This is a genomic window from Pseudorhizobium marinum (assembly GCF_000705355.1).
Lineage (GTDB): Bacteria > Pseudomonadota > Alphaproteobacteria > Rhizobiales > Rhizobiaceae > Neorhizobium > Neorhizobium pelagicum.
On the sequence record NZ_JMQK01000014.1, the window covers coordinates 57,672 to 113,630 of the forward strand.

The window sequence follows — 55,959 nt, forward strand, 5'->3', positions numbered from 1 at the left end:
TCATTTTTCGACGGACTGAAGCAGCCGTTTGGCTTGCCTGAGGTGCGGCGCATCGATCATGCGACCGTGGAAGCCAAGCGCGCCCTGATCTGGATTGGCTGTGAATGCGTTGACGATGGCCTGTGCCTCGGCCAGTTCCTCTGCTGTGGCAGTGAAGGCTTCATTGATGACGCAAACCTGTGTCGGATGCACCGCCATCATGCCGGTGAAGCCGTCTCTTCGGGCGCGTGCCGCATAGTCTGAAGCCCCTTTCAGATCGCCAAAAGCCGGATAGATTGTGTCGATGGCTTCGACGCCGGCGGCATGGGCCGCAAACAGCGTCAGCGATCGCACCATCTCGTAGGGCGGCGTAAGACGCCCATCCGGCTCGCGCGCACTCCTGGCGCCGATGGCAGCGGGAAGGTCTTCCGCGCCCCAGGTGAGGCCGAGGATCAGGTTGCCGACAGCGCGGTAGCTGCCGATCTCGAAGATCGCCGACGGCGTTTCCGTCGCGATCGGCAAGATCGGGATGCCGGGCGCTCTTGCTGACAAGGCCTGAACGCTTGCGGCACCCTCTGCCTTGGGCAAAACGAGCGCGTCAGGTCCTGCGGCGACAACCGCCGCGAGATCGCCGTCAAGCAGACCGCTGTCGAGCGCATTGACGCGAACGAAAAGCTTGGCCTGGCGTTTGGCCGAGCGCAGAAACGCAGCGGTCATCTCCCGCGCCATTGGCTTGCTTTGCAAGGCCACAGCGTCCTCCAGATCGATGATCAACGCGTCGGCCCCGCGCTGGAGCGCCGTCTTCATCCGCTCCGGCCGGTCGCCGGGCACGAACAGCAGCGAGCGCAGCCTCATGGTGACCTCCGGAGCACGAGGGCCGTGCGCAGGCACTGGCAGGCAATGTCGCCGCGCTGGTTGAAGAGTTCATGGCGGAAGGTGACGATGCCGGCCGTTGGCCTTGACCGGCTTTCCCTCAAACCGACAATTTCGGTTTCGGCACGCATGGTGTCGCCGATAAAGACCGGCCTGGGCATGACGAGTTTGTCATAGCCGAGATTGGCGATCAGCGTGCCGAGCGTGGTGTCGCTGACGGAAAGTCCGACCATCAGCGAAAAGGTGAACGTGCCGACAACGAGGAGCTGGCCAAATTCACTTGCCTTGGCCGCCTCGACATCGAGATGCAAAGGCTGCGGGTTGTGGGTCATGGTCGTGAAGATCAGGTTGTCGGTTTCCGTCACCGTGCGACGGATCTCGTGGGCGACCCGATCTCCGACGGTCCAGTCCTCGAAAAGGCGTCCGACCATCATTCGTCTCCTTCGATGTGCACCAGGAGAGCACCGTCCTCCACCTGCGTGCCGGGGCTTGCCCGCAGTTGTGCGACGACACCGTCAAAGGGCGCCTTGAGCGACTGTTCCATCTTCATCGCCTCAAGGACGACGAGCGTTTGGCCGCGGGTGATGCGGTCGCCTGGCGACACTGAGACAGCCACGATCGTTCCCGACATCGGCGCCACGACCGATCCGTCCAGGCGTCCCTGACTGGCCTCGGCATGGTCGGTCCGGCAACGTGCAAATGGCCATGCCGCGCCATCTTGGAAGATGACGCCCTTGACGCCGCCGCCACCTCCTTGCCGGTGGCGGTCGAGGTTGACGAGATAGGGCCGGTCGCAAACAGCCAGGTTCACCTGCCTTGACGCATCTGCGTTGAGGCGAAAGCCTGAAAGCGCCATCCACGGGTCTTGCCCGGAGGCGGCGACAAGGGACGCGGCGGCAGCCTGCAGCACGCGATCATCGGGCTCCGCGGACGGCACGAGATCGGCGAGATGATCATCGATGAAACCAGTGGTGACTGCTCCGGCCAAGAACGCCGGGTGCCGCAGTGTCTTTGCCAAGAATGCCGCATTGGTGATCACCGGCCAGACCTCGATTCCCGCCGCCACGATCGCCAGCTTCCTTGCAGCCTGTTGCCGGCTTGCGGCGTGGCTAATCAGCTTGGCAATCATCGGGTCGTAATGGCTCGTGACCTGATCCCCCTCCTCGACACCGCTATCGACGCGCACGCCAGGCGGTATGCGAATATGCTCCAGGCGACCTGCGGAGGGCGAAAAGCCGGTGGCGGGGTTTTCGGCATAAAGTCGCGCCTCGATGGCGCAGCCTGTCATCGACAATTCGTCTTGCGCAAGAGGCAGGGGTTCGCCCGAGGCGATGCGCAGCTGCCATTCCACAAGATCCTGTCCGGTCACCGCCTCGGTGACGGGATGCTCGACCTGGAGCCGCGTGTTCATCTCCATGAACCAGACCCGGTCGGCCCGCAGCCCCTCGCAAGCATCGGCGATGAATTCCACCGTGCCGGCCCCGACATATGCGATCGCTTGCGCGGCCCGGACGGCGGCAAGACAGATGGCGCTGCGCGTCGCCTCATCCATGCCCGGCGCCGGCGCCTCCTCAATCACTTTCTGGTGGCGGCGTTGCAGCGAGCAGTCGCGCTCGAAAAGGTGGACGACATTGCCGCGGCTGTCGCCGAAGACCTGAACCTCGATGTGGCGCGGCGACAGGATGAATCTCTCGATCAACACACGATCGTCACCGAAGGACGAGGCTGCTTCGCGCCGACAGCTTGCCAGTGCCGCGGGAAAGTCGGCAGCCGCGTCGACCCGACGCATGCCCTTGCCGCCGCCGCCGGCGACGGCCTTGATCAGCACCGGATAGCCGATCGCGTCGCCTTCTCGTTGCAGGCGGACCGGATCCTGATCGGCACCAAGATAGCCGGGCGTGACCGCGACGTGGGCGGCAATCATCCGCTCCTTGGCGGCGTGTTTGAGGCCCATGGAGCGGATCGACGAGGGTGGTGCGCCAACCCAGATCAATCCCGCCTCGATGACGGCTTCGGCAAATTCAGCGTTTTCCGACAGAAAGCCATAGCCGGGATGAACCGCCTGCGCGCCCGTCTGCCGTGCCGCCTGCAGAAGCCGGTCGGGTCGAAGATAGCTGTCACGCGCCGGCGCACTGCCGATGCGAACGGCATCATCGGCCTCGCGCACGAATGGCATGGCGGCATCGGCGTCGGAATAGACTGCGATCGTGCGGATGCCGAGCCGTCGTGCGGTGCGCATGATCCGGCGGGCGATTTCTCCCCGATTGGCGATCAGCAGGCTCTCAATCATTACCCCCTCCTGCGCTACATCCGAAACAGGCCGAACTGCGCGCGCTCTGGAACCGGCGCGTTCAGGGTCGTGGCAAAGGCGAGACCCAAGGCATCACGGGTCTGGATGGGATCGATAACACCATCGTCCCACAGGCGCGCCGTCGCATAATAAGGATTGCCCTCATCCTCGTATTTTTGCCGGATCGGCGCCATGAACGCTTCCGCCTCAGCCAGGCTCCAGCTCTCGGCGTCGCGGTGGACGGAGGCCAGAACTGCCGCCGCCTGTTCGCCACCCATGACGGAAATCCGGGCATTGGGCCAGGAAAACAGAAAGCGCGGCTGATAGGCGCGACCGCACATGCCATAGTTTCCGGCTCCGAAACTGCCGCCGATCATCACCGTGACTTTGGGAACCGACGCAGTCGCGACCGCCGTCACCAGTTTTGCGCCGTGCTTGGCGATGCCTTCAGCTTCGTATTTGCCGCCGACCATGAACCCGGAAATGTTTTGCAGGAACAAGAGCGGAATGCGGCGCTGACACGCCAGCTGAATGAAATGCGCCCCCTTCAACGCGCTTTGCGAAAACAGCACGCCGTTGTTGGCAAGAATGGCCACCGGAATGCCCCATATGTGCGCAAAGCCGCACACCAGGCTCGATCCATACAGCGGCTTGAACTCCTGAAACGCGGAGCCGTCGACAAGTCGTGCGATCACCTCCCGCACCTCATACGGAATGCGCACATCCTGCGGTATGATGCCGTAGATGTCGGCCGGATCAAGCAGCGGAGGCCTCGGCGCAGCCATCTCGATACCCGCGGCCGTCGGCCGGGGGAGGGTGGCCATGATGTCGCCGACGATCATCAGCGCATGTTCGTCGTTTTCTGCGACATGATCGACGACCCCCGACCTGCGTCCATGGGTTTCGGCGCCCCCCAATTCCTCTGCGGAGATCACCTCGCCGGTCGCCGCCTTCACCAGGGGCGGTCCGCCGAGGAAGATCGTGCCCTGATTGCGCACGATGACCGTCTCGTCCGACATTGCCGGAACATAGGCGCCGCCAGCGGTGCAACTTCCCATGACGCAGGCGATCTGGGCAATGCCCGCTGCCGACATCTGTGCCTGGTTATAGAAGATCCGGCCGAAATGATCCCGGTCGGCGAAGACCTCAGCCTGATGCGGCAGGTTGGCGCCGCCTGAATCCACCAGATAGATGCACGGCAGACGGTTCTCCCAGGCAATCTCCTGCGCCCGTAGGTGCTTCTTCACCGTCATCGGGAAGTAGGCGCCCCCTTTCACCGTGGCGTCGTGGGCGACGATCATGCACTGGCGATCAGACACGCGCCCGATGCCGGTGATGATGCCCGCACCGGGCGCTTGTCCACCATACATTCCCTCCGCCGCAAGCTGTCCGACTTCCAGGAATGGGGCACCGGGATCGAGGAGCCGCTGGACCCTGTCGCGCGGCAGGAGCTTGCCGCGCGACTGATGGCGCTCGCGGTGACTTTGCGATCCTCCGCGCGCAGCCGTCTCCACTTTCGAGCGCAACGCTTCGCACAGCGTGCGATTGTGCGCCGCATTGGCCTTGAAGACATCGCCGTTGCGGTCAAGCATGGTACGGATCGGGGGCATCAGCCGTGGCCTCCCGCGCCGATCACTTCACGGCCGATCAACATCCGGCGCACCTCGTTGGTGCCCGCGCCGATGTCGAGCAGCTTGGCGTCGCGCCAAAGCCGCTCCACCGGCCAATCCTTCGTGTAGCCGGCGCCGCCGAGGGCCTGGATCGCCTGTTCGGCCACCCTTACGGCGCACTCAGAGGCATAGAGTATCGCGCCGGCGGCATCCTGCCGGGTCGTCTTGCCGGCATCGCAGGCCCGCGCCACCTGGTAGACATAGGCGCGGGCTGAATTCAGCGCCACCACCATGTCGGCCACTTTCGCCTGTATCAGCTGAAAACTGCCGATCGGCCTGCCGAACTGTTGCCGCTCTCGCACATAAGGCACGACCACATCCAGGCAGGCCTGCATGATACCAAGCTGGATGCCCGACAGCACCACACGCTCGTAGTCAAGGCCGGACATCAAAATCTGGACACCGCCATGCAGCCCGCCCAGCACGTTTTCCTCCGGCACAAAGCAATTGTCGAAGACGAGCTCGGCGGTCGGAGAACCGCGCATGCCGACCTTGTCGATCGTTTGTCCGATTGCAAAGCCGTCAAAGTCCTTCTCGACGAGGAAGGCGGTGATCCCTTTCGAACCCGCCTCGGCCGCCGTCTTGGCGTAGACGACCAGCGTTTGCGCATAGGGCGCATTGGTGATCCAGAACTTGGTGCCGTTCAGCCGGAATCCGCCACCGACGCTGTCGGCGCGCAGACGCATGGAGATGACGTCGGATCCGGCGCCCGTCTCCGACATTGCCAGGCTGCCGACATGGTCCCCCGAAATGAGGCGGGGAAGGTAGCGGATCTTCTGGTCGGTCGAGCCCCAGCGCGCGATCTGGTTGATGCACAGGTTGGAATGGGCTCCGTAGGACAGGCCAACGGAGGCTGACGCATGGCTGATCTCTTGGCAGGCGACGACATGATCGAGGTAGCCTAGTCCCAACCCGCCATCCTCTTGCGCAACAGTGATGCCATGCAGCCCCAGAGCGCCCATGGCCGGCCAAAGCTCGATCGGGAAACGATCGTTGGCATCGATTTCAGCGGCGATCGGTGCGATGCGCTCGCGCGCGAAGCGCTGTGCGGCGTCGCCGACGGCCACCGCCGTCTCACTCAATCCGAAATCCGGGTCTGTCATTCGCCGTTCCTTCCCAACAGCTAGCTGCAAAAGCCCCTCGAAGATCAAAGGTGCAGAGCCTGCCCCATCGCCCGCAGCGCAGCTTCCTGGACGGCCTCGCTTCGTGTCGGATGCGCATGGATCGTGCCTGCGATGTCCTCCAGCCGTGCACCCATCTCGATTGCCAGTGCGAAAGCAGCCGTAAGCTCCGATACGCCCGCGCCGACGGCCTGCAACCCCAGCACCAGATGGGAATCGGCACGCGCCACGACCCGCACGAAACCCTCCTCGTCATGCATTGTCATCGCCCTTCCGTTCGCGGCGAAGGGAAAATGCCCGACCTTCACCTCGATCCCCTGACTGCGGGCATCATCGGGGGAAAGACCGGCACTGATGATTTCCGGGTCGGTGAAGCAAATCGAGGGAATGCAGCGGCTATCCCACCCGCGGTTTCGCCCTGCGACGATTTCGGCCACCATTTCTCCCTGCGCCATGGCCCGATGGGCCAGCATCGGTTCGCCGGTGACGTCGCCGATGGCATAGACGCCGCGCATCGATGTCCGGCAGCGATCATCGATCTGCAAAAAGGGACCGGCGCGGTCGAGATCGAGGTCTTCCAGCCCGAACCCGGTCACCTGCGGCTGCCTGCCGACAGTGACGAGGATACGGTCCGCCGGCAGTTCCTGCCGTACCCCCCTTTCCTCCACCACCAGCGCCTCGCCCCGGGGGGAGAGCCCGATCGCCTTGGACGTGGTCATGACCTTGATGCCGCGTTCGCTCACTCTGCGCATGACGGGCTGGACCAGTTCGCTGTCATAGGCCGGCAGGACCTGCGCCATCGCCTCGACCACAGTGACCTGGCTGCCCAGTTTGGCATATGCCGTACCGAGTTCCAGCCCGATGTAGCCACCACCGACGACTACCAGCTTGTTCGGCAGCTGCGTCAGCGAAAGCGCCTGGGCCGACGACAACACCGGCCCGCCAAACGGCAATGCGGCAAGCTCGACCGGCTCAGAGCCGGTCGCGATGACCACGCTTTCCGCGCGAATGATCTGCAGCCCGGTTTCGGTTTCGACCTCCACCGTCTTGCCGTCGCGAAAACGCGCCTTGCCATGGATGATCTTCACCCGTGCCTTCTGCAGGAGACTGGACACACCGCTGCTGAGCCGCGCGACGATGCCGTCCTTCCAGGCGGTGGTGATGCCAAGATCAATGGTCGCATTCGCAGCGCGGATCCCCAGATCGCCTTTGCCCGACGCCATACGCTTGAGGGCGTCAAACTCACCCGCGGCGTGGATCAGTGCCTTGGATGGAATGCAGCCGACCGTCAGGCAGGTTCCGCCTGGCCTTCCCGCGTCGACGATCACCGTGTCGATACCAAGCTGGCCGGCCCGGATGGCGCAGACATAGCCTCCGGGTCCGGCGCCGATCACAAGCAGTGTGCAGGAGATGTCTTTCATGGGTCAGCCTTCAATGAAGATCAGGGCGGGCGTTTCCAGCAGCGTTCGCAGGCGCTGAACGAAGGTCGCGGCATCCCAGCCATCAATGATCCGGTGGTCGAAGCTCGACGAGAGGTTCATCATCTTGCGAGGAACGAACTGAGTTCCATCCCAGATCGGGCGGATGGCAATCTTGTTGACCGCAACGACTGCGACCTCCGGGTGATTGATGACCGGGGTCGAGACGATCCCGCCGAGCCCACCCAGCGAACTGATAGTGATGGTCGAGCCGCCAAGCTCGTCACGGGTGGCTGTGCCTGACCGCGCCGCCTCCGCCAGCCGGCTTATCTCGACTGCGCAATCGAAGATGCTGCGCGCCTCGGCATGTCTGACCACCGGCACGGTGAGCCCGGCAGGCGTCTGGGTGGCGATGCCGATGTGGACGGCACTGAAACGGGTAAGGCGACCTGCCTCGGTGTCGAACGTCGCGTTGATCTGCGGGTGCTCGGCAACAGCCTTGACGAGCGCCCGCATCAAAAACGGCAACAGGGTGAGCTTGGGATGGTCGGGTTTGCGATCGCGGTTCATCGTCGCCCGCAGGTCCTCCAGGGCGGTTACGTCGACTTCCTCCACATAGGTGATATGGGGGATGCGCGCGCTGGCCAGCACCATTTTTTCCGCGATGCGGCGACGAAGCCCGGTAAGCTTGACTGCTTCCTGAGCCGTGTTGATCGCCAGGGGCTGCCGCGCGGACGTGGCATCTGTTGCGGCCGCAAGGTAGTGTTCGACATCTTCCCGCAGGATGCGGCCCGCCGGGCCGCTTGCACGCACCTGCCGGAGATCAACGCCGTTGTTTCGCGCAAACAGTCGGACAGAGGGTGCAGCCAAGGGCTTGCCGGGGGCGGCAGGCGGCAGGCGGGCCGGGGAGAGGGCGGGCGGTGATAAGCGAGCGCAGGCCGCCGGCTCTTTGGGCGTTTCGGCAGCTGTCATGCTGTCGACCGGCGCGCCCTTTTCCTGCGGCGCATCCGGCGACACCGGCGTGTCATCAATGCCGCTTGTCTCGATGCGCATCAGCGGCGCCTTCACCGACAGCGTGTCACCCACCTCACCGGCAAGCCAGACGACGGTTCCGCTGACGGGGGAGGGGATTTCCACGGTAGCCTTGTCGGTCATCACCGCCGCAACCGCCATATCCTCGCGCACCGGATCGCCCACCGCGACCAGCCACTCCACCAGCTCGGCCTCGGCGACACCTTCTCCCACGTCCGGCATCTTGATCGTGAACTCGCCCATGCTCAGGCCTCCAGAACCTCGATCAGCGCACGACCGACCCGCGCCGGACCAGGAAAATAGTCCCACTCCTGGGCATGCGGGTAGGGCGTGTCCCATCCGGCGACGCGCATGACCGGCGCTTCCAGATGGTAGAAACAGAATTCCTGCACCAGGGCCGCGATCTCTGCGCCAAATCCCGAGGTCAGCGTTGCCTCGTGCACGACAACGCAGCGCCCCGTCTTGGAAACCGATGTGACGATGGCGTCGAGATCGAGCGGCATGAGGCTGCGAAGGTCGATGACTTCAGCGTCGATGCCCGTGTCGGCTACAGCCGCCAGGGCCACGTGAACCATCGTGCCATAGGCGACCACTGTCGCGGCCGTGCCGGGGCGGCGAACGTCCGCCTTGCCGATCGGGATGGCGTAGTAGCCATCCGGGACCTCACCGAGATCATGTTTCGACCATGCCGTCACCGGGCGCTCGTGATGGCCGTCGAAAGGTCCGTTGTAGAGCCGCTTTGGCTCCAGGAAGATCACCGGATCAGGGTCTTCAATCGCCGCAATGAGCAGCCCCTTGGCGTCGTAGGGGTTGGAGGGCACGACGACCTTCAGGCCGCAGACGTGGGTAAACAGCGCCTCGGGGCTCTGGCTATGGGTCTGACCGCCAAAAATGCCACCACCGGTTGGCATGCGCACCACGATCGGGCAGGTGAAGTCACCATTGGATCGATAGCGGATACGGGCGGCTTCCTGCGTCAGCTGATCGTAGGCGGGGTACATGTAGTCGGCGAACTGGATCTCGACACAGGGTCTTAGCCCATAGGCAGCCATGCCGATCGCGGCGCCGACGATGCCCGACTCGCTGATGGGCGTATCAAAGCAGCGCGTCTTGCCATACTTTGCCTGCAGCCCCTGTGTGCAGCGGAAGACGCCGCCGAAATAACCCACATCCTCCCCGAAAACGACCACGTCGTCATCGCGACCCATGGCAATGTCCATGGCGCTGCGGATCGCTTCGATCATCGTCATTCTGGCCATTCAATAACCAGCCTTCTGTCGTTGGCGACGTAGGTGTGGTGGCATCTGCGCGTAAACGCCCTCGAAGATGTCGCGCACCGACGGTCTGCCGCCGGCATGCATCGTTCCATGTTCCTCCGCCTTGCGCTGGGCGGCGATGACATCGTCCATGATTTCCGCCTCAGCCTGCACATGACGTGCCTCAGACCACAGCCCCCGCAGGATCAGATGCTTCTTGAGCCTCAGCACCGGGTCGCCCAGCGGCCATGCCTCGGACTCGGCCTTTGGCCTGTAGGCACTCGGATCGTCGGAGGTGGAATGGGCGCCGACGCGATAGGTGACATATTCGATCAATGTCGGCCCGAGATTGCGCCGCGCCCGTTCCGCTGCCCAGCAGGCGACGGCATGGACCGCCAGGTAATCATTGCCGTCAACCCGCAGCGCGGGAATGCCAAAGCCCAGCCCGCGAGCGGCGAAGGTGCCCGAGCCACCGCGCGCAATTCCCTGGAACGTCGAAATCGCCCACTGGTTGTTGACCACGTTGAGGATCACCGGCGCCCGGTACGTGGAGGCAAACACCAGCGCCGAATGAAAATCCGACTCGGCCGTGGAGCCATCGCCGATCCAGGCAGCGGCGATGCGGGTGTCATTCTTGATCGCCGAAGCCATGGCCCAGCCGACCGCCTGGACATACTGGGTGGCGAGATTGCCGGAAATCGTAAAGAAGCCGTGCTCCTTCGACGAATACATGATCGGCAGCTGCCGGCCGCGCAAAGGGTCGCTCTCGTTGGAGTAGATCTGGTTCATCATCTCGACCATCGGATAATCGTCGGCGATCAACAGGCCGGCCTGTCGATAGGTCGGGAAATTCATGTCCCCCTTGGCCAGCGCCTTTCGAAATGCGCAACTGACAGCTTCTTCCCCAAGGTGCTGCATGTAGAACGACGTCTTGCCCTGTCGCTGCGCCATCAGCATGCGCGCGTCGAAGGCGCGCAGCGTCATCATGTGACGCAAGCCCTCCCTCAGATCCTGGTCGGGAAGCAGGCCCGCCCACGGGCCGACCGCCTCACCCTCCCGGTTGAGAACCCGGATGATGGAATAGGCGAGATCGCGAATATCCTGCGCTTCTGCGTCCACCGCTGGACGCGTCACGGCGCCGGCCTTGGCGATGGTAACATTGGAAAAATCAGGCTGTCCGCCCGGCCGCACGGCCGGCTCGGGGACATGCAAGCTCAATGGAGCCGTATCCACGATCACTTCCTCCCTGTTGACCCTGCTCCTCTCCCCAGAAGCAGATCAATGGACAAGGATGGTAGTCCTGGCGACAATGGCAAGCCATGACAGAACTGCCTCGAGATTTTCGGCCAGTTTTGCCATAGCGACGGCGTCGACGAGGCGCGACACCCGAAGTCCTGATCTAGGCCGATCCCTGGAGTTTCCGGAATGCCTCGGGGCTGACGCCGACCCACTTCTTGAAGGCCCGGTAGAAGGCACTCGGTTCGGAGTAGCCGAGATGTGCTGCAATATCACCGACTGTCTGTCGCGTCTTTGTCAGCATGGTGCAGGCAAGGTCGCGGCGGATTTCGTCCTTGATCCTGGCGTAGCTCTGCCCTTCGTCGTAGAGCCTGTGGCGAAGTGTCGACGGCGACATGCGCATGTCGCCCGCCAGAGTTGCGAAGCTGGCCCAATTGGGCGGCGCCTTCTGACTCAGGCGTCGCCTCACGGCGGCTGCGGTGCCGGCGTCGTAGCGGTAGCGCAGAAGAATGTTGGCAGGCGCTGCGCGCAGGAACTGTTTTAGAGCCTGGTTGCTGCGCGAAATCGGCAATGCCAGCAAGGCACTGTCGAAACCGAGGCGACTGACGGGTTGATTGAACCGGATCGGGGCGCCGAAGAAAAGCCTGTGGTCTTCGCCGCCACTCGGCTCGGAACAGCGGAATTCCACCAGGCGGATGGGAATGCGTCGTCCCACGAGCCAGCAGGTCAGTCCGTGCAGGATAATCCAGTAGCTACGATAGGCGAAGGCCGACCGAGGCTCCTGCGTATCATTCAGCTCGATCTGGGCGGTCGCGTCGCCGACCACAAGCCGGCCTGTAGGAGCACCCAACACCACGTTGAGAAAGCGCAGTGCCCGGCGCAACGCCTGCTCCAGCGTGGCGGCATGCAAGACGCAGTGACACAGCAGAGTAAAGCTCCCGCGCTGCATTGGACGGGCGCCGAGACCGAAGCACTCGTCATCCAGCTCCGCCGCGATCGCAAGCCACAACTGGCCAAATGTCTGCGCCGAAACCGGCTGCCTGACAACCGGCGGCAGGTCGAGCCTCGCCAGGAGCGGCTGCGTCGGGCGTCCACTGCGACGCAGGCAATCAAGCGCCTCCTCGACAAAACTGGGGGCGATCATATGTCGTTCCAGGTCTGACATGATCCACCTGCTATGGTAAAACTGTCCGGCAGGATGGATCAGTTTCGTCATCGCTTGCAAGAAGAAAACGGCCTAGATTTCGCGACGGCCGATCTCACAGGTATCCGGCAAGGGAAAACGGCGTGATGCCGTGCATCGGCGGTAGCCCATCGACGGCGGTCGTCGTCAAGTGCCGTCACCGGGGTAGAGCAAATGATCCTTTCCGACCTTCAACAGCAGATTCGCGAGATGGCGCGTCGGTTCGCTCAGGAGCGGCTGGCGCCCGGCGCTGCCAGAAGGGACAGGGAAAGGGGCTTTCCGCGAGACGAACTGCAGGAAATGGGGACGCTCGGTCTGTTGGGCATGCTGGTGCCGGAGGTGTATGGAGGGTCCGATACCGGAACACTTGCCTACGCGGCTGCGGTTGAGGAGATTGCTGCGGCCGACGGGGCGTGCTCGACCATCATGAGCGTCCATAGCTCGGTCGGCTGCGTGCCGATCCTCAAATTCGGAACAGAGGCGCAGAAACAGGACTTCCTGCCGCGTCTTGCGTGCGGCGCGTGGATTGGCGGCTTCGCCCTGACCGAGCCACAGGCCGGCTCCGACGCATCGAACTTAAGAACCCATGCGCGACGAATTGGCAACCACTACGTCATCAACGGAACCAAACAGTTCATCACGTCCGGCAAGAATGCGCAGATGATCATTGTCTTTGCCGTCACCGATCCCGACGCCGGGAAGAGAGGGATTTCCGCTTTCATCGTCCCGACGGACACGCCTGGCTACCAGGTCGTGCGCGTTGAGGAGAAGCTCGGGATCCACGGTTCTGACACCTGCCAGATCGCCTTTGACGACATGCCGATTCCAATCGAGTTGAGGCTCGGAGAGGAAGGCGACGGCTATCGCATCGCGCTTGCCAATCTGGAAGGAGGGCGGATCGGCATCGCAGCTCAGGCCGTCGGCATGGCGCAGGCGGCATTCAGTGCCGCGCGCGACTACGCCCGCGAACGGACCGCCTTCGGCAGTCCCATCATCGATCATCAAGCGGTGGCCTTTCGTCTTGCCGATATGGCCACCCATATAGAGGCGGCAAGGCAACTCGTCTGGCACGCAGCTTCGCTGCGCGAGGCTCAACTGCCGTGTCTGTCGGAGGCATCGATGGCCAAGCTCTTTGCGTCGGAGATGGCCGAACGCGTCTGTTCCGATGCCATACAGATCCATGGCGGTTACGGCTATATGGCGGACTATCCCGTCGAGCGGATCTACCGCGATGTGCGCATCTGCCAGATCTATGAGGGAACCAGCGACGTGCAGCGTATCGTCATCGCCCGCCATCTTTAAGTGCATCGAAGCATGGTTGTCTGCCGCCATCATCAAGACGACGGAGATCTTACGAACACCAAACCGCGCGTCGGATGAACGATGCAACCGACGACCTGATGCCGACGGTATCCTGCGGCCGACTGAAATCGCTGACGTGACCATGGTTCCGATCGGGACCCTGGTGCTGAGCGATAGATGGGCTTGCAATAGCTCATCATTGCAATAATGATGAGTTATAGAGGAGCTGGCTATAACTCATGACATGGAGCTGGCAAAACGCTGATTGGCCAAACCTTAGGTACGACGCTCCAAGCTTGACATTGTTGGAGCGGAAATTCCTGCAGTCGGCCGGCGAGGTTATTGGTGCCGTTCGCCATTTCAACGAGGATGACAGCAACCAACTCCGCATTGAGTTGCTGAGCGACGAAGCGGTCAAGACATCAGAGATCGAGGGGGAATTTCTTGATCGGGTAAGTGTCCAGTCATCACTCCGCCGGCAGTTTGGGCTCAACGCCGATGACAGACAGGTACGCCCCCAAGAGCGGGGGATCGCCGAGATGATGGCGGATGTCTATCGGAGCTGGCATAACCCGCTGGGCCACGAGGGCCTGTTCCATTGGCATTCAATGCTGATGGCCGGAAATCGGTACATTGAGACGATTGGCGCTTACCGTGAGCATGAAGACGCCATGCAGATCGTGTCAGGTCGACTGGATAAGCCCGCAATCCATTTTGAGGCTCCCCCATCTCGCCAGGTTCACGTTGAGATGGAGAACTTCATCGCCTGGTTCAATCAATCCGGACCAAATGGCCGAACGCCGCTTCAAGCTTTGACACGCGCAGCAGTAGGCCATCTTTACTTTGAAAGCATTCATCCATTTGAGGATGGGAACGGCCGAATTGGGCGCGCGCTCGCCGAGAAATCCCTGGCACAAAACATTGGGCAACCCAGCCTCATTTCACTCGCCTTCACGATCGAGAAGAGCCGGAAGGCCTATTACTCCGAGCTTGAGCGACACCAACGCACGCTCGATATCACCGACTGGATCATTTTCTTTTCAGAAACTATCCTGGAGGCTCAACGGGCGACGCTGGATCGCATAAATTTCTTCATTCAAAAAGCGAAATTCTACGACCGATTTCGAAACCGACTGAACGAGCGGCAGCAAAAGGTGGTCGCGCGCATCTTCAAGGAAGGCACATCAGGCTTCAAGGGTGGCCTGAGTGCAGAAAATTACATCTCGATCACAGGTACATCTCGCGCCACAGCGACACGCGACCTTCAGCAGCTTGTCGAGATCGGTGCATTCACACGCACGGGCGAACTTCGACATACCCGCTACTCTCTGGCATGGCAGAAATAGTCTGGTGCAAATCGAATGAATTTCATCAAAACCTCTATCGGGCTTTCTTTTCTAGGCTGCGAACAGCCTGATCAGGCGGCCCCATTGCGCAGCCGCGCGATGTTCGAGGGCGATCCACCGCCACACCTTTCCACGAAAGTTCTTCAACCGCGTCGCTTTGTGCGCATGCTGGCGGAGGAGCCGTCCACAGCATCAAGATCTGCCTAAGGCCTCAACGTCGCGAGCAGGTCGCCAAACCGGTTGCCTTGGACAGCTGCTATATGGTGGCGAAGTAAAAGCCGCGCCTTCTGCGCATCGCCGGCGGTGATGTCATCCATAATCTCACAATGCTCCGCCAGTGATACCTTCATGCGGTTTCGCACCCTGAGTTGAAGTCGTCGGTAGGGGCGGAGACGGCGGTGCAGCGCGACACACTGTTCCTCCAGAAATCCGCTGTGGCTGGCCGTGTAGATCGCGCGATGGAAGATTCCATTCTCGTAGTAGTACTGATCGGTGCCGTTCTTCTCGGCGGCATGTTGACATTGCTCCACAGCGGCAAGAATGGCGGCTTTGTCGCTCTCACCGTGCCGGCGGGCAGCCAGTCCACCCGCCATAGATGCTGCGCCAAACAGGCAGATCGTCGCGTCGGCGCAGGATGCGCGGCCGGCCGATGTGCTGGAGCAGACCCTCGAGGCTGTCGCCCACCGCCACGGCCCGCGTACCGCGTACCGCGTACCGCGTATATGGTGGCGATGCAGCTCGAGTATCAATGGGCGGCGGTAGGGCATTAAAACGGCAGGGCGTGGCAAAAAATTCAAACACGCCTGTCTGGATCGCGCCGACTGGGACGTCCTTGGGCCGAACGGAAAGAAAAGTCAGAAAGGAGAAAATCATGCCTAGCACAGTCAAGCTTCATCGCGTCTTTGCCGCCAGTCCGCAAAAGGTCTTCCGCGCCTTCGTCGAGCCTGACGCGCTCGCCAGTTGGTTGCCGCCCTACGGGTTCCTCTGCACCGTCCACGAATTCGACGCGCGGGTCGGCGGCGCGCACCGGATGTCCTTCCGCAACTTCACGACGGGAGAAAGCCACTCCTTTGGCGGAACCTATCGGGAGTTCGTCCCTGGTGAACGGCTGGTCTACACAGACAGCTTTGACGACGCCAACCTGCCCGGCGAGATGCTGGTCACAGTGGCCTTCGCGAAAGTCTCAGTGGGCACGGAGGTCACCATCGAGCAGACCGGGATCCCGGACCTGATTCCGCGCGAAGGCTGCTACCTTGGCTGGCAGGACTCGCTGGACAAGTTAGTGCGGCTGGTTCAGCCGGAGATCGCCGGGTAGCAAACGATTTCCGGTGCTATCGTCGCCGGAACCCGGGTTGACGTTGCACAGCCGACCATGGCGCCTCATCGCTGCAATCCGTGTTCTTCTCACCTGTCTCGTCTGCGGGGATGACCGCCTGTTGGGTCGCACTGCAGGATGCGCTCGGTACCCGGGATAGGGGCGATCGTGTGCCTGGTCAGGAGTGGGTCGGGTACACCAAAGTTCGCCCGACATCGGAGCGACTCCACGATGAAGCTGTTGGCGACAACGGCCTGGCGGTCCCGACCACTACGGTCATTGGGTTGTTCCCAAGGAGCGTCAGCTTGTCGACCTAAGCAGACGCCGGTGGTGTGGCTTCGCGTCCATAGGCCGCCAGGAAGATTGCGACGGTCTCGTCCACCTGCGTTCGCATCTCAGGCTCGGTGGGGATCGCGGCTTCACCGAGGTACATAACCTCTGATGTTGGACCTCCCATCAGAAGCCAGTTAAACTGCTTTGCGGCTCGCACTGGATCCGTCATGGCAATCTCGCCGCGCTCGATGTAGTGCTGCAAGCCGGTCGTTAGCCGCGCAATTGCTCGGCCCGGCCCGGCTTCATAGAGGGTCCTGCCCAACTGGGGGAAACGCCCCACCTCTCCGATCACCATGCGTCTCAGTTGCATGAGAGTTGGCGTCAGGACAACCTTCAACTGCTGGGTGGCAAACCGCGTAAGCCATTCCTCAACCGGAGTGTCTTCAGGCAGTGTTTCAACCAAATTGCCCACAGCACTCGCAGCGCCCCCGGCCAGGTCGGTAGCAACCTCGAGAAAGAGTGCTCCCTTTCCTTTGAAGTGGCTGTAGATGGTTTGGATGGAAACATCTGCTGCTAGGGCTACTTGCTCCATGCTTGAGGCGACATAGCCTTCACTCAGAAAGACATCGGAGGCTGCAGCAAGGATTTTAGTTCGACTTCTCGCGATCCGCGTCTGCGCACCATTGTTCATGGATTGTCCTTGTTGCTTGCGGACAGGTTTCTGGTCGTCTTGACTGGATTAAATAGAATCGTCATTCTATTCAATAAGGAGATGCACCGATGCAGGAATCACAGTCCATCACCTGTCGCTGCCGGGCGGCTCGCCTGACGATTTCGGGCCCCAGCATTATGAGCAGCGAATGCATGTGTACCAGTTGCCGTTTGGCATCTGAATTTTTTGCTGCCTTACCGGATGGTGTCGGCGTGACGGATGGAAAGGGCGCGACTCATGTCATCATTCATCGCGCCGACAAAATCGCATGCGATGCTGGTGCAGAACGCCTCCAGCAACATAGACTTACCCCCGACAGCCCAACCAGGCGCATTTTCGCTGACTGTTGCAACACCCCGATGTTCCTCGACTTCGAACCCGGCCATTGGGTAAGCCTTTATGCGAAAAATTTGCCTGAAACCGCCCGACCAGCTGTAGAATATCGAATGTTCTGTAGCGACCTTGCCGATGCAGATCGCCTCCCCAGCGATGTGCCGAATGGCAGGCCAATCCCGCTAGGGGCCGCATGGCGCTTGGCCTCATCGTTTGCCCTTATGGGGTTCCGCAGCCCAACAGTGCCATTCCTGCAGCGAGCATCTAATGTCTGATCTCGAGAAAATTGAAATTGAGAACGTCATCTCGACCGGACGAACGAAGTTGGTCGACCGGCGGAAATACGAAGCCGTTCGGGATGCACTCCTGGTCGTCTTGCCCCGACAGTCTCCCGGCATGACCGAAGCAGAAGCCAAGCAGGCCCTCCTGCCGCACCTCACGGAGGAGCTGTTTCCTGGTGGAGACAAACTGGGCTGGTGGTTAGGTGCTGTTCGGCTTGATCTGGAAGCCAAGGGCATCGTCACCCGGGAAAACGCAAAGCCAAAGCGTTACCATCAAGCGGTCCAGCGAGTGGGAACCCTGTTGCGTTGAGCGGCAGAAAGTCCGCCAAGAGCTGCCACTCTCTGGCCTGCCGCCGGCTTCATGGAAATCGCGTTTAGGTGTTCCGTCTGAATCCGGAGAGCGTCATTGCCAAGGCGGATATTGAGCCGCGAGTATAAGCGTGAGCGGTGAAGCTGGTCGGGAAACGTTGGGCCACTGTTGCCCAGGCGGCCCGGGGGCTGGGTTGGGAAAAAGCCGCCGACGGCCGAGCAACTGGGTTTCGGTCGGTGTTTCGACAGAGGGCCCTTCGTGGAGCATTGACGTTTTGGAGCCCACCCCAACGACGAAGAAACTCCGCCGTTTGCGGTTCCGAGGTTTTTTTTCCGCGGACCATTGGGGACTACTTCATTGTAGTAGCCTCCGCGGGCTTCGTCATCACCAATATCGGTGAGCCTCAACCGTCACCCGCTGCTTGCGAAGCCGTCTCGCGGTTCTTGCGCTGGCGCGACCTGGGCGGCTTTCTGTTGCTGGTTCTGGCAAGGCGCCCTTGAACCTGACCTGGCAAGACAACTGATTTGCAGCCCGCTGGAACGGCGCAAGGACGTACTGGGCGCCTCGAATGAACGGCATGGGGCCGTCTTCGAACGACTGGGTCAGGTGTTCGCATCCACAGATGGGACAGAACGGAGAGCAGCCAGCTCCGAATCATCCAATCCGGCAACCCGGGCTCCTCGCTCACCAAGGCAGTCCCTTGCGAAGGGTTTGCAGGCCGGGGTCGCGCGTTCGATCTCCCGGGCGGGCCGGCCGACCTTTGCTGCATGAAGGAGCTCCCCCTGGCAATTTGCATCGTCGTCGATGAGCATCATTGATAAGCGCGTAACCCCCACAGGTTTGCGTGAAGCTTTTCGGTCGCGCGTGCTTGACCTGCTAATCCGACTATCGTAGCCTTGCATCATTCACCAGGGGTGCCCCGGCAAGGGGCTGAGATTCTGCTGGCTTTCGCAGCGCAGTGACCCGTTGAACCTGATCCAGTTCATACTGGCGTAGGGACGGTGCGAGCGCTCGACGATATACAGTCCACGTCTGGATTCCGTCTCTGCGTCCTTCCATCATTCCGGCTCTAGGACTGGGTCTCCAACCTGAAACTTGGAGCCTCACGATGAAGATTGCCGCCTCAACCCATTCGACAGCCGTTACCAGCGGGCCCTTGCCCGCGTCGCGCAAGATCCACTTGGCCGGAAAGCAGCATCCGGACCTTCGCGTTCCCATGCGCGAGGTCGCCCTCCACCCGACCTCCGGTGAGCTACCCGTCATCGTCTATGACACATCCGGCCCCTATACCGATCCGTCGCACGTCGTCTCGATCGAAGGCGGCCTGCCGAAGCTTCGCCAAGCGTGGATCGCAGCGCGCGACGACACCGAGATCTATCAAGGCCGCAAGATCCGGCCGGAGGACAACGGCTTTGCGGCCGGCGACCGGCTGACGCCGCAATTCTCTCCCCTGAGCCCTCCGCGCCGCGCGAAGGATGGGAAGGCGGTGACCCAGCTCGCCTACGCGCGGGCGGGTATCATAACCGCGGAAATGGAATTTGTCGCTATTCGGGAGAATCTGGGCCGGCAAGCCCAAGAGCATTCGCTGCAGCGGGACGGCGAAAGCTTCGGCGCGCACATTCCCGATTTCGTCACACCGGAGTTCGTTCGGCAGGAAGTGGCGAGTGGACGCGCCATCATTCCGGCCAATATCAACCACCCCGAAGCCGAACCGATGATCATCGGCCGCAACTTCCTGGTCAAGATCAACGCCAACATCGGCAATTCCGCCGTGACGTCCTCCATGACCGAAGAGGTGGAGAAGATGGTCTGGGCGATCCGCTGGGGCGGCGATACCGTAATGGATCTCTCCACCGGCCGTAACATCCACAACATCCGCGAGTGGATTATCCGCAACTCTCCAGTCCCGCTCGGCACCGTGCCGCTCTACCAGGCGCTGGAGAAGGTCGGCGGCATTGCGGAAAACCTCACCTGGGAAATCTATCGCGATACGCTGATCGAACAGGCGGAGCAGGGGGTGGACTACTTCACCATCCATGCCGGGGTGAGGCTCGCCTACATTCCGCTCACCATCGATCGGGTCACCGGCATCGTCTCGCGTGGCGGCTCCATCATGGCCAAATGGTGTCTACATCATCACAAGGAGAGTTTCCTTTACCAGCATTTTGAGGACATCTGCGACATCTGCCGTGCCTATGACGTCTCCTTCTCGCTGGGCGACGGCCTGCGCCCCGGTTCCATTGCCGATGCCAACGATGCTGCGCAGTTCGCTGAGCTTGAAACACTCGGCGAACTCACCAGGATTGCCTGGGAGAAAGACTGCCAGGTGATGATCGAAGGCCCGGGACATGTCCCGATGCACAAGATCAAGGAAAACATGGACAAGCAGTTGCAGATCTGCGGGGAAGCGCCCTTCTACACGCTTGGGCCGCTGACAACCGATATTGCTCCAGGTTACGACCACATCACATCAGGCATAGGTGCGGCGATGATCGGTTGGTTCGGCACAGCCATGCTCTGCTACGTCACCCCGAAGGAACATCTGGGACTGCCCGATCGCAACGACGTCAAGACTGGCGTCATCACCTACAAGATCGCCGCCCACGCAGCCGATCTCGCAAAGGGACATCCCGCAGCGAAAATCCGCGACGACGCTCTGTCCCGTGCGCGTTTCGAATTCCGCTGGGAGGATCAGTTCAACCTCTCGCTCGATCCCGAAACGGCGCGAGCCCTGCACGACGAGACGCTTCCTAAGGAAGCGCACAAGGTTGCGCATTTCTGCTCCATGTGCGGCCCGAAATTCTGCTCCATGCAAATCTCCCACGATATTCGGGCCGAGGCGCGGAAGGAGGGCTTGGCGGCAATGGCGGCAAAATACCGCGAAGGCGGCGATGTCTATATTCCGGTCCATGGGTTGTCCACGACATAGTCCGGGCAGTGACATGCGTGTTCTTGTCAAAGGGGCCGGCGTTGCCGGTCTGACGGTTGCCTGGCAACTCTATCGCCACGGCCTCGACGTGACAGTTATCGATCACGCCGAACGGGCGGGCGCCGGCGCATCCGGCATTGCCGGCGGCATGCTAGCGCCGTGGTGTGAGCGAGAAGCCGGAGACGAGCGGGTCCTCACACTTGGTCGCTTGGCCGCCGACTGGTGGGAGGCGGCCCTGCCGGGTCATGTCTGTCGTCGCGGGACCCTGGTGGTCGCCGGTGGCCGCGATACCGGCGAACTCGACCGCTTTGCCCGCCGCACAAGCGGTTGGGAATGGCGTGACGGGGCAGGTATCGCCGCACTCGAGCCCGATCTCGCTGGCCGTTTCCACCAGGCGCTGTTCTTTCCAGCCGAAGCGCATCTCGACCCGCGCGCTGCGCTTTCGGCGCTCACCGCCGGGTTGGAGGAGGCGCGCATGCGCGTCCGGTTCGGTCAGGCCGCACCGGCGCCGAGCGAGTTGACGTTCGACCGCGTCGTCGACTGCACCGGCGACGCGCAGATCGGACACCTGCCCGGGCTGCGGGGAGTGCGCGGCGAAATGCTCTTCCTCCAGATGCGAGATCTCGCCTTTTCGCGGCCCATCCGCCTGCTGCATCCCCGTTACCCGATCTATATCGTTCCGCGGGAAAACGCACGTTTCATGGTCGGGGCCACCATGATCGAAAGCGATGACAGAGATGCGGTGACAGCTCGCTCGCTGATGGAATTGATGAACGCCGCCTACGCCGTTCATCCAGCCTTCGGCGAGGCACGCGTCGTCGAAACGGGAGCCGGCGTTCGCCCAGCCTATCCCGACAACCTGCCGCGCATCACCGAACATGATGGCGTGATCCATGTGAATGGTTTTTACCGCCACGGCTTTCTTCTTGCACCCGCAATGGCCGGAGAAGTCGCGCGCCAGGTGCTCCAAAACGACAGACGAGATGAAAGGATTGCCCCATGACGTTTATCGTCAACGGCGACGAACAGGACCTTCCCGCATCGACGCTCGCCGAACTACTGGAGCTTCTCGACTACCAGGGAAACTGGCTTGCCACCGCTGTCAACGGCGAGTTGGTCCACCGCGATGATCGCGCCGGTTTCACGCTCGACCATCAGGACCGGATCGAGATCCTGACGCCCATGCAGGGAGGCTAATGTGCTGAAACTTTATGACTGTGAAGTCAAATCCCGGCTGCTGCTCGGCACGGCCGGATATCCATCGCCAGCTGTTCTTGCCGAGGCGGTGCGACGCTCGAAGAGCGAGATCGTCACCGTGTCGTTGCGCCGGGAAACAGCGGGAGGCAAGCCCGGTGGTGCGTTCTTCGAATTGATACGTGATCTCGGCGTCCGGGTTCTCCCCAATACCGCCGGATGCCACAGCGTCAAGGAAGCGGTGCTGACGGCGAAGATGGCGCGGGATCTGTTTTCGACGAACTGGATCAAGCTCGAAGTGATCGGTCATCATGATACGCTGCAGCCGGAGGTTTTTGGTCTTGTGGAGGCGGCCCGCATCCTGTGCGACGACGGGTTCGACGTATTCCCCTATACCACCGACGATCTCGTCGTTGGAGAACGCCTTCTCGATGCGGGATGCCGCGTGCTGATGCCGTGGTGCGCGCCGATCGGATCGGCGACGGGACCGGTCAATCCTGCGGGTCTGAAAGCGTTTCGAGCCAGTTTTCCCGAAGTTCCTTTGATCGTGGATGCCGGCATAGGCCGCCCGTCACATGCCGCGAGCGTCATGGAGTTTGGCTTCGATGCCGTGCTGCTCAATACGGGTGTTGCGGGGGCAGGCGATCCGGCCGCGATGGCGCAAGCCTTCGCGCTGGCCATCAACGCCGGCCATATGGCCTGTGGTGCCGTACCTCTGGAACCGCGGGACATGGCGGTTCCGTCTACGCCGGTGATTGGGAAGGCGGTGTTTACATGAAACTCGATCCCTTCTATCTCATCGTCGATAGCGCAGCTTGGATCTCCAGACTGGTGCCGCTGGGGGTCCGGCTCGTGCAGCTCCGGATCAAGAACAGCGCCCAGGCACCGCTGCGGCAGGAGCTGCGCGCGGCCAAGGCGATCTGCGCGGCACATGCATGCCAGCTGGTGGTCAACGATCATTGGAAGATGGCTATCGAGGAAGGCTGCGATTTTATCCATCTTGGCCAGGAGGATCTTGCGGCAGCCGATCTTGCTGCCATTCGAAAGGCAGGGACGAGGCTTGGCGTTTCGACTCATGACGAGGCCGAACTCGACACGGCATTCGCCGTTCGGCCCGACTACATCGCTTTGGGGCCGATTTATCCCACCGTCCTGAAGCCCATGCCCTGGTCGCCACAGGGTCTTGATCGCATCGCCCAATGGAAGATGCGGATCAGCGGAATTCCGCTTGTTGCCATCGGCGGGCTCACCGTCGAGCGGGCCGCGGGCGTACTGGACCGCGGCGCTGACAGTGCTGCCGTCGTCACTGACATCACCCGAAACGCAGATCCGGAGCGGCGTTGCACCGAGTGGATTGCCGCGACCCGACCGGTTGCCAGCAAAGCAACCTGACGTCGTTCGGCACTTGACCGGTGCATGCGTCAATTTGTGGGGAGATCGGCGGACGTGGTTGCTATGGGCCGCCGTCGGCTGGCAGCGTCGCCGGGCTGGCCGCTACTTTGGCGATCGGGGGTGGCGCTCTCCTTTCCTCTATTACCTGCGCTTCTCTAGTCGGCGGGGTTAGGTCACGCTTCTATCTCATATTTCGGCGGTCGCCTCAGCGCTTGACCGAGACGACCTGAGCGACCGTCCCCCTATGCTCGATCTGCTGCTATCGCCCAATTGTGGAGGCACCGATCGAGACCGATGGCAATCTCGAGAACGAGGACATCATGCTTTCGTGTTACGCCGCCTTTTGAACGGGAGACGAACTTGCGGGGGAAGTCTGTCCTACGTGAGATCGAGCAGACCTCCATCCACTTGAAGCCGTTGTCGATCTCGACGTCCATCGTAACTTGGGAATAGCTCGGTAGCCGATCGGATTCAACGATCCGCGTTGGAAGGTTGATTACCGATGCAATCATCTTTCGGACGGGTTCCAAGCATGCCGCATGGTAGTTCATGCCCGTGTCGGCGGTAAACGCTGCCTGGAACTCCATCTGCCAGAATTCCTTCAGGCGCATGTGGGCAGTGGTCTGCTCTTGCTCTCGACGATAGGAGCGACCGGCCTGCCAGACGCAAAGTGGTAGCTTTGTCCCTGAATGACTGTCAAGAAGGTGGTTCATGTATGCGTAGGTTGATGTCGTTGTCTCCGGTCGCAGCACAAGTTCGGTCTCCGTCGGAGTAACCTTTTCCTGAGCCCATATGTCCGCGTTTTCATAGGCGTCGGAGATCATGAGGCGGGGAATGAGCGTTGGTGCTTCGACCCGGCGTATGTCCCAGGCGGGATTGATGGAACGAAGGAAGGCCCTGACCTCTTCCGAGAAATGGCGGATGAACTCCTCGCGCCGAAGGATTTCGCGTTCCTCCCAATGCACGAGCGAATTTACGTTGAGAATGCTGAGCATGGCTTACTCTCCTGGTAGCCACTGAAGGATGAGGTGAAGTTTTACGTCCAGTCGTTCGCGCATAAACGCGCGGCATCACGACTGGACGCGAAGACCTCGTCCGCCGAACACGCACATGAAGATAATCCGCAGGTTGCGGCCTTTCTTCATTGATGGTGCTGTCAAATTGCTCATGGTCTGCGTACATGCCCTAGAGGCTGCGGAGGGTCAACCGGTGTTGAACGGGTTCTGGGCAATCAACGAATCTCTCGCTCGCCTCTATGGCTGACTGTCGTGCCGCCGCGGTTGAGACATTCTCCTCTCTCGTCCAGCCTAAGGCCTCAACGTCGCGAGCAGGTCGCCAAACCGGTCGCCTTGGACCGCTATATGATGGCGAAGCAAAAGCCGCGCCTTTTGCGCATCGCCGGCGGTGATGGCATCCACAATCTCACAATGCTCCGCAAGTGATACCTTCATGCGGTTGCGCACCCTAAGTTGAAGTCGTCGGTAGGGGCGGAGACGGCGGTGCAGCGAGACACACTGTTCCTCCAGAAAGCCGCTGTGGCTGGCCGTGTAGATCGCGCGGTGAAAGATTTCATTCTCGTAGTAGTACTGATCGGTGTCGTTCTTCTCGGCTGCGTTTTGGCATTGCTCCAAAGCGGCTAGAATGGCGGCCTTGTCGTTGTCACCGTGCCGGCGGGCAGCCAGTCCACCCGCCATAGCTTCGAGCTCGGCCATGACCTCGAACATTTCGAAAACCCGCTCCGGACCATGTTCAGCCACGACGGCGCCGCGCCGCGGCCGCATCTCGACCAGCCCGATGGCGCCAAGCTGCATCAAGGCTTCTCTGACGGGCGTTCTCGACACGCCATAGCGGGTCGCGAGTTGGACCTCGTCCAGGCGCTCGCCAGGAGGAAATTCACCGGTGACGATTCCGTTTTCGATTTCATCCCGCAGTGTCTGCGATGTCGCGCTCATGGGCTCCGTCCAATTATGCAGTTTCAATGTTCTTGTATACAAAATCGTTGACTTCGTGTGCAAGGTGATTTCAACTCTTTCCAATCCAACGGGAGGGTTGGAGTAACGGGAGGATAATGATGTTTACTCGAACAAAAGCAGTAACGCTGACGGCGGTCGTCGCACTGATGGGTGCGGTCGCGACCGGGGCGACGGCGCAGACGGTGCTGAAGGCTTCGCACCAGTTCCCCGGCGGCAAAGGCGACATACGCGACGAGATGGTGCAGATGATCGCCCGTGACGTCGCTGCCGCCGACGTTGACCTTGAGATCCAGATATTTCCCGGATCGTCGCTCTACAAGCCGAACGACCAGTGGAATGCGGTGACCCGTGGCCTGCTGGACATGACGTCCTTTCCGCTCGACTACGCTTCCGGCCGCCATCCGGAATTCTCCGCCACCTTGATGCCGGGGCTGGTCGGCAACTTCGACCGCGCCAAACGCCTGAACGATTCCGAGTTCATGACCGACATCAAGAAGGTCATCGAGGATGCGGGTGCGATGGTGATTGCGGATGCGTGGCTGTCGGGCGCTTTTGCGTCGAAACAGGGCTGCATCACGTCGCCGGATACGTTGAAGGGGCAGGTTATCCGCGCTGCGGGTCCGGCGTTCGAGGAGATGCTGGTCGCAGCAGGTGCGTCGATCTCGTCGATGCCGTCCTCCGAAATCTACACCGGCATGCAGACAGGCGTGCTCGATGCAGCCAACACCTCGTCGGCAAGCTTCGTGTCCTACCGGCTCTTCGAGCATGCCAAATGCCTGACGGCCCCCGGAGAGAATGCACTCTGGTTCATGTATGAGCCGGTGCTCGTCTCCAAGAAGGTCTTCGAACGCCTGACGCCGGGACAGCAAAACGCGATCCTTGCTGCAGGAGAGAAGGCGGAAGCCTTCTTTGACGAAGAAGTGCGCAAGGGCGATCAGCTCATGGTCGACACCTACAAGAAGGCCGGCGTCGAGGTCGTGGAGATGTCGAAAGAAGACTATGACGCGTGGCTCGAGCTGGCCAAACAGTCCTCCTACAAGAACTTTGCCGAGAGGGTTGAGGGCGGAGACGCGCTGATCCAGAAGGCTCTGGCCGTGCAATAGCGAGTGAGAGGCGCGCACAAGCTGCGCGCCTCGTCGCAATGCCCCCTGAAGGAGCCGGAAATGATCAAGGCCTACATTCGATGGATAGGCAACCTGTCTCGCCTGTTTGCGATCCTGTCGACCATCCTCATCATCCTTGCCATGCTGGTCGTCTGCCAGATGATCCTGATGCGTTACGTCTTTCGTGTCGCGACGATTTGGCAGACAGATTTCGTGGTCTTTTCCGCAACCGCGGCCATGTTCCTCGGGGCGCCCTATGTCCTTCTCAAGGGCGGGCACGTCGGGGTGGACGTCATCGAACTGCTTCTGTCGGACAAAAGCCGCGCCCGTCTTCGCCTCGTCGGTGCAATGCTCGGCTTGATCTTCTGCGTCATCATGCTGGCGGCCACCTGGGTCCAATTCCACGAGGCCTGGGCCGGCAACTGGAAGCATTCCAGCGTCTGGGCGCCACCCTTGTGGATTCCGCTGCTCGCGCTGCCCGCCGGTTTCGCCATGCTTTGTCTGCAATACGTCGCCCAGATCCTTGTGCTCACGATGCCGGGCATGCACGCGGTCGTTCATGATCCGCTCGCAGTCGTTCCGGCCGTTTCGCAGAACCAATCCAACGTGAAGGAGTATCCGCGGTGAACGTCACGGTTTCGGGACTCCTGATCATCTGCGCCCTGTTCCTGCTGCTCGCGACCGGCATGCCGATCGCCTTCGCACTCGGACTTGCAGCTTTCGTGGCCCTCTTCCTGCAGGATGGACTGCAGATCTTCTACATCCTTGGCGATACCATGTTCTCGGGCATCGCCAACCTTGCCTATGTCTCCATTCCCATGTTCGTGCTGATGGGCGCGGCCGTCGCCTCATCTCCCGCAGGCGCAGACCTCTATACCTCGCTCGATCGCTGGCTGAACCGCGTTCCAGGGGGGCTCGTTTTATCGAACATCGGCGCCTGTGCCGTTTTTTCGGGGATGACGGGATCGTCGCCGGCGACCTGTGCGGCAATAGGCAAGATGGGTATTCCGGAAATGCTGCGCCGCGGCTACCCGAATTCCGTCGCCACCGGCTCCATTGCCGCAGGCGGCACGCTTGGCATCCTCATCCCGCCCTCGGTCACGCTGATCGTCTACGGGATCGCCACCGAAACCTCGATCGGTCGCCTGTTCATGGCGGGGGTGTTTCCGGGGATCATGCTCACGGTCATGTTCATGGCCTGGGCGATCATCGACTGCAAGCGGAAGGGCTACGAGTTCGACGCGCGCTTCGTTCGCTACACGTTAAAGGAGCGCCTCGCTGGCCTGCCGCGGATCCTGCCTTTCCTGCTGATTATCGCCGGCACCCTTTACGTCCTCTACGGTGGCATCGCAACGCCATCGGAAGCGGCCGGTGCGGGCGCACTTCTGACCCTGCTGGTGGTCATCATCGCCTACCGGCTTTTCCGCTTCCGCGCCGTCAGCGGCATCTTTGGTTCGGCCATGCGCGAAAGCGTGATGATCATGATGATCATGGCCGCAGCGGAACTCTTTGCCTTTGCACTGTCATCGCTCTTCGTCACCCAGACAGTCGCCGCCGCCATCGCGGACATGGACGTCAACCGCTGGGTCCTGATGGCGGTCATCAACGTTTTCCTGCTCGTTTGCGGCATGTTCCTGCCGCCGGTGGCGGTGATCGTGATGACGGCGCCGATGCTGTTTCCCATCATCACCCAGGCGGGGTTCGATCCCTACTGGTTCGCGATCGTACTGACCATCAACATGGAGGTGGGGCTGATCACGCCACCGATCGGGCTCAATCTCTTCGTCATCAATGCGATCGCCCCGACGGTGCCGACAAGGGATATCCTGTGGGGTTCGCTCCCCTATGTCCTCGTCATGTTCCTGGCGATCCTCATCCTTTGCATATTTCCCGAAATTGCGACTTGGCTGCCCAACCAGATGCTTGGAGTTGTCGAATGAACACCTCCTCCTTCCTGGCCGACATGCTGCAGACGATCACTGAAAGAGGGCGACGGTTTCTCGCGCTCAACCAGCGGGAAAACCTGGATGACCCCGTGGGTGGTGCAGGCACCCTGTGCGAAACCCTGCTGTCGAGCCGCGGTGAAGCCTCGGGCATGGCGCTGGCAAAAAACATTCTCGAGCGTTGGCAAAGCTTCGACGAAGGAGAAAAGCGTGACTTCATGATCATGCTGCTCGACCGCTTCGGGCCGGACACACAGCGGCTCGAAACAGCGATCGACCGTTACCGCAGGGATGGGGATGCCTCGGCTCTCCTGGAACTGCACCTGGCGGCGGAACCGCGGCGCCAGGAGCTGATCCGTCGGTTCAATCTGGCGCCCAACGGCATCGAGACCCTCGTGCGGATGCGCGAGGTCCTGCTCGCACTGATGAAGGAGCGGCCCGATCTCTCTGCCGTGGATGCCGATTTCTCGCATCTGTTCGGATCCTGGTTCAACAGGGGCTTCCTCGTGCTGCGACCGATCAGTTGGTCAACGCCTGCCAACATTCTCGAGAAGATCATTCGCTACGAAGCCGTCCATGACATCGGCGGCTGGGACGAGCTGCGCCGCCGGCTGGAGCCTGAGGATCGCCGTTGCTTTGCGTTCTTTCATCCGCAACTCTCGGATGATCCGCTGATTTTCGTCGAGGTGGCGCTCACGCGCGACATTCCTTCGCGCATCGATGACCTGCTGCGGCAGGATCGCGTGTTCGTTGCAACGGGTGAGGCGACAACCGCGGTCTTTTACTCCATCTCCAATTGCCAGGAGGGCTTGAGAGGGATTTCCTTTGGCAACTTCCTGATCAAGCAGGTGGTTGAGGATCTGCGCCGGGATTTGCCGAAACTGGAACGGTTCGTCACGCTCTCGCCGGTTCCGGGCTTTGCCGCCTGGCTGGCGCGTGAGCGCCGCAACGAAGCCTCGGATGCCCTTTCTCCCTCGGCAAAGACGGTCCTTGCGGTCCTCGACGATGAAGGCTGGGCAGACGATGGGCAGAAGGCAGCGGCCGTGGAACCGGTGCTCGCGGCTGCTGCCGCATGGTACTTCCTCAGAGCGCGTGACTCCGCCGGCCGTATGGTGGATCCGGTGGCACGGTTCCATCTCGGCAATGGTGCCCGGCTGGAGCGCCTGAACGTGCTGGGGGACCGCTCGCCAAGGGCCCTGCGGCAGGCGCACGGGCTGATGGTCAACTACCTTTACAAACTGGATGAGATCGAGGCCAACCACGAGGCCTTTGCGGGCAGGCGGGACGTGGTGACGACGCCGCAAATCCGGCGCCTCGTGCCGGCCGACAAGCCCAATCAGAGCCTTGTGCCGGTCAAAGATGTCTCGCCGCGCGGGAAGACTGTCATTAACGAGCATGCGAATACGGAGCCCACCTCATGAGCAATCACCTCTTCGATGCCATCCGCACTGCCGCGAGCAGGGGAGGCATCTTCATCGACACCGCCGATGGCAGGCAATGGACCTATGATCAGATGCTCTCAGGGTCGGCAGCCCTTGCCAGAAAACTCATCCAACTGGGCGTTCAGCCCGGCGACCGGGTGGCGGTGCAGGTCGAGAAGAGCCCGGAGGCGCTTCTTCTATACCTGTCGTGCTTGCGTGCGGGCGCGGTCTATCTGCCACTCAATACCGCCTATACCCTCGCCGAACTGGACTATTTTATCGGCGATGCGGAGCCGGCGCTTGTGGTCTGTTCTCCTGCAGCGCGCGATGGACTGGTACCCGTCGCCACCGATCACGGTGCTCGCGTGGAGACGCTGGACGAGCACGGCGGGGGAACGCTTCTGCAAGGTCTGGACGAGGAAAACGCCTTTCAGGATGTCGCGCGCGGCCCCGACGACTTGGCTGCCATCCTCTACACATCCGGCACGACGGGCCGCTCCAAGGGCGCCATGCTGACGCACGAGAATCTGCTGTCGAATGCCCAGACGTTGCGCGAATACTGGCACTTCACCGCCGATGACCGCCTGATCCACGCATTGCCGATCTTCCACACGCACGGACTGTTCGTCGCGTCGAACGTCGTGTTGCTGTCGGGGGCGTCGATGTACTTCTTGCCCAAGTTTGACGCCACGCAGGTGTTGCGGCTGATGCAGACATCGACGGTGATGATGGGAGTGCCGACGTTCTACGTGCGGCTTGCCCAGCACGCGGGCTTGACGCGGGCGGTCGCCTCCAGGATGCGCCTCTTCATCTCCGGCTCGGCGCCTCTGCTGGCCGAAACCCACAAGGCATTTGCAGACAAGTCCGGCCATCTCATCCTCGAGCGCTACGGGATGACCGAAACCAACATGAACACCTCCAATCCGTATGACGGAGAACGGATTGCCGGTACAGTCGGCTTCCCGCTGCCGGGGGTCTCGCTGCGGGTCACCGATCCCGACAGCGGCAAGCCGCTGACCGACGGCGAGACGGGGATGATAGAGGTCAAGGGCCCCAACGTCTTCACCGGCTACTGGAGAATGCCGGAAAAGACCCAGGCCGAATTCAGGTCCGACGGCTTCTTCATCACTGGCGATCTGGGCAAGATCGACGAGAAAGGCTACCTCCACATCGTCGGGCGCGGCAAGGACCTCGTCATCTCAGGCGGCTACAACATCTACCCGAAGGAAGTCGAAAGCGAGATCGACCAGATCGATGGCGTTGCCGAGAGCGCGGTCATCGGGGTTCCCCATCCCGATTTCGGAGAAGGGGTCACGGCACTCGTCGTCAAGGAGAAAGGGGCGTCGGTAGACGAACGAGCCATCCTCACGGGATTGCAGGATCGCCTCGCGCGGTACAAGCAACCAAAGCAGGTGATCTTCATTGAGGAGCTGCCGCGCAACACGATGGGCAAGGTGCAGAAGAACGTCCTTCGCGAACAGTACAGGCGGCTTTACGAATCCGGGGACCGGGCCGGTTGATTCCACTGATGTGCAAAGAAAAAGCAGCCTGAATAGCCCGGACGCGTGACGGTGCCGCATCCCAAGCGAGATCCACCAAGGGGTACGCTTAAGAGCACTGAGAGGCAAACCGATCCAAACCGAGGTGCCCCATGCGCAGTCATATCGCACCGATCCATAAGGACGCCGATGGCGACTTCGGGGTTTCCTTGCCCAACGTCCAAGGAGGTCGTGACTGCGGGAACTGACCTTGCTGATGCCCGCCGGATGGCTGAAGAGGCTCTTCTCCTTCATGTGGATGGCATGCTTGAGGAGGGCGAGGCCGTACCGGAGCCTTCCCGCTTGGAAACGGCGGCGGATCAACATCACCCTTCCTGAGGATGTCCTCAAGCAGATCGATGCTTTCGCAGAAGCTCAAGGCCTTACCCGGTCGGTTTCTCGGCATTGGCGGCCAAACACCAGATCACCTCGTCGATTTGCCTTGCAAGGCAGGTCCGGCGCCTGTCTCAGGCCAATAGTACCTGATGGCCGCTCTGGGTAACCTTTCCCCTTCGCGACGCTGGAACAATACCATGGCCGGCCATGTGCCCAAACCCGGATCGGGCCGTCACCCGGGCACGCTGCTCATCGACGCTAACGGATCAGGGAGGAGGACGAAAACGGCTGCTTTGGGATCTGGGCGAAGAGGAACAATCGCGCAGCCGTCCCGTTGGTCCTGAGCAAAGGAGACCGTCATATGTCAGATATCGTTATCATTCCCCAGAATACCCTTGTTGTCGTGGCGGACGGCCACCAGGCGATCCTGCTTCGCAGTCGTGGCGTGAAGGATGCGTTGACCCTTGCCGAGGAACGGCGCGTAACGCCGCAAAATCTGGAGGACGACGGTCCTTCCGGATCTCGCCCACCGGAGCAGACCATCGTCCAGACAGACGAAGCGACCTTTGCCAAGCAGCTGGCAAACGAGCTGTACTCGATGAAGCACGCTCACCAGTTTGATAAAATGGTCCTCGCCGCCGATCCCCAAACGCTGGGCCAGCTACGAGACACCATGCACAAGACCGTGGCTGACAGCATCGTCCTGTCGTTGAACAAGGTGCTGACAAACCACAGCACCCTGGATCTGGCTAAAGCTGTTCGGGACGCTGCCGGATAGGGCGCCTTCGCATCGAGACAGGGCCACAACCGACAAGAGCGCATCCCCGCCTGGCGAGCCCGCCCGGCCTTCCGGGCCGGCGTCGTTGCGTAAGGTCAACGCCTCCGGCCTGGCTACCGGTAACGGTGAAGGCGTCGACACTGTCTGCGACATTGCTGGGCCAGCGAGTGAAGGCGGCATGACGCTAACCCAGTATCGATGCCAAGAACTCGCGCGTCCGTTCATGTTTCGGCGCACCAAGGATTGCCTCCGGCGCGCCCTGCTCGCAGATGCGTCCCTTGTCGAAGAAGCACACGCGGTCCGACACTTCGCGCGCAAAGCGCATTTCATGGGTGACCAGCAGCATGGTCAGGTCATGCTCGTGTGCCAGGCCTCGAATGACGGAAAGCACCTCTCCCACCAACTGGGGATCGAGCGCTGAGGTTGGCTCGTCGAAGAGCAGGACTTGCGGGCGCATCGCGAGCGCGCGGGCGATGGCCACCCGCTGCTGCTGTCCGCCCGACAGCTGTGCCGGATACTGGTCTTTCTTGTCTGCCAGGCCCACCATCTGGAGCAGTTCGATCGCGCGCACCTCGGCTTCCTCCCGCTGCATCCCGAGGACCCGCACCGGGGCTTCGACCACATTGCGAAGGACAGTCATGTGCGGAAAGAGATTGAAGCTCTGGAAGACCATTCCGACGTGGTTGCGGATCTGGCGCAGATGCCTTTCGGAGGCCTGGAAACGGCCCCGGCCGCCCGGTTCATGGTAGGAAGTCCCATCGAGCGTCAGCCTTCCCTCCTGGAATGGCTCAAGTGTCATCAAGATCCGCAGCACGGTGGATTTTCCCGAGCCGGATGGGCCGATCAGGGTAACCTTTTCCCCCTTGGCGACGCTGAAATTGAACTGGTCCAGCACCGTAAGAATACCGAAGCGTTTGGTCACGTCGGAAAACTCAATGAGGGGTGTATCTGTCTTTTCGTTCATCGCAACGGGATTCCTGCTTTGGGAAGCGCCTTCTGCAGGCGGTGGAGGCCGGCCGAGCAGATCAGCGTCAGGAGAAGGAAGATCAGGCCGACAAGTGTCAGCGGCACGAGGTATTCGAAGGTGCGTTCGCCAATCATGTTGGCGAGCCCCATCATTTCCATGACGGTGATCACCGAAAGCACCGGCGTTTCCTTGATCATCGCGACCAGGTAATTGCCCATGGCCGGTACGATGCGAGGAACGGCCTGCGGGATGATGATGTCGCGATAGGCTTGCATGCGCGTGAGATTCAAGGCCGTGGCTGCTTCCCACTGGCCATGATGCACGGCTTCAATGCCACCGCGGTAGACCTCGGACGTATAGGCGGCATATTGCAGGCCGAGCGCCAGCGCCCCGGTCAGGAATGCCGGCAGAACGATGCCGAAATTCGGCAGGACATAATAGAGAAAGAACAGCTGCACCAGAAGCGGCGTGTCGCGAAGGAACTCGACGACGAATGCGACCGTCCAGGAGATCGCCTTGATCCGGCTGCGGCGCAGAAGCGCGAAGATGAGGCCAAGCACGAGCGCAATGGCAAATCCCGCGGCAGCTGCTTTCAAGGTCACCGTCAGGCCGATCAGGATGATCGGAAGGATGGAGATCGTGTAGGTCAGCCAGGTGGTCGTATCCCATTCATAGCCGTACATCATCGTGTCAGCTCCTCACGAATGGGCCGAGCGGGGAAAGACATCTCCCCGCCTGACGAAGTGTTCGATGATCCGGATGGCGATCATCAGCACCAGCGACATGGCAAAATAGCAAAGAAGCGTGATGGAGTAGATGCTCGCGCTGTCGAGGGTGAGATTGCGGATCGATTGCGCTGTAAAGGTCAGGTCGGCGATCGATATCAACGACACCAGTGACGAGAGCTTCAGCGTTTCGATGGCCAGATTGCCAAACGCTGGCATCATCTCGACCACGGCCTGGGGCAGGGAGACGCGAAACAGCGTCTGAAACCGGTCAAAGTTCAGGGCTCTTGCCGCCTCCAGCTGCTGGGTGGAGACCGAAGAGAGTGCGCCACGGACAATCTCCGCGCCATAGCCGCCGACGTGGGCGGCAAGCACCAGGATGCCCGTGGTGACCGGTTCGAAGCTGAGGCCCACGAGCGGCAGCGCATAGTAGAACCAGAATAGCTGGACCAGCAGGGACGTGCCGCGGAACACCTCCGTATAGCAAAGGGCAATGGTCGATAGTACCGGCCCGCCTTCGACGCGCAGGATGCCGAAGGCGAATGCAAGCAGCGCGCCGACGACAATCGAGGCAAGCGTGATCGTCATGGTGACGCCAGCACCCTGCAGGATCATCGGCAGATAGGCACTCCAGTCCATCCAGGATCTCCCTTGCATGGGCGCCCGGCTTAGCCGGGCGCCGTCCCTGTCAGTTACCCGCGCAAAGATCCGCGACGCGCTTGTCGGCGGCAGCCGCAATGCTCTGCTCGGACAGCCCGTAGTTTGCCAGGATCGCCTTGTACTCGTCCGTCTGGCGGAACTCTACCAGTGCCGCATTGAAGGCGTCGCGCAATTCCTTGTCTTCCGGACGGAAGGCGAAGCCACCATAGTTGCGCACCGGCTGGTCATTGACGACCGGATCCGTGAAGGGCGAGACCTGCTCGACCTGATCCTGGTCCTTTGCCAGTTCCGACACGGTCAACTCGGTGGCCGCATAGGCGTCCACCCTGCTCTGGACGGTAGGGATGGCGTCGGCATTGGCCTGGATGAAGACGATCTGGTCGTCCTTGACGCCGACGGCGCGAAGGAAGTCAACATTGTTGGCCCCCGACACCACGGCGACTGTCAGCGACGGATCCTTGGCGATATCGGCATAGGTCGTAAGCCCCTTGGGATTGCCCTTCTTGACGAGAAGCCCCTCGCCATAGGACGAGTTCGGCTCCGTAAAGGCAACCTGCTTGCAGCGCTCCGGCGAGATATTCTGTTCGGCCGCAACAAAATCATAGCGCCTTGCCTTGAGCCCGGGAATGAGTGTGCCAAACGGGGTGACGGTCCAGTTGACCTCCTCGATCCCCATCGATTTCAGCACCTGATTGGCGACATCCGGTCCAATTCCCGCCGAGGTGCCGTCAGGTTGCATGTAGGAATAGGGAACTTCATTGGCAGTCGCCGCGCGAATGTATCCCTGCTCCTTGACCTCCTCGACGGTGAGTGCCGCCGCAGTCGTGACGGTTACGCTGAATGCAAGGGCGGAAAGCCCGATAAGCTTTGAAACATGCATATGTGTTCTCCTCTGGTTGGCGGTTTTTCCGTGGCCCGTTTTCGGGTCTCACGAGGTTCGCCGGCTCACGGTGGCTCCGTGACCGTGGCGATGACGGAAAGGCAGTCGCCCGCCTTGATCAGGCCGGGGACATGGCGGGCTGCAAGCACGCCATCTATGGCGGCAGCGTAGCTTATGGGGGCAATGCCGGTCTTGCCGAGGGGGTACACACGGGCGATCACGTCACCTTCGTTGACGGGATCGCCGAGATTGCAGGCAAAGGCGATCAACCCGTCATCCTCAGCAAAGGTAAAGCAGTCACTCGAGGGCATGTCCAGCCAGCGGGTCGGTCGCACGTCTGGAGCACCCTTCAGGATCCCCGCATGCCGCAAGAGATTGCCCGTCCCGCGTCGCGCGATGTCAATGGAGCGCGCACTTGCCGTGCCGGCGCCCCCAAGCTCGGTGGTGACGAAGACCTTGCCCATCTCTTCGGCTGTCGTGTCCAGCATGCCGACGGCATCGATCTCCAGCATCTTCATCGAGTATGGCGCGGAGAATGCCGCGACCGCCTGGAAACAACGTGCCTCCTGCAGCTTGTCCGGCAGCTCGTGCGCCGCCGCATAGGGCAGGAAGTCGAGTGTCTTTCCGCCGGAATGGAAGTCGAGCACGATGTCGGCGAACGGGATCAGCTGACGCGCTACGTAATCGGCGATCTTCTCGGTTACCGTCCCGTCTGGCCGGCCAGGAAAGCTGCGGTTGAGGTTTCCGCGATCAATGGGCGAGGTGCGCGTTCCCGCACGAAAGGCCGGGTAGTTGAGAGCGGGCACGATGATGATGCGCCCCTTGACCTGGGTCGGATCAAGCGTCTGCGCCAGCTCGAAAAGAGCCGCCGGGCCTTCATATTCGTCCCCATGATTGGCGCCGGTGAGAAGAGCAGTCGGCCCATCCCCATTGGCGACGACACAGATCGGAATCATCACCGAACCCCATGCACTGTCGTCGCGGCTGTAGGGCAGCCGCAGATGGCCATGCTGCACACCCTTGGCGTCAAAATCGACCGTCGGTGTGATCGCAGAAGGACGGGGCGCGGTCTCCAACATTGCGTCACGCCTTCACAAACAGTTCGCGGGGCACATTTGCCAGACATTCGACGCCGGTTTCGGTGATGGCGATGCTCTCGGTGATCTCAAGCCCCATGTCTTCAAGCCATAGCCCTGTCATGAAGTGAAAGGTCATTCCCGGCTTCAGCTGCGTGCGGTCGCCCGGGCGCAGGCTCATGGTGCGCTCGCCCCAGTCCGGCGGATAGGAAAGACCGATCGGATAGCCGGTTCGGTTGTCCTTGGTGATCCCGTATTTCTTCAAGACGGCAAAGAAGGCGTTGGCGATGTCCTCGCAGGTGTTGCCCGGTCGAGCGGCGGCCAGACCAGCCTCCATCCCTTCGAGCGTCGCCTTCTCCGCGTCGAGAAAGGCCTGTGTCGGCTTGCCGAGAAAGACGGTGCGCGAGAGCGGGCAGTGGTAACGCCTGTACGCTCCGGCGATCTCGAAGAACGTGCCTTCGCCGGTGCGCATCGGCTTGTCGTCCCATGTCAGATGCGGCGCGGAAGCGTCGGCGCCCGACGGAAGAAGCGGGACGATCGCCGGATAGTCGCCGCCGAACTCGCGGGTCCCGCGAATGCCGGCATCATAGATCTCGGCAACGAGATCGCATTTGCGCATGCCCGGTTCGGTGACGTCGAGAATCCGCTTGTGCATCAGTTCGACGATCTTGCCGGCCTTGCGCATGTAGTCCAGCTCGGTCGGGCTTTTGACCGCACGCTGCCAGTTGACGAGCGCTGCCGCATCGGTGAAGCGGGCATTGGGCAGATGCTTCTGGAGGGAGGCGAAAGCAGCTGCCGAGAAATAGTAGTTGTCCATTTCGACGCCGATCGTGAGGCCGGACCATTTGCGCTCGTCGATGATCTGCGACAGCAGATCCATCGGGTGACGCTCGGTCGACTGCACGTAATGGTCCGGATAGCCGATGATGTTGTCGTGTTCCAGATAGGCAGTGCGCTTGGCGCCGTTGGCATCCTGCCTGCGGCCGTACCAGATCGGCTCGCCGCCAGGCGGCACCAGCACGCATTGGTGCACGTAAAATGACCAGCCGTCATACCCGGTCAACCAGTGCATGTTGGAAGGATCGGTCACGATGAGAAGATCGATTCCGGCCTTGTCCATTGCGCGATGGGTTTTGGACAAACGCTCGGCATATTCCTCGCGCGTAAAGTTCAGCGTCACGCTCACGCCACGTCTCCCGTCTTGAGTGTGTTTTCGATGGTCTGGCCGCGCCCGGCGTCTTTTGCGCGGGTCAGCGCGAGATTGGCGATCGCGGTGTCCTGCACGCCAGTCCCGGTGAGATCGGCAAAGGTGATGTCGTCGGCAGCCGTGCGTCCCTTCGCCCTGCCGGCGATGACAGCTCCCAACTCCGGGTACGATCGGTCGGCCGGTGCGATCCCCGCCTTGATGGCGTGGTGCAATTCCCCGAGAATCCGGGTCTGGGTGATCCGGTCGGCGATATAGAGCGCGCGCGCAAAGACGGCCGGATCGATCTCGTTCTTGTGCTCGGCGTCCGATCCCATCGCCGTCAGGTGCTGGCCGGGCTCCAGCCACTGCGCCATCAGGATCGGCTTTTCGGCCGGTGTCGTGGTGACGATGATGTCGGCACCGCTTGCGGCCTGGCGCGCATCGGCCACGGCGGTGACCTCGATGCCGTGCGCGCGAGAGAAATCACCTGAAAGCTTGCTTGCCCTGGCGTGATCGCGTGCCCAGATGCGCGCCGACCTGATCGGGCGCACCAGCATCAGCGCCTGCAATTGCAACCGCGCCTGCATGCCGGCGCCAAAGATCGTGGCAACGCAGGCGTCCTGCCGTGAAAGATGCCGCGCCGCGACAGCACCCGCGGCGGCGGTGCGGATATCGGTCAGATAGCCGTTGTCGAGCAGCAGAGCCTCGACGAGGCCTGTCCTGGCGCTGAGCAGGATCATCAACCCGTTGAGGCTCGGCAGGCCGAGCTGCGGATTGTCGAAGAAGCCGGGGCTGACCTTGATGGCAAAGCTGTCAAAGCCTGGTACGTAGGCCGTCTTGACGTCCACCTCGCCCCGAAATTCGGGAATGTCGAGGCGCAGGATCGGCGGCATGGCGACCGGTTTGGTGGCAAGCGCCGCGAAAGCCTGTTCGACACAGTCGACGGCGGAAGCGTCGAGCGTGACGATGTCACGCAGATCTGCCTCCGTCAGGATGCTGATGTGGCTCATCCGGCCGCTCCCCCGACAATCTCCCGGTGTGTCTTCGGGTCGATATTGCCGCCCGAGACGATGACGGCGGTCGGTCCAAATAGCGCAACCTTGCCCGCGAGAATGGCGGCAATGCCGACGGCTCCCGCCCCCTCGACGACCTCTCCTTCTTCGCGCGCCGCATGCCGGAGACCGGCAATGATTTCGTCTTCGGTCAGCAGGACAACGCCATCGAGGAGGTTGCGGCAGAGCGCGAAGGTGACGCGGTTTGCAAGCCCGATACCGCCGCCGAGCGAGTCTGCCAGCGTTTCCTCCTCGCGGACCGCAACAGGTTCGCAGGCGGCGATCGCCGCATGCATGGCGGCACCGCGCTCCATCGAGATGCCGATGATGCGCGCCTGCGGCCTTAGCCCTTTCACTGCGACGGCAATGCCGCCTGCCAGGCCGCCCCCGGACAGGGGCACGAGCACGGTGGCAAGGTCCGGCAGGTCCGCCACGATTTCCAGGCCAATCGTACCCTGGCCGGCGACCACGTCGACGTCGTCGAAGGGCGGGATTGGGGTCAGGCCGGCGCTTTGGACGAGACGCTCGACCTCCTCCTGCGCATCGTCCTGCGACAGGCCGACGATGCGGATCTCGGCGCCAAGCGAGCGGATCGCCTCGACCTTGTTGCCCGGAACCAGCGAGGACATGCAAATGGTGGCGGGTATGCCAAGTTCGCGTGCGGCATAGGCGACGGCGCGGCCATGATTGCCGGTTGAGGCGGTGACGAGACCGCGCTGCCTGGCCGTCTCATCAAGCGACAGGATGGCATTCATCGCACCGCGCAGTTTGAACGCGCCGATGGGCTGGCGTGTCTCAAGCTTGAGGTGGACGGGCTGACCGGCCCGTCGAAGCAGCGCGGCAGAGGCAACGAGCGGCGTCCGTATCACCCGGCCCGCGATACGTGCCGCAGCCTGCTCGACATCTGCCAGCACAACCGGCAGAGTGATGTTTTCGCTCAACTTGGACAGGCTTCCGCTCTTCATGATTGTCATGTTGCGAGCGAAGTAAAATCATGTCAATTATTATATTGTCATGATCCAATCTTCGTCCGGCTGCCTAGCTGATGGAGCCGATGTCATAGACGGGAGGCCATTGCTCGAAGGTCTGGCGCACCGTCGTCAGCGCTTTTGCCAGAGTCTCGTGACTCATGCGCCCGCCAAGGCAGATGCGGATGCCGCCGCCATGGCCGGGACCGGCAATGAAGGGTTCCGAAGGCGAGACGGCGACGTTGAGATTGGCAAGCGCACGCACCAATCCGTCTTCGGTCCACGGCGCCGGCACTTTCAGCCAGGCGCAAAGCGAGAGCGGATGGCTGGAGGCAATGTGCCCGTCAAGGATGCCGGCTGCGATGGCCTGGCGCGCACGGGCCTCCTTGCGCTGGATCTCGAGCAACCTTTGCGCCGTACCGTTTTCGATCCAGCGTGTAGCGATCTCGCCGGCCATGTAGGTGCCGCTCCAGCTCGACACGCGCAGGATGGAGGCGGCGCGGATCGAATAGGAGGGAGGGACGACCAGATAGCCGACACGAAGGCCCGTGATCACCGCCTTGGTGAAGCTGGTGACGAAAAAGCCCAGGTCCGGCAGCATTTCGGCGATCGACGGGAGCTGCTCGTCGATCATCGGACGGCACACCTCGTCCTCGACGACGAAAATGCCGTAACGCGCCGCAATGGCGGCGATTGCGATCCGACGTTCGGCGCCCGCCACGTGACCCGTGGGATTGTTGAGCGTCGGGATCAGGACAAGCGCCCGGACCCCGCCGGAAGCGCAGGCCGCCTCCAGCGCGTCGGGCAGGACCCCTTCATGATCCGTGGGGAGCCCTTTGAGGCTGAAGCCGAGGACGTTGGAAAGGCCGATAATGCCATGGTCGGTCAGGTTTTCGCACAGCACGACGTCGCCTGAGCGGACGATGCAGCTGAGCGCAAGGAAGATGCCGTGGGCAGCGCCGTTGGTGACGAGGATGCGATCGGCGCCGGCGGTGACGCCGAACCTCTGCAGCCAGAGGCGCGCCGTTTCGCGGTGACGATCAAGTCCTGCAATCGGGCGGCAGGGGCGCATGAAGCTGGCGATGTCGCTTTCGGCCATGTCGCGGAAGACCTCGCGGCAGGCCGTTTCGTGCTCATCGAGATAAACACCGCGGATGATGGAAAGATCGAGCACTTCATTGGGGCTGTGATCGAGCATCATGCGCCCTGCGCGGTCGGTCACGCGCGCCTTGACGAATGTACCGCGGCCGATCTCGCCGCTGAGGAAGCCGAGCCGCTCCGCCTCCTTGTAGGACAGGCTGACGGTCTGGACGGAAAGATTAAGTTGGCGCGCGAGATCCCGGTGCGTGGGCATGCGATCCATCGGCTTGAGCACCCCGGAATCGATGTCGGCAATGATCCGCTCGGTCAGCGCCGCGTGCTTGGTGACCCCCTTTTGCTTCGTGAGGCTTGGTCGCCAGACCACAGGCCTTGTCGAAGGCACGGGATCGGTGACGAGCGGATTGGCTTGGCGACGCATGAAATTGACTCGTTATTCGAGAGTGCATTTTCATGACATTATGCATGCTTCAGCGCAAAAGATGAAGCACTATGCCTGCCTCAGAGGCGTTTGCCCTCTGGACAGGCAGGCTTGCCGCAATCGTAACCGTCGGCACCGGCCTTGCAGCATAGGCCTTGACCGGGCGGCGGGAACCGCCCGGTCAAGAAAGCGTCAGAGCGTTTCGCCGGCGCGGACCAGATCGTCCATGACGGCCCGAATGGCGGCTTCGGTGATGGCGACGATTTCGTCGACCTCCGCCCTCGTCGTGACCAGCGGCGGCGCAAAGCCAAGAATGTCTCCATGCGGCATGGCGCGTGCGATGAGACCGCGCTCGCGCGCCGCCTTCGACACGCGTGCTCCGACCGTGAGGTTGGGCTTGAAGCGCGTCTTCTTCTCGCGATCCGCGACGAATTCGATTGCGCCCATCAGTCCCACGCCGCGCACTTCGCCGACAATGGGAAGCTGCGCAAACGTCGCCTTCAACTGTTCCTGGAAGTAGCTGCCGACCGCGCGTGCGTTTCCCGGCAGGTCCTCCTGTTCAACGATGTTGAGAACAGCGTTTGCCGCCGCAGCGCCGATCGGATGGCCGGAATAGGTATAGCCGTGGGAGAAAGCGCCGACGCGGTCTGCTCCTTCTTCCAGCACCTTGTAGACCTTGTCGCCGACGATCGCGCCCGACAGCGGAAAATAGGCGGAGGTCAGGCCCTTGGCCACGGTGATCAGGTCCGGCTCGATGCCGTAGTGCTGCGACCCGAACATCGAGCCGGTGCGTCCAAAACCGGTGATGACCTCGTCGGCGATGAGCAGAATGTCGTATTTCTTCAGAACCTTCTGCACGTCTTCCCAATAGCCTTGTGGAGGGGGAATGATGCCACCGGTACCAAGGACCGGCTCGGCGATGAAGGCGCCGATGGTGTCTGGATCCTCACGCAGGATCAGGGCCTCGAGTTCCTCCGCACGCCGCTTTGAGAATTCCCGTTCCGTCTCGCCTGCTTCTGCCCCCCAATAGTAGTGCGGTGCTCCGGTATGGAGTATGCCGGCGCGCGGCAGGTCCATGTGATCGTGATAAAAGCTCATGCCGGTCATGGAGCCGGAGACGACGCTGCAGCCATGATAGCCGCGTTCGCGGGAAATGATCTTCTTCTTGTTCGGCTTGCCGCGTAGGTTGCTGTAGTACCAAACGAGCTTCGCCTGGGTCTCGTTGGCGTCGGAGCCGGACATTCCGTAGAACACCTTGCTCATCTTGCCCGGTGCCATCTTCACCAGGCGGTCGGAGAGGATTGCCAGCTCGTCCGTCGTGTGGGCCGCATAGGAGTGGTAGTAGGCGAGGCGATAGGCCTGGCGAGAGATGGCTTCCGCGACTTCCATTCGTCCGTAGCCGACATTGACGCAGTAGAGGCCTGCAAAGCCGTCGATCAGCTCCCTGCCATGTGCATCCTGGATACGGATGCCCTTGCCGGTCTCGACAATGGTCGGATCGCCCATCTTGCCGGAGGCGAAGTCCTTGAGGTGCGTGAAGGGGTGCAGGACGCAATTGCGGTCCATTTCAGCGATTTGGTCCAGGTTGACAGACATGGTGATAGTCCTTTCATGCAGCAAGGTTGCCGAAGCAGACGTATTTTGCCTCGAGATATTCCAGGAGTCCGTGCCGTGCGCCTTCGCGTCCGAGCCCGGATTGCTTCCATCCGCCAAAGGGGATCGGCGCGCCGGTAAATTTTGGCGTGTTGACAGCAACCATCCCGTATTCAAGCCGGTCGGTGAGGCGCATCGCGCGCCCCAGGTCGTTGGTATAGACATAGGCTGCAAGGCCCATTTCCGTGGCGTTGGCCCGGGCAAGCACGTCCGCTTCGTCGTCGAAAGGCAGAATGGCGGCGACCGGACCGAAGGTTTCCTCCCGTGCGATCAGCATGTTGTCGGTGACATCGGCAAGCACCGTCGGCGAGACAAAATTGCCGCCAAGCGGGTTGTCCTGTCCACCACAGACGAGACGGGCGCCGGCTGAAACCGCCTGGGAAACCTGCTGGCGACATTTTTCCACGACCGACGGGCGCGTCATCGGGCCGATATCCGTGCCGGGTTCAAGACCATGACCGACGCTGAGCTGCGAGGTCGCCAGCCCGAACGCGTCGACGAAGCGATCGTAGACACGGCGCTGAACGTAGATTCGATTGGCGGCCAGACAATCCTGCCCCGACGTCGCAAATTTCGCGCTGATGCAGTCGCTCACGGATCTGGCGAGATCGACATCGTCAAACAGGATGAAAGGGGCATGCCCCCCGAGCTCCAGCGACGCCTTCTTCACTGTCGCCGCGGAGTGGGTAAGCAGGATGCGGCCGACTTCCGTGGAGCCGGTAAAGGAAAACGCCCTGACCTCGGTATTCTCGAGAAGCCGGCGAGCAAGTGGTACGGCCTCGCCGGTGAGAACCTGGAAGACGCCTGCCGGCATGCCTGCCTCCTCGGCAAGCTTCGCAAGGGCGAGAGCAGAAAGCGGCGTCTCGGGCGCAGGCTTGACGATCATTGTGCAGCCAGCCGCCAGTGCGGCGCCCGCCTTGCGGGTGATCATGGCGGCAGGGAAATTCCACGGCGTGATCGCGACGGTGACGCCGACCGGCTGCATCTGCACCGAAAGGCGACTCCCGGGCAGATGGCTTGGAATGGTTTCGCCATAGGCCCGCTCCCCTTCGGCAGCAAACCAGTCGAGGAAGTTTGCAGCGTAGGACATCTCGCCCAGTGCTTCAGCCAGTGGCTTGCCCTGCTCGCACGTCATGATGGTTGCAAGGTCCCGCGCATTGTCCCGCACCAGCTTGGCCCACAGGCGCAAGATCATGCCGCGCTCGGCCGGGAGCCTGTCGCGCCAATCGAAAAACGCCTGACGGGCGGCGGCGACTGCAGCGTCGGCGTCGGCAGGGGAGCAGGCCGCGACACCAGCGAGGCGCTCACCGTTTGCCGGGTCGCTGACACCCAGGACCTCATCGCGCGCTGTCCACACGCCGTTCAGGAAGGCGCGGCGTTCGATCAGGTCCGGTCGCGAGAGCGTCTTGAGAGCCGCAGCGGCAATGCCTTGCATAGGGAACTCCACATCGGTGTTTACAGCAGCCTACCCGCACAGCATGATTGATTATCTGCGTTGGCATGCCGCCAGATGCCGAATTTTAGAGTTTTTATCGTCAAGGACGCAGGATTTCTGCAATGGTGACACTGGATCGCGCTGACCTGGCTCTTCTCGCCGCCGTTCAGAAGAACAACCGGTTGACCTCGGAAGAACTGGCGCAGGTCGTCAATCTCTCGCCAACCGCCTGCCAGAGGCGGTTGAAGCGCCTGCGCGAAGGGGGAGTGATCGAGGCAGATGTCTCCATCGTCTCGCCGAAAGCCGTGGGGCGGGGCATCACCATGATCGTCCTCGTGTCACTGGAACGCGAGCGAGCAGACATTGTCGATCGCTTCAAGGCGGCAATCCGGGCCACGCAGGAGGTCATGATCGGCTACTACGTAACCGGCGATGCCGATTTCATCCTCGTCATCACGGCCAAGGACATGGAGGACTACGAGGCCTTCACCCGGCGGTTTTTCTACGAAAACCACGACATCAAGGGGTTCAAGACCATGGTGGTGATGGATCGCGTAAAGGCGGGCTTGGCTTTTCCGATCGGGGACTAAAATCCGGGAAAGGGGGGGGCGGGATGCTCGAGACATCGATCTCCGCCCCTCCTGTGGAACGCGAATTGACGGGCCGATGTTAGCTTGGCTGGTTTCCGCCCAGGATTGGATTGCTTCTATTCCACCCTTCGACAATACCCTCCATGGCGGCTTCGCGCTGGCTGCTGTCGTCCGTGTCCGGCCAACGGCGGTGACGTCCGCTTTCTCAGACCGTCAATGCTTGCAGATTACATGCATCGTCTCCGGGCCACTGTGCAAGCAACTATCAGGATTCAGGCGGCTCATTTTCGACTGTGCGCGTCCGAGAGCCGCTGGCTCAACATATCGGTCATTGGGCAAACAGCACATGCAGGAACGACCGGTCGGTCCTATCGCCGCAATCCGCTACAGGCATTTATAGCTGCTCTTAACGGGCTCTATGACGCCATTATGCCATCGGATTTCGATGCTCGTTTCACGATTGGTCGAATCTCGGTCTTGCCTGGCTCTGTAAACGTGATCCCCGACAAAGCAATGTGTACGATCGATTTGCGTCATCCCAAGTCCGTCCGACTGGATGGAATTGAGAGGCAGATCATGTCGCGATCAGGTTCGAAGCCGAACGACACGGCTGCAAGTTTGATGTTGCTCGTTGATTTGATATGCCGCCTTGTACCTTTGACGATAACCTCCAGCAGATGATCTTGAATAGTGCAGCGATGCTTGGCCTTAAAACCAAAACCATGCTCTCAGGCGCTTCCGTGATGCGCTGTTTATCAATCGCCCCGCGCCGACGGTGATGATTTTCGTGCCCTGCCGCGGCGGCCTTAGCCACAACGAGGCTGAACATGTGGAGCTCTCCGATGCGGGCAAAGTCAAGTTTGTTCGTTTTTCTGGTCATAAGGAACTTTCCTGACCGCAATTTTGAACACTTCGAGATTTCGAACAGTAGACATCGAACGCAGGGCGACGTTCGTTTGCCCAATTTCGTCGATCTGGGCCTCTTCTCGAAAGCGTGTTTCCTTCACAATGGAAAGGCACAACTCCAAGTCGTCGCATGACTACCTGCCGCGACCTCAGTGGTTGCGGCACTTCTCACGTGACCGCATTTGATGCTTTCCCGACCCAGCCACGGCCGCACACTTTGTGAATTCTCAAATCCCTGAGCCGTCCAGTTCCTCCTCATCCTTGCCTTCCCAGGCCAAGGGCGCCGTCATGAGGTCGACATCGGCGGATGGCATGGGCATCCAGCATTTTAGTTCCGGTTCCGCATATTCAATAATTCGGCCGGGTGCGGAATCCGAAGAACGCCAGGATTCGGCACCGTAGCGGTCGCCATTCGACCAGTAGGCGAGATCAACTGTTCCTGGTCCCTGTTCGGATGGGCGGATCGTCACGAGAATGCGCTTGCCGTCCCTTGGCGCGGTTCGCATATGCCGCCAGTGGCTTGTTGGTTCCATTCTTGCCTCCATCTCACTCAATGGGGAGTGTCGTCCCGCAAGTTGGAAGGGTCAACATCATTTCGGACACCAGTTAAGCGGCAATGCCGCGGCATCCGTCCAGGCAACGCTTCCCCGTCAGCGCTGTCCGGCCATTCGATTGAACGAACCCGGGCTTCTGCAACGGCTGTACTCAGTCTTCAGCGGAAAGCCCTGCGATGTCCGCTAACCCTGCTGGGCGCCATGAAGCCGCTCGGTCCCCCGACAGGCCCTCCGCACTCTGCGCACCCCTCCACCACGATGCCCGTCCGGTTGGTCGACATCGTCAGCTTGCGCTCGGCGCGCTCCTGCTGGCGGGAGAGCGAACGACAGACGCGGCTCGACCGCATTGGATGTCGATCTAGCCCAGCAGGAATGCCTCCACCGGCGCATTGTGTGACCCGCACACTGGTCACTGGATCTCACCGGTTGTCGCCGCTGCTCTTTGCATCAAGCCGCCCGGCGCGCTGACCATCAATCAAGAGCGGAAACTCTGCGTTCTTGTCACTGGCTGGCGTCGAAACATCATAGACGGCGATAGCGTTCTTTAAGTGAGTGGTTCCGCAACGCAGGCTCCATATTTGTCAGTTTGCCTGATAAGTGGCGCGTTACTGCGTGGAACGCTTTTTGGGGGAGACACCAGGCGAGCCGGTTTGGCCACAGATGCGGATATGCTGCGGTTGACTCCGATGGATGTTTGCGCTCCGCATCGTCAGGCCGCAGCTTTTATTCACGCAGCTAAAAAGGCGCGCATCCGACCTCATCGCGACGACGATTTTTACGCGACCTCTATTATAGTCCGATCCTAGCACGGACCTCATGGACGAGCGTCAACGTATCGAGCCGCCTCAGAACCCGGTCCGAACGGTCGGATCCCAAAAGAACGGGAGCAATCTTGGGCCAAGTTTCTAAGGCTTGTCGGACGGCATGCTCGACTTCGCGCGTGATAAGCTTTGGATCGAGCCTTATAAAGCTCGCAACCCGCTCGAAGCGATGCAGGTTCACCGCATCGAAATTATGCGTCTTGACGAAGCGCAACGCCATCTCGTCCTCGGGGAGATACATGACGGTCGGCACGATATCGTAGGCGGGCGATAGCCTAATCTGGCCCGACTGCGGGAAATAGAAGGACCAGTTCTTCAGGTGATTGTCGCCATTTCCAAGAAGCACATCGGTGACGACACGCCTGACAGCTTCCAGAACGTCGTCACGGTGATCGGTACTGAAACGGCGAACCATGTTGATGACCGTTTCGGTCGTACCCATCGTATATTTGTGGTCACCTACAGCGCCGAGAACCTGGCCGGCATCCTCGATATGGATGCGGCCGTCGGCAGACCTGTCGAACCTATCAACGACAAGCACGTTTTCGCTGTGCTGCAGTAGTTCGGCTGGTACGTCCCGGATCGCGTCACGAGAAATGAGCCGGCACGGCGCGGTTCTGACGCCTATGGCGCTTGCCATCTGCATGGCGGCGAACTCTGCTTCAGGAAGCCTCGGAAATCGTTCGCTGCCCAGCTTGATGATGCTACGACCAGTGCCTCCCCGGGCTGGAGCCGTCAGACGGTCGCCATCCGGGTTGCCGGTAAATTTCAGCTGGACGCCTGCCAGCGAGAATTTGACCGCCCCTTCGGGAAGCGGCGCCATGAAACCATGGATCATTCTGAGATCGAGCGGTCCTGCCGACGCCGGTATGGCGGTCTCCGGGACAACGAACACCGCGCCGGGCAAGTCCGCTCCGAGGCGGGTCAGCACGTCGAATTCGTCGTGATCGCCCGGACCCATTTCCGTCATCACCAGGTTGCGCAGGGCTCCTTCCGGCAGAAGCCCGGAAAACCAAGGCGGCAACCTTCCGTGCAGCCCGATTTTATCTCCCCGCGAGGCGAGCCTTTCGCGTGTGCCTTGATCGGAATCACGATCATACCAGCCGAGACTGAGGATTGGCCTTGTCGCGTCCCGCAGGAAGCTTTCCGCAACGACGAAGGACACCGCACCATCGGCGTCGCGCGTCAGCGTTCCGGCCCGTACGGAGCCTCCCTTTTCGTCGAGCATGAAGACGCCGAGAACTGCCGCTGCTTTTGCCATTACCCTTCCTTTGTCTCGTCGTCGTCGAGGTCAATGAAGAGTTCGTCGAAAGCTCTCGGAACTTCGATTGAATGTCTTGGAGCAGGTATGTCATCGACCAGTAGCCGCACGCTTTCGACGCGCGATTCCGGGATCAGCACCGGGACAAGATCAAGCGCATCGCAAAGTTCGGCAAACAGCGTCAGACGGTCTCTGCCCAAGCGATTGTTGGCAAGGTCACGTTCTAGTTCTGATATGCGGGCACGATCTCGACCAATTCGCACGGCCAGTGCCGGTTGGCTCAGGTCACGCTTTTTTCGGGCTGCTAGAAGCTGTTCACCCAATAACTGAAAAACGGTAATGGTCATGCGGAATTCCGCTCTTGCCGTGAGAATAATGCGGAAATCCGCATAGGATCTTTTACGCATACGAGCGGAATTCCGCAACATATTTCATAGTTGTACGGAATTCCGCTCGACTGGCCTGCCGAAGCTGTCGAACAGAGGTGGATCAGAAACTGGCGATCATCACCCAGCTGGGAGAATGGGCATTAGATAAGGTGCAGGCGAAAGCCGAACACCGCTGGATCGTGTCCCGGCGCGTGGTGTAGCTGGTTGGTAGCGAAGCCGCTCGCGAGCGCGCCCTCCAATGTGCTGTAGGGAGCGGGCGGCGTAGCGGTGGTCACCAGTGTTTTCCGGTAGGGTCGGGTTGCTTAGAGCCAACCTGAGGGACACCACCGATGACCGACGACATGATGAACCTGCGCTCACTCGTTGAGAAGAGCGCTGATGCAGATTTGCTGCGCGAGATGATCGGCTTTGCTGCCGAGAAGCTGATGGCGCTGGAAGTGAGTGCGAAGACCGGCGCGGGCTATGGCGAGAAGAACAGCTTCCGACTTGCCCAGCGCAACGGCTACCGCGATCGAGACTGGGAGACACGAGCAGGAACCGTCGAACTGCGCATTCCCAAGCTTCGCACAGGCAGCTACTTCCCGAGTTTCCTAGAACCGCGCCGAATGGCCGAGAAGGCTCTGACGGCAGTCATTCAAGAGGCTTACATCCAAGGCGTTTCGACCCGATCCGTCGATGATCTCGTCAAGGCGATGGGCATGTCGGGCATCTCCAAGAGCCAGGTATCGCGGCTCTGCGAAGAGATCGATGACAAGGTCAAAGCCTTCCTCGACCGCCCTATCGAGGGCGAGTGGCCATATCTCTGGATCGATGCCACCTACCTGAAGGTTCGTCGCGGCGGTCGTATTGTCTCGGTAGCGGTCATCATCGCCGTGGGTGTGAACACTGACGGCCGGCGCGAGGTGCTCGGCATGGAAATAGGCACATCCGAGGCAGAAGCGATCTGGACCGATTTCCTACGCAAGCTGACCAGACGGGGCCTGCGCGGCGTCAAGCTCGTGGTCTCCGATGCACACGAGGGCATCAAGGCAGCCGTATCGAAGGTGCTTTCCGCCACATGGCAGAGGTGCAGGGTTCACTTCATGCGCAATGCCCTCGCTCATGCGGGCAAGAGCGGACGGCGTGTCGTCTCCGCCTTCATCGCCACGGCCTTTGCCCAGGACACCCCGGAGGCGGCAAGCACCCAATGGCGCAATGTCGCCGACCAGATCAGGCCGAAGGTGCCGAAACTCGCCACGCTGATGGATAGCGCCGAGCAGGACGTGCTCGCCTACATGACCTTTCCCAGGCAGCACTGGGCAAAGCTTCATTCCACAAATCCGATCGAGCGTCTCAACGGCGAGATCAAGCGACGCACAGAAGTCGTCGGCATCTTCCCCAACGACGATGCCATCGTCAGGCTCGTTGGGGCGCTGCTGCTCGAGCAAAACGACGAGTGGGCCGTTCAGCGATCCCGCTACATGACACTTGAGACCATAGCAGCAATGAGCGATGATCCACTTATCAGCCTGCCAGCCGCAAGCTGATCAATTCCCGGCTTTGTCCGGAAGGCACGGCCAGCGCCGGAGCTACACCACGCAGTGGGACACGATCCACCGCTGATGATTATACCCACTGTTTTAGCCAATCTGCATAAGATGCCATAAGGTTTCAGATGCGTGGCCAAAGCACCTGAGTGGTTTTTAGGTTCAGGTCCATGCAAGGCGAAAAGGTGGTCTTGACTTTCCGATGGCCACGCAACGACCGACTTCAACAACGATATCACATGAGTTATATTGATATCACTATTAGCGCCGAAAATGGGTTCGTGAAGATGCCGGCAGTTACCATTCGAAACCTCTCTGATGAAACCCACCGCGCGCTGCGTGTGAGAGCAGCTCATCATGGCCGAAGCACGGAGGCGGAGATCCGTGACATCCTCGAGGCCGCTGTTCGCCCGTCTCAACGCGTAAAGCTCGGCTCATTGCTCGCGTCGATCGGTGGTGAGGCCGAACTTTCCAACAGCGACGTTGAAGCTCTGCGAGCGCGCGATGGCGGACGCGCGAGCATCCGGTAAAGCGATCGGCAAGGTTGATGGGCTCATTGCAGCCACAGCAGCAGAGATGGGTCTAGTGGTGGCAACGAGAGACACAAGTCAGTTCGCGGCGGCTGGATTGAAAGTTATAAATCCGTGGAATGGTCAGAACTTCAAGTAAGGGGCCGTTCGTTCGAATCCTATCAAGGCGGAGCCGACAGGCATTGTGCAAACGGATGCGGAGACTTTCCGCATTTGACTGGCTCGCAGTACTGCATCAGAAGAGAAAGACCCTCAGAACCGCAATGCAGATTGAGCAGCTTGCAGATCGCCGATTGCTTTCCGTATGGAAATCCTGATTGAGATAGCGGGTCCTCCAGCCGCCGCGTCGATCGTTCCCCTCTGGAGGCTCAGACCTTCATAACTCAAGGGCCGCGGTTACCGCTGGCCCTTTTTCTTTGGCGACAGATGAATCAGCCGCAGGCGACCCGCGTGACCAGTCCCGTCGCGGGATCAGTCTCGATCGTCACCCGATCTTCTCTGAAGTCTTGGGTTACCATGTCGCCGGGCTGAATTTGGCGAACCGTCTTAGAGCCGGTCAGTTGCAGCGCCTCGGCGTCTGTCGGCTTTTCTTTGCCGACTAGCCCTTGCGCGGCTTCGGAGTTGCATGGTCCTGCAGCCGGGGAGGTCGAGGCACCATCCGCATTGCATCCGGTTACGACCAAAGCCATGCCGGCGAAGAGCATCGAGACGGAATACGTCGGTGATTTCATTGGGGTCTCCCTGTTGTGATGCTCCAACAAAGAGCTCGGACTTGGCTTTTTCGTGTCACCGCCACCATGCGGAGATGAAAACATCTCGCACCGGACATGGTTTGACCGGAGCGGATGCAAGGCTTCAGGAGGCTAAATGGTGGGAAAGCCTGTAATGCAGCCGGACGCATCCCTTGTCGAGCGTCTTGGAATTGATAAGCTGCGGGCTCGACTTGAAGCCGGTCGACGGAAAAAGGGGACGACCACCGCCGAGCAGCTCCGGAATGATGTAGATCTCGATTTCATCAAGCGCGCCGCGTTCCATGAACGCCATCTGCAACATCCCCCCGCCCAGCATCCACACATCACCATCATCGAGTACTCGAAGCTCGGCGATGAGGTCCTCCAAGTTGTCTCTGGTCTCAAGTGTGCCCTTGGGATTTTCGATGGGTCGTGATGTGACGACGATTACCCGTTGCTCGCCATAGGCCCAGGGTGCGGGATCTTTCGCGATGAAGTCGTAGGTGCCGCGACCCATTACGATCGTGCGAATGTTCTTCACGAAGATGCGGTAATCATGCTCACCCAGATCCATGCCGTCGTACTTGAACAGCCAGTCAAGCTTGTCGCTCTCATCTGCAATGAAGCCATCCAGACTAGCCGCTATGTAGCCAACGATCTTTGCCATCGACGCCTCCTTGCTTAATAACCGAATGTACGTTTATAAATATCGATGACCAGACGCAAGACAATCCCCGATGAACAGCTTCTCGACACTTTGTTCGAGCTGATGATGATGACAGGACCCGATGGTTTGACCTTTGCGCGCGCGGCAAAGGCCTCATGCTTGGCGGCGGCGACACTGGTGCAGCGCTACGGCAACCGTGAGCGCATGATCGAGGCGATCCTCATGCAGGCCTGGGACCGCCTTGATGCACAGACCAAGGCGGCAGACGACGAGGAGGATCTATCGCCTGAGGGAGCCATCAAGCTTCTACTGCGCCTCATGTCCCCCAATACGGCCGAGCGTGATGCCACTGATGGTCTTCTTCTCCTGCGAGAAGATATCCGAAACCCACGACTTCGCGAACGGGGCGCTGCGTGGGGCCGCGCATTGGTCTCGGCACTGGGACGGCGACTGTCTTCGGACCCGCAGGAGGCGGATATTCTGGGATGGCAAATGGCCGCCCTTTGGCAAGGTGCATACACCTCGTGGGCGTTCGATCAGACAGTGCCTGCAGATCGTACGATCCGCCAAGCTCTGGAAAACTGGTTGCAGCGGCGTTGACAACTGGAAGTCTATGGCCGGAATCGGCCGATATTGTTGAAAAACTATGCGTTGTCGGCACTGGGTTGTCGTGGTTCAATTGTCGTATTGATTTGCGGAGGATTGAGCGATGATGGGATGTCAGACGGCTCCGGCGCAGCTCTTCTACGACTTCTGCCTTGATGATCACGTCCCCGCAGACCACCTGCTGCGCGGGATCGACCGCCATCTAGAACTCGAGAGCGTTCGAGCGCAGTTGAAGCCTTTTTACAGCAACACGGGTCGCCCTTCGATCGATCCCGAGCTGATGATGCGAATGTTGATCATCGGCTATTCCATGGGTATCCGCTCGGAGCGGCGACTGTGCGAGGAGGTTCATCTTAACCTCGCCTATCGCTGGTTCTGCCGCCTCGGACTGGACGGAAAGGTGCCCGATCACTCCAGCTTCTCGAAGAAGCGCCATGGGCGGTTCCGGCAGAGCGACATCCTGCGACATATGTTTGAGACGGTCGTGGAGCGCTGTCTTGCGCAAGGGCTGGTCGGTGCGGAAGGATTTGCCGTCGATGCCAGCCTGATTGCAGCAGATGCCAACAAACAGCGCTCGGTACCGGGCGCGGAATGGGAAGCCAAAGAGGACGCTGGCCGCTCAGTTCAAGAGTATCTGGCGGTTCTCGATGATGCGGCTTTTGGTGCTGCCTCGCCAGTGACGCCGAAGTTCATCTCTTCATCCGATCCGGCCGCGCAATGGACCGGTGCCCACAAAGGCCATGCCTTCTTTGCCTATGCCACCAACTATCTGATCGATACGGATCATGGCGTGATTGTCGATGTGGAGGCAACACGTGCAATTCGCCAGGCTGAGGTCGGTGCATCGCGCACGATGCTCGACAGGACAGAGAGCCGGTTCGGCTTACGCCCGGATTATCTTGCTGCTGACAGTGCCTATGGCTCAGCAGACAATCTCGCCCGGTCAAGGAGAGGAAGATCGCGCCGCACATTCCGGTCTTCGATAAGTCGAAGAGGACGGACGGCACCTTCTCCCGTTCAGACTTCTCATGGGAGGCCGAGAATGACCGTTACATCTGCCCGGCGGGTAAGGAGCTGAAGCAGTTCCATCGAACTTATGCTACACCCAGATCAGGGATCACGGCCGAAGGAACGCGGCTTTACCGTGCCAGCAAGAGGGACTGTGACCGCTGCGAACTGAAGCCTCGCTGCTGCCCGAACATGCCGATGCGCAAGGTGCCGCGCGATCTCAACGAAGATGCCCGTGATGTCGCCCGAGCAATAGCCACAACACCGGAATACGTGCAGTCACGGCACCGTCGAAAGAAGGTCGAAATGCTCTTCGCTCACCTCAAGCGCATTCTACTGATGGCACGTTTGAGACTTCGAGGACCGTGCGGTGCCCGAGACGAATTCCTCCTTGCAGCAACCCCACAAAACCTCAGGAGGCTGGCCAAACTCAGGCCACGACACGGAGTCATTGCCGCTTGAGAGCGGCATAGATCGATACCTCGCGCTGCGGCGCGGGGGCAGAGGGGAACATGCCGGCCAAAGACAGAAATGGGCGGATGAGCAGACAGTCCGGCGAGTTTTTCAACGAAATCGGCCCATTGCGGACTTCACCGGGATTCAGCATCGAAGTAGCGAGAGGGACCTTCTCGCGCTTGGCTTCTTAATGCAGGTTGACGAGGCGTCCGGCGCTACGTCGCTCAAGAATGCGTTCGCACGACATGACCCCGAGGCGCATCAGGCATCGTCCCGTCGCTGCACGAGCGGCTGCGGCGCGATGGCGGCGACGATGCCGCTTCGGTCCCGCTGCCCGCGCGCGATGGTCACCTGTTCCCGCAGACGCATTCCGTCCCGCTGGCGGATGTCCTCGACGACCCTTTGCGCCTCCACCTCGGAATAGCCGAGACTCCGCAGCCCCTCGGCTCCGATTTCGAGCGCCGAGGCGAAGGTCTCGCGTACGATGCCGTCGACGGCCTCGTTCGACAGGCTTACGGCGTGGATGCGGTCGAACGCCCGCACGATCAGCCGCGCGCCGGGGAACTCCCGTGCCGCGAGGCGCGTGATGGCAAGCGTCGTCTCCGGATCATCCGTCGCGATGACGATTGCACGGGCCTCCGCCGCGCCCGCCGCCTGCAGGACCTCGCGCCGCCGTCCGTCCCCGAAATGCACCCGGCTCCCGAAGCGCTGCGCCTCGCGCACCCGGTCCGCGTCGTGGTCGAGAAAGGTCATGGTGATCCCCTCCGCGAGCAGTGGCTGCGCCGCGATCTGCCCGACGCGACCGAAGCCCACCACGAGGACCGAGCCTCCGGCGTCCGAGTAATCCTCCTGGAGTTCCTCGCGCGGGGAAGGCACCGACGAGGCGGCGGAAGACGCGGCCCGACTGCGAGGATAACGCCATCGACAGGGTCACGATGGAGACGACGACGGAGGAGGTCTCGGCATCGAGGATTAGAGCCGAGGCGGCCGCGGCAAAGAGCACGAACCCGAACTCCCCGTGCTGCGCCATGGCCATGGAAATGCGGAGTGCGAGCCGGCTCGGCGTGCCAAAGGCGCGCGAAACGCCGTAGATCGCGAGGCCCTTCAGCGCCATCAGGATAGGCACGGCGACGACGATGAGAAGCCAGTTCTCCGCCACCCCCCCCGAGGTCGAGGGAGAGGCCCACGGCGATGAAGAAAAGCCCGAGAAAGAGACCGCGAAACGGCTCAATGTCCGCCTCCACCTCGTGTCGGAA

52 protein-coding genes, 6 pseudogenes and 1 riboswitch (1 of these 59 cut by a window edge) are annotated in these 55,959 nt (G+C 61.1%); of the genes and pseudogenes, 24 read left to right on the forward strand and 34 right to left on the reverse strand.

The features are described from left to right. The 10 genes from EO99_RS0116720 to EO99_RS0116765 form a co-directional block, all read right to left on the reverse strand. Positions 1 to 834, reverse strand: coding sequence for an HpcH/HpaI aldolase/citrate lyase family protein (locus EO99_RS0116720; protein WP_029619759.1), 834 nt, complete (start codon positions 832 to 834; stop codon positions 1 to 3). Then, on the reverse strand, positions 831 to 1,283 hold the full coding sequence (locus EO99_RS0116725) for a MaoC family dehydratase (RefSeq protein WP_029619760.1): 453 nt from the start codon (positions 1,281 to 1,283) through the stop codon (positions 831 to 833). The genes EO99_RS0116720 and EO99_RS0116725 overlap by 4 nt, the downstream gene beginning before the upstream one ends. Beyond that, a complete protein-coding gene (locus EO99_RS0116730) occupies positions 1,283 to 3,142 on the reverse strand; it encodes an acetyl/propionyl/methylcrotonyl-CoA carboxylase subunit alpha (RefSeq protein WP_029619761.1) in 1,860 nt (619 codons plus the stop codon). Before EO99_RS0116730 ends, EO99_RS0116725 begins: the two co-directional genes overlap by 1 nt. 14 nt (positions 3,143 to 3,156) lie before the next feature. Next, positions 3,157 to 4,752: a carboxyl transferase domain-containing protein gene (locus tag EO99_RS0116735; RefSeq protein WP_029619762.1), complete on the reverse strand. Its 1,596-nt coding sequence runs from the start codon at positions 4,750 to 4,752 to the stop codon at positions 3,157 to 3,159. Beyond that, entirely contained in the window at positions 4,752 to 5,915 is a 1,164-nt protein-coding gene (locus tag EO99_RS0116740; protein WP_029619763.1) for an acyl-CoA dehydrogenase family protein, read from the reverse strand. The genes EO99_RS0116735 and EO99_RS0116740 overlap by 1 nt, the downstream gene beginning before the upstream one ends. Before the next feature lie 44 nt (positions 5,916 to 5,959). Continuing rightward, the gene (lpdA, locus tag EO99_RS0116745; protein ID WP_029619764.1) at positions 5,960 to 7,354 is read right to left on the reverse strand and encodes a dihydrolipoyl dehydrogenase; all 1,395 of its coding nucleotides are present in this window, start codon (positions 7,352 to 7,354) and stop codon (positions 5,960 to 5,962) included. Positions 7,355 to 7,357: 3 nt separating this feature from the next. Beyond that, positions 7,358 to 8,626: a dihydrolipoamide acetyltransferase family protein gene (locus EO99_RS0116750; protein WP_029619765.1), complete on the reverse strand. Its 1,269-nt coding sequence runs from the start codon at positions 8,624 to 8,626 to the stop codon at positions 7,358 to 7,360. Between the two features lie 2 nt (positions 8,627 to 8,628). Continuing rightward, a complete protein-coding gene (locus tag EO99_RS0116755) occupies positions 8,629 to 9,642 on the reverse strand; it encodes an alpha-ketoacid dehydrogenase subunit beta (protein WP_029619766.1) in 1,014 nt (337 codons plus the stop codon). After that, positions 9,643 to 10,875 (reverse strand): thiamine pyrophosphate-dependent enzyme, encoded by a 1,233-nt coding sequence (locus EO99_RS0116760; RefSeq protein ID WP_029619767.1) that lies wholly within the window; start codon positions 10,873 to 10,875, stop codon positions 9,643 to 9,645. 163 nt (positions 10,876 to 11,038) lie between these two features. Further along, complete coding sequence (locus EO99_RS0116765; RefSeq protein WP_029619768.1) at positions 11,039 to 12,040, reverse strand: AraC family transcriptional regulator; 1,002 nt, start codon at positions 12,038 to 12,040, stop codon at positions 11,039 to 11,041. 192 nt (positions 12,041 to 12,232) lie between these two features. Between EO99_RS0116765 and EO99_RS0116770 the strand changes: the two genes are divergently transcribed. Both EO99_RS0116770 and EO99_RS0116775 read left to right on the forward strand, forming a co-directional pair. Then, the gene (locus tag EO99_RS0116770) at positions 12,233 to 13,360 is read left to right on the forward strand and encodes an acyl-CoA dehydrogenase family protein (protein WP_029619769.1); all 1,128 of its coding nucleotides are present in this window, start codon (positions 12,233 to 12,235) and stop codon (positions 13,358 to 13,360) included. Between the two features lie 239 nt (positions 13,361 to 13,599). Further along, positions 13,600 to 14,706, forward strand: a complete 1,107-nt coding sequence (locus tag EO99_RS0116775; protein WP_029619770.1) for a Fic family protein — start codon at positions 13,600 to 13,602, stop codon at positions 14,704 to 14,706. Between the two features lie 203 nt (positions 14,707 to 14,909). On the opposite strand, the pseudogene EO99_RS0116780 reads toward EO99_RS0116775, so the two are convergent. Beyond that, positions 14,910 to 15,299: pseudogene (locus tag EO99_RS0116780) on the reverse strand (GntR family transcriptional regulator); the annotation flags it as partial. Between the two features lie 278 nt (positions 15,300 to 15,577). Here EO99_RS0116780 and EO99_RS0116785 point away from each other — a divergent pair. Further along, a complete protein-coding gene (locus EO99_RS0116785; RefSeq protein WP_029619772.1) occupies positions 15,578 to 16,021 on the forward strand; it encodes an SRPBCC family protein in 444 nt (147 codons plus the stop codon). A gap of 313 nt (positions 16,022 to 16,334) precedes the next feature. Here the strand turns inward: EO99_RS0116785 and EO99_RS0116790 are convergent, their stop codons facing one another. Continuing rightward, the gene (locus EO99_RS0116790; RefSeq protein WP_029619773.1) at positions 16,335 to 16,985 is read right to left on the reverse strand and encodes a TetR/AcrR family transcriptional regulator; all 651 of its coding nucleotides are present in this window, start codon (positions 16,983 to 16,985) and stop codon (positions 16,335 to 16,337) included. A gap of 89 nt (positions 16,986 to 17,074) precedes the next feature. Between EO99_RS0116790 and EO99_RS27530 the strand changes: the two genes are divergently transcribed. The 7 genes from EO99_RS27530 (at position 17,075) to EO99_RS0116825 (ending at position 23,445) form a co-directional block, all read left to right on the forward strand. Further along, positions 17,075 to 17,614 carry a GFA family protein gene (locus EO99_RS27530; RefSeq protein WP_077067102.1) on the forward strand — a complete coding sequence of 180 codons (540 nt, stop codon included), beginning with the start codon at positions 17,075 to 17,077 and terminating at the stop codon, positions 17,612 to 17,614. Continuing rightward, positions 17,607 to 17,930, forward strand: a complete 324-nt coding sequence (locus tag EO99_RS0116800; RefSeq protein WP_029619775.1) for a DUF6958 family protein — start codon at positions 17,607 to 17,609, stop codon at positions 17,928 to 17,930. The genes EO99_RS27530 and EO99_RS0116800 overlap by 8 nt, the downstream gene beginning before the upstream one ends. A 900-nt stretch (positions 17,931 to 18,830) precedes the next feature. Further along, a riboswitch (TPP riboswitch) is annotated at positions 18,831 to 18,947 on the forward strand. 91 nt (positions 18,948 to 19,038) lie between these two features. Next, complete coding sequence (gene thiC / locus EO99_RS0116805; RefSeq protein ID WP_029619776.1) at positions 19,039 to 20,859, forward strand: phosphomethylpyrimidine synthase ThiC; 1,821 nt, start codon at positions 19,039 to 19,041, stop codon at positions 20,857 to 20,859. 13 nt (positions 20,860 to 20,872) lie between these two features. Continuing rightward, positions 20,873 to 21,862, forward strand: coding sequence for a glycine oxidase ThiO (gene thiO, locus EO99_RS0116810; RefSeq protein ID WP_029619777.1), 990 nt, complete (start codon positions 20,873 to 20,875; stop codon positions 21,860 to 21,862). Further along, positions 21,859 to 22,056 carry a sulfur carrier protein ThiS gene (thiS, locus tag EO99_RS0116815; protein WP_029619778.1) on the forward strand — a complete coding sequence of 66 codons (198 nt, stop codon included), beginning with the start codon at positions 21,859 to 21,861 and terminating at the stop codon, positions 22,054 to 22,056. Before thiO ends, thiS begins: the two co-directional genes overlap by 4 nt. A gap of 1 nt (position 22,057) precedes the next feature. Then, the gene (locus tag EO99_RS0116820) at positions 22,058 to 22,831 is read left to right on the forward strand and encodes a thiazole synthase (protein ID WP_029619779.1); all 774 of its coding nucleotides are present in this window, start codon (positions 22,058 to 22,060) and stop codon (positions 22,829 to 22,831) included. Continuing rightward, positions 22,828 to 23,445: a thiamine phosphate synthase gene (locus EO99_RS0116825; RefSeq protein ID WP_029619780.1), complete on the forward strand. Its 618-nt coding sequence runs from the start codon at positions 22,828 to 22,830 to the stop codon at positions 23,443 to 23,445. The genes EO99_RS0116820 and EO99_RS0116825 overlap by 4 nt, the downstream gene beginning before the upstream one ends. A gap of 242 nt (positions 23,446 to 23,687) precedes the next feature. Here EO99_RS0116825 and EO99_RS0116830 read toward each other — a convergent pair whose 3' ends face one another. Beyond that, positions 23,688 to 24,440, reverse strand: coding sequence for an aminoacyl--tRNA ligase-related protein (locus EO99_RS0116830; protein ID WP_029619781.1), 753 nt, complete (start codon positions 24,438 to 24,440; stop codon positions 23,688 to 23,690). Between the two features lie 312 nt (positions 24,441 to 24,752). Then, positions 24,753 to 25,397 (reverse strand): GntR family transcriptional regulator, encoded by a 645-nt coding sequence (locus EO99_RS0116840; protein ID WP_029619782.1) that lies wholly within the window; start codon positions 25,395 to 25,397, stop codon positions 24,753 to 24,755. A 167-nt stretch (positions 25,398 to 25,564) separates the two neighbouring features. Here EO99_RS0116840 and EO99_RS0116845 point away from each other — a divergent pair, with 167 nt between their 5' ends. The 7 genes and pseudogenes from EO99_RS0116845 to EO99_RS0116870 all read left to right on the forward strand — a co-directional run bounded on the left by EO99_RS0116845 (position 25,565) and on the right by EO99_RS0116870 (position 32,537). Next, a complete protein-coding gene (locus EO99_RS0116845) occupies positions 25,565 to 26,521 on the forward strand; it encodes a TRAP transporter substrate-binding protein (protein ID WP_408002876.1) in 957 nt (318 codons plus the stop codon). 60 nt (positions 26,522 to 26,581) lie between these two features. Further along, complete coding sequence (locus tag EO99_RS0116850; RefSeq protein ID WP_081852103.1) at positions 26,582 to 27,148, forward strand: TRAP transporter small permease subunit; 567 nt, start codon at positions 26,582 to 26,584, stop codon at positions 27,146 to 27,148. Next, a complete protein-coding gene (locus EO99_RS0116855; protein WP_029619785.1) occupies positions 27,145 to 28,461 on the forward strand; it encodes a TRAP transporter large permease in 1,317 nt (438 codons plus the stop codon). Before EO99_RS0116850 ends, EO99_RS0116855 begins: the two co-directional genes overlap by 4 nt. Further along, entirely contained in the window at positions 28,458 to 29,885 is a 1,428-nt protein-coding gene (locus EO99_RS0116860; RefSeq protein WP_029619786.1) for a malonyl-CoA decarboxylase, read from the forward strand. Before EO99_RS0116855 ends, EO99_RS0116860 begins: the two co-directional genes overlap by 4 nt. Then, positions 29,882 to 31,405 carry a malonate--CoA ligase gene (locus EO99_RS0116865; protein ID WP_029619787.1) on the forward strand — a complete coding sequence of 508 codons (1,524 nt, stop codon included), beginning with the start codon at positions 29,882 to 29,884 and terminating at the stop codon, positions 31,403 to 31,405. Before EO99_RS0116860 ends, EO99_RS0116865 begins: the two co-directional genes overlap by 4 nt. 131 nt (positions 31,406 to 31,536) lie before the next feature. After that, a pseudogene (locus EO99_RS26740) lies at positions 31,537 to 31,909 on the forward strand (type II toxin-antitoxin system HicB family antitoxin). Positions 31,910 to 32,120: 211 nt separating this feature from the next. Next, a complete protein-coding gene (locus EO99_RS0116870) occupies positions 32,121 to 32,537 on the forward strand; it encodes a host attachment family protein (RefSeq protein ID WP_328286605.1) in 417 nt (138 codons plus the stop codon). Between the two features lie 184 nt (positions 32,538 to 32,721). Here EO99_RS0116870 and ehuA read toward each other — a convergent pair whose 3' ends face one another. From ehuA to EO99_RS0116925, 11 genes are all read right to left on the reverse strand, one after another. Beyond that, positions 32,722 to 33,501: an ectoine/hydroxyectoine ABC transporter ATP-binding protein EhuA gene (ehuA, locus tag EO99_RS0116875; RefSeq protein WP_029619789.1), complete on the reverse strand. Its 780-nt coding sequence runs from the start codon at positions 33,499 to 33,501 to the stop codon at positions 32,722 to 32,724. Further along, a complete protein-coding gene (gene ehuD / locus EO99_RS0116880) occupies positions 33,498 to 34,190 on the reverse strand; it encodes an ectoine/hydroxyectoine ABC transporter permease subunit EhuD (protein ID WP_029619790.1) in 693 nt (230 codons plus the stop codon). Before ehuD ends, ehuA begins: the two co-directional genes overlap by 4 nt. Before the next feature lie 12 nt (positions 34,191 to 34,202). Then, positions 34,203 to 34,868: an ectoine/hydroxyectoine ABC transporter permease subunit EhuC gene (gene ehuC / locus EO99_RS0116885; protein WP_029619791.1), complete on the reverse strand. Its 666-nt coding sequence runs from the start codon at positions 34,866 to 34,868 to the stop codon at positions 34,203 to 34,205. A gap of 49 nt (positions 34,869 to 34,917) precedes the next feature. Then, a complete protein-coding gene (ehuB, locus tag EO99_RS0116890) occupies positions 34,918 to 35,769 on the reverse strand; it encodes an ectoine/hydroxyectoine ABC transporter substrate-binding protein EhuB (protein WP_029619792.1) in 852 nt (283 codons plus the stop codon). A gap of 65 nt (positions 35,770 to 35,834) precedes the next feature. Beyond that, positions 35,835 to 36,848 carry a N(2)-acetyl-L-2,4-diaminobutanoate deacetylase DoeB gene (doeB, locus tag EO99_RS0116895; protein WP_029619793.1) on the reverse strand — a complete coding sequence of 338 codons (1,014 nt, stop codon included), beginning with the start codon at positions 36,846 to 36,848 and terminating at the stop codon, positions 35,835 to 35,837. Between the two features lie 4 nt (positions 36,849 to 36,852). Further along, positions 36,853 to 38,031 (reverse strand): ectoine hydrolase DoeA, encoded by a 1,179-nt coding sequence (gene doeA, locus EO99_RS0116900; protein ID WP_029619794.1) that lies wholly within the window; start codon positions 38,029 to 38,031, stop codon positions 36,853 to 36,855. Next, entirely contained in the window at positions 38,028 to 39,041 is a 1,014-nt protein-coding gene (gene eutC, locus EO99_RS0116905) for an ectoine utilization protein EutC (protein WP_029619795.1), read from the reverse strand. Before eutC ends, doeA begins: the two co-directional genes overlap by 4 nt. Beyond that, on the reverse strand, positions 39,038 to 40,057 hold the full coding sequence (gene eutB, locus EO99_RS0116910) for a hydroxyectoine utilization dehydratase EutB (protein ID WP_029619796.1): 1,020 nt from the start codon (positions 40,055 to 40,057) through the stop codon (positions 39,038 to 39,040). Before eutB ends, eutC begins: the two co-directional genes overlap by 4 nt. A 64-nt stretch (positions 40,058 to 40,121) precedes the next feature. After that, the gene (ehuR, locus tag EO99_RS0116915) at positions 40,122 to 41,570 is read right to left on the reverse strand and encodes a MocR-like ectoine utilization transcription factor EhuR (protein ID WP_037112266.1); all 1,449 of its coding nucleotides are present in this window, start codon (positions 41,568 to 41,570) and stop codon (positions 40,122 to 40,124) included. Between the two features lie 192 nt (positions 41,571 to 41,762). Further along, positions 41,763 to 43,166, reverse strand: coding sequence for an aspartate aminotransferase family protein (locus tag EO99_RS0116920; protein WP_029619798.1), 1,404 nt, complete (start codon positions 43,164 to 43,166; stop codon positions 41,763 to 41,765). Positions 43,167 to 43,179: 13 nt separating this feature from the next. Continuing rightward, positions 43,180 to 44,658: an NAD-dependent succinate-semialdehyde dehydrogenase gene (locus tag EO99_RS0116925; protein WP_029619799.1), complete on the reverse strand. Its 1,479-nt coding sequence runs from the start codon at positions 44,656 to 44,658 to the stop codon at positions 43,180 to 43,182. A 122-nt stretch (positions 44,659 to 44,780) separates the two neighbouring features. Between EO99_RS0116925 and EO99_RS0116930 the strand changes: the two genes are divergently transcribed. Continuing rightward, a complete protein-coding gene (locus tag EO99_RS0116930) occupies positions 44,781 to 45,248 on the forward strand; it encodes an Lrp/AsnC family transcriptional regulator (RefSeq protein ID WP_029619800.1) in 468 nt (155 codons plus the stop codon). A 231-nt stretch (positions 45,249 to 45,479) separates the two neighbouring features. Beyond that, positions 45,480 to 45,929 carry a peptidase dimerization domain-containing protein gene (locus EO99_RS26745; protein ID WP_235776856.1) on the forward strand — a complete coding sequence of 150 codons (450 nt, stop codon included), beginning with the start codon at positions 45,480 to 45,482 and terminating at the stop codon, positions 45,927 to 45,929. Here the strand turns inward: EO99_RS26745 and EO99_RS28265 are convergent. From EO99_RS28265 to EO99_RS0116950, 4 genes are all read right to left on the reverse strand, one after another. Next, the gene (locus EO99_RS28265) at positions 45,823 to 46,128 is read right to left on the reverse strand and encodes a hypothetical protein (RefSeq protein ID WP_029619801.1); all 306 of its coding nucleotides are present in this window, start codon (positions 46,126 to 46,128) and stop codon (positions 45,823 to 45,825) included. The genes EO99_RS26745 and EO99_RS28265 overlap by 107 nt on opposite strands. A 253-nt stretch (positions 46,129 to 46,381) precedes the next feature. Next, complete coding sequence (locus tag EO99_RS0116940; RefSeq protein ID WP_029619802.1) at positions 46,382 to 46,687, reverse strand: hypothetical protein; 306 nt, start codon at positions 46,685 to 46,687, stop codon at positions 46,382 to 46,384. Positions 46,688 to 47,497: 810 nt separating this feature from the next. Further along, positions 47,498 to 48,790 (reverse strand): type II toxin-antitoxin system HipA family toxin, encoded by a 1,293-nt coding sequence (locus tag EO99_RS0116945; RefSeq protein WP_029619803.1) that lies wholly within the window; start codon positions 48,788 to 48,790, stop codon positions 47,498 to 47,500. Continuing rightward, a complete protein-coding gene (locus tag EO99_RS0116950; protein ID WP_029619804.1) occupies positions 48,790 to 49,137 on the reverse strand; it encodes a helix-turn-helix domain-containing protein in 348 nt (115 codons plus the stop codon). Before EO99_RS0116950 ends, EO99_RS0116945 begins: the two co-directional genes overlap by 1 nt. A 371-nt stretch (positions 49,138 to 49,508) precedes the next feature. Here EO99_RS0116950 and EO99_RS0116955 point away from each other — a divergent pair, with 371 nt between their 5' ends. The 3 genes and pseudogenes from EO99_RS0116955 to EO99_RS28275 form a co-directional block, all read left to right on the forward strand. Next, the gene (locus EO99_RS0116955; RefSeq protein ID WP_029619805.1) at positions 49,509 to 50,705 is read left to right on the forward strand and encodes an IS256 family transposase; all 1,197 of its coding nucleotides are present in this window, start codon (positions 49,509 to 49,511) and stop codon (positions 50,703 to 50,705) included. A 287-nt stretch (positions 50,706 to 50,992) separates the two neighbouring features. Next, entirely contained in the window at positions 50,993 to 51,235 is a 243-nt protein-coding gene (locus EO99_RS0116960) for a FitA-like ribbon-helix-helix domain-containing protein (RefSeq protein WP_029619806.1), read from the forward strand. After that, positions 51,210 to 51,374, forward strand: a pseudogene (locus EO99_RS28275) (VapC toxin family PIN domain ribonuclease); the annotation flags it as partial. The gene EO99_RS0116960 and the pseudogene EO99_RS28275, both read left to right, overlap by 26 nt. Before the next feature lie 292 nt (positions 51,375 to 51,666). Here the strand turns inward: EO99_RS28275 and EO99_RS0116965 are convergent. Together EO99_RS0116965 and EO99_RS0116970 are read right to left on the reverse strand one after the other, a co-directional pair. Beyond that, entirely contained in the window at positions 51,667 to 51,966 is a 300-nt protein-coding gene (locus tag EO99_RS0116965) for an I78 family peptidase inhibitor (RefSeq protein ID WP_235776854.1), read from the reverse strand. Between the two features lie 124 nt (positions 51,967 to 52,090). Next, positions 52,091 to 52,633 carry a dihydrofolate reductase family protein gene (locus EO99_RS0116970; RefSeq protein ID WP_029619808.1) on the reverse strand — a complete coding sequence of 181 codons (543 nt, stop codon included), beginning with the start codon at positions 52,631 to 52,633 and terminating at the stop codon, positions 52,091 to 52,093. Positions 52,634 to 52,678: 45 nt separating this feature from the next. Between EO99_RS0116970 and EO99_RS0116975 the strand changes: the two genes are divergently transcribed. Together EO99_RS0116975 and EO99_RS25830 are read left to right on the forward strand one after the other, a co-directional pair. After that, complete coding sequence (locus EO99_RS0116975) at positions 52,679 to 53,233, forward strand: hypothetical protein (protein ID WP_029619809.1); 555 nt, start codon at positions 52,679 to 52,681, stop codon at positions 53,231 to 53,233. Between the two features lie 109 nt (positions 53,234 to 53,342). Further along, positions 53,343 to 54,709 (forward strand): annotated as a pseudogene (locus EO99_RS25830) (transposase). A gap of 255 nt (positions 54,710 to 54,964) precedes the next feature. Here EO99_RS25830 and EO99_RS27205 read toward each other — a convergent pair. The 3 genes and pseudogenes from EO99_RS27205 to EO99_RS27210 form a co-directional block, all read right to left on the reverse strand. After that, positions 54,965 to 55,579, reverse strand: a complete 615-nt coding sequence (locus EO99_RS27205; RefSeq protein ID WP_081852105.1) for an NAD-binding protein — start codon at positions 55,577 to 55,579, stop codon at positions 54,965 to 54,967. Positions 55,580 to 55,679: 100 nt separating this feature from the next. Further along, positions 55,680 to 55,817 (reverse strand): annotated as a pseudogene (locus EO99_RS28675) (hypothetical protein); the annotation flags it as partial. Between the two features lie 64 nt (positions 55,818 to 55,881). Continuing rightward, a pseudogene (locus EO99_RS27210) lies at positions 55,882 to 55,959 on the reverse strand (cation:proton antiporter domain-containing protein); its annotated part runs 897 nt beyond the window's last position; the annotation flags it as partial.

What these genes read in the sequence shown, in the direction of transcription:
- EO99_RS0116940 (WP_029619802.1), bottom strand. Translation starts at nt 46,687, where the DNA reads ATGGAACCAACAAGCCACTGGCGGCATATGCGAACCGCGCCAAGGGAC.
- eutB (WP_029619796.1), bottom strand. Translation starts at nt 40,057, where the DNA reads ATGACAATCATGAAGAGCGGAAGCCTGTCCAAGTTGAGCGAAAACATC.
- EO99_RS0116950 (WP_029619804.1), bottom strand. Translation starts at nt 49,137, where the DNA reads ATGACCATTACCGTTTTTCAGTTATTGGGTGAACAGCTTCTAGCAGCC.
- thiC (WP_029619776.1), top strand. Translation starts at nt 19,039, where the DNA reads ATGAAGATTGCCGCCTCAACCCATTCGACAGCCGTTACCAGCGGGCCC.
- EO99_RS0116955 (WP_029619805.1), top strand. Translation starts at nt 49,509, where the DNA reads ATGACCGACGACATGATGAACCTGCGCTCACTCGTTGAGAAGAGCGCT.
- thiS (WP_029619778.1), top strand. Translation starts at nt 21,859, where the DNA reads ATGACGTTTATCGTCAACGGCGACGAACAGGACCTTCCCGCATCGACG.
- EO99_RS0116845 (WP_408002876.1), top strand. Translation starts at nt 25,565, where the DNA reads ATGGGTGCGGTCGCGACCGGGGCGACGGCGCAGACGGTGCTGAAGGCT.
- EO99_RS0116825 (WP_029619780.1), top strand. Translation starts at nt 22,828, where the DNA reads ATGAAACTCGATCCCTTCTATCTCATCGTCGATAGCGCAGCTTGGATC.
- EO99_RS0116930 (WP_029619800.1), top strand. Translation starts at nt 44,781, where the DNA reads ATGGTGACACTGGATCGCGCTGACCTGGCTCTTCTCGCCGCCGTTCAG.
- EO99_RS0116765 (WP_029619768.1), bottom strand. Translation starts at nt 12,040, where the DNA reads ATGTCAGACCTGGAACGACATATGATCGCCCCCAGTTTTGTCGAGGAG.
- EO99_RS0116830 (WP_029619781.1), bottom strand. Translation starts at nt 24,440, where the DNA reads ATGCTCAGCATTCTCAACGTAAATTCGCTCGTGCATTGGGAGGAACGC.
- EO99_RS0116920 (WP_029619798.1), bottom strand. Translation starts at nt 43,166, where the DNA reads ATGTCTGTCAACCTGGACCAAATCGCTGAAATGGACCGCAATTGCGTC.
- lpdA (WP_029619764.1), bottom strand. Translation starts at nt 7,354, where the DNA reads ATGAAAGACATCTCCTGCACACTGCTTGTGATCGGCGCCGGACCCGGA.
- thiO (WP_029619777.1), top strand. Translation starts at nt 20,873, where the DNA reads ATGCGTGTTCTTGTCAAAGGGGCCGGCGTTGCCGGTCTGACGGTTGCC.
- EO99_RS0116925 (WP_029619799.1), bottom strand. Translation starts at nt 44,658, where the DNA reads ATGCAAGGCATTGCCGCTGCGGCTCTCAAGACGCTCTCGCGACCGGAC.
- EO99_RS0116860 (WP_029619786.1), top strand. Translation starts at nt 28,458, where the DNA reads ATGAACACCTCCTCCTTCCTGGCCGACATGCTGCAGACGATCACTGAA.
- EO99_RS0116850 (WP_081852103.1), top strand. Translation starts at nt 26,582, where the DNA reads ATGATCAAGGCCTACATTCGATGGATAGGCAACCTGTCTCGCCTGTTT.
- ehuA (WP_029619789.1), bottom strand. Translation starts at nt 33,501, where the DNA reads ATGAACGAAAAGACAGATACACCCCTCATTGAGTTTTCCGACGTGACC.
- EO99_RS0116865 (WP_029619787.1), top strand. Translation starts at nt 29,882, where the DNA reads ATGAGCAATCACCTCTTCGATGCCATCCGCACTGCCGCGAGCAGGGGA.
- ehuD (WP_029619790.1), bottom strand. Translation starts at nt 34,190, where the DNA reads ATGATGTACGGCTATGAATGGGATACGACCACCTGGCTGACCTACACG.
- EO99_RS0116800 (WP_029619775.1), top strand. Translation starts at nt 17,607, where the DNA reads ATGTCTGATCTCGAGAAAATTGAAATTGAGAACGTCATCTCGACCGGA.
- EO99_RS0116790 (WP_029619773.1), bottom strand. Translation starts at nt 16,985, where the DNA reads ATGAACAATGGTGCGCAGACGCGGATCGCGAGAAGTCGAACTAAAATC.
- EO99_RS0116965 (WP_235776854.1), bottom strand. Translation starts at nt 51,966, where the DNA reads ATGAAATCACCGACGTATTCCGTCTCGATGCTCTTCGCCGGCATGGCT.
- EO99_RS0116755 (WP_029619766.1), bottom strand. Translation starts at nt 9,642, where the DNA reads ATGGCCAGAATGACGATGATCGAAGCGATCCGCAGCGCCATGGACATT.
- EO99_RS0116975 (WP_029619809.1), top strand. Translation starts at nt 52,679, where the DNA reads ATGACCAGACGCAAGACAATCCCCGATGAACAGCTTCTCGACACTTTG.
- ehuB (WP_029619792.1), bottom strand. Translation starts at nt 35,769, where the DNA reads ATGCATGTTTCAAAGCTTATCGGGCTTTCCGCCCTTGCATTCAGCGTA.
- EO99_RS0116840 (WP_029619782.1), bottom strand. Translation starts at nt 25,397, where the DNA reads ATGAGCGCGACATCGCAGACACTGCGGGATGAAATCGAAAACGGAATC.
- EO99_RS0116785 (WP_029619772.1), top strand. Translation starts at nt 15,578, where the DNA reads ATGCCTAGCACAGTCAAGCTTCATCGCGTCTTTGCCGCCAGTCCGCAA.
- EO99_RS0116720 (WP_029619759.1), bottom strand. Translation starts at nt 834, where the DNA reads ATGAGGCTGCGCTCGCTGCTGTTCGTGCCCGGCGACCGGCCGGAGCGG.
- EO99_RS0116870 (WP_328286605.1), top strand. Translation starts at nt 32,121, where the DNA reads ATGTCAGATATCGTTATCATTCCCCAGAATACCCTTGTTGTCGTGGCG.
- EO99_RS28265 (WP_029619801.1), bottom strand. Translation starts at nt 46,128, where the DNA reads ATGACCAGAAAAACGAACAAACTTGACTTTGCCCGCATCGGAGAGCTC.
- EO99_RS0116775 (WP_029619770.1), top strand. Translation starts at nt 13,600, where the DNA reads ATGACATGGAGCTGGCAAAACGCTGATTGGCCAAACCTTAGGTACGAC.
- EO99_RS0116735 (WP_029619762.1), bottom strand. Translation starts at nt 4,752, where the DNA reads ATGCCCCCGATCCGTACCATGCTTGACCGCAACGGCGATGTCTTCAAG.
- EO99_RS27530 (WP_077067102.1), top strand. Translation starts at nt 17,075, where the DNA reads ATGCAGGAATCACAGTCCATCACCTGTCGCTGCCGGGCGGCTCGCCTG.
- eutC (WP_029619795.1), bottom strand. Translation starts at nt 39,041, where the DNA reads ATGAGCCACATCAGCATCCTGACGGAGGCAGATCTGCGTGACATCGTC.
- EO99_RS0116970 (WP_029619808.1), bottom strand. Translation starts at nt 52,633, where the DNA reads ATGGCAAAGATCGTTGGCTACATAGCGGCTAGTCTGGATGGCTTCATT.
- EO99_RS0116725 (WP_029619760.1), bottom strand. Translation starts at nt 1,283, where the DNA reads ATGGTCGGACGCCTTTTCGAGGACTGGACCGTCGGAGATCGGGTCGCC.
- EO99_RS0116945 (WP_029619803.1), bottom strand. Translation starts at nt 48,790, where the DNA reads ATGGCAAAAGCAGCGGCAGTTCTCGGCGTCTTCATGCTCGACGAAAAG.
- ehuR (WP_037112266.1), bottom strand. Translation starts at nt 41,570, where the DNA reads ATGCGTCGCCAAGCCAATCCGCTCGTCACCGATCCCGTGCCTTCGACA.
- EO99_RS0116770 (WP_029619769.1), top strand. Translation starts at nt 12,233, where the DNA reads ATGATCCTTTCCGACCTTCAACAGCAGATTCGCGAGATGGCGCGTCGG.
- EO99_RS0116730 (WP_029619761.1), bottom strand. Translation starts at nt 3,142, where the DNA reads ATGATTGAGAGCCTGCTGATCGCCAATCGGGGAGAAATCGCCCGCCGG.
- ehuC (WP_029619791.1), bottom strand. Translation starts at nt 34,868, where the DNA reads ATGGACTGGAGTGCCTATCTGCCGATGATCCTGCAGGGTGCTGGCGTC.
- EO99_RS0116960 (WP_029619806.1), top strand. Translation starts at nt 50,993, where the DNA reads ATGCCGGCAGTTACCATTCGAAACCTCTCTGATGAAACCCACCGCGCG.
- EO99_RS0116750 (WP_029619765.1), bottom strand. Translation starts at nt 8,626, where the DNA reads ATGGGCGAGTTCACGATCAAGATGCCGGACGTGGGAGAAGGTGTCGCC.
- doeB (WP_029619793.1), bottom strand. Translation starts at nt 36,848, where the DNA reads ATGTTGGAGACCGCGCCCCGTCCTTCTGCGATCACACCGACGGTCGAT.
- EO99_RS0116740 (WP_029619763.1), bottom strand. Translation starts at nt 5,915, where the DNA reads ATGACAGACCCGGATTTCGGATTGAGTGAGACGGCGGTGGCCGTCGGC.
- EO99_RS26745 (WP_235776856.1), top strand. Translation starts at nt 45,480, where the DNA reads ATGCATCGTCTCCGGGCCACTGTGCAAGCAACTATCAGGATTCAGGCG.